54 protein-coding genes are annotated in these 55,812 nt (G+C 44.6%); 21 read left to right on the top strand and 33 right to left on the bottom strand.

All coding sequences use genetic code 11. The features are described from left to right. Positions 1–138: 138 nt before the first annotated feature. The gene (locus tag CA600_RS20770) at positions 139–1,596 is read left to right on the top strand and encodes a methyl-accepting chemotaxis protein (protein WP_094872541.1); all 1,458 of its coding nucleotides are present in this window, start codon (positions 139–141) and stop codon (positions 1,594–1,596) included. A gap of 551 nt (positions 1,597–2,147) precedes the next feature. Here CA600_RS20770 and CA600_RS20765 read toward each other — a convergent pair. From CA600_RS20765 to CA600_RS20715, 11 genes are all read right to left on the bottom strand, one after another. Next, the gene (locus CA600_RS20765) at positions 2,148–4,376 is read right to left on the bottom strand and encodes a Tex family protein (RefSeq protein ID WP_094872540.1); all 2,229 of its coding nucleotides are present in this window, start codon (positions 4,374–4,376) and stop codon (positions 2,148–2,150) included. A 118-nt stretch (positions 4,377–4,494) separates the two neighbouring features. Continuing rightward, on the bottom strand, positions 4,495–5,694 hold the full coding sequence (locus CA600_RS20760; protein WP_094872538.1) for an MFS transporter: 1,200 nt from the start codon (positions 5,692–5,694) through the stop codon (positions 4,495–4,497). A 173-nt stretch (positions 5,695–5,867) separates the two neighbouring features. After that, positions 5,868–6,476, bottom strand: a complete 609-nt coding sequence (locus tag CA600_RS20755; RefSeq protein ID WP_094872536.1) for a TetR/AcrR family transcriptional regulator — start codon at positions 6,474–6,476, stop codon at positions 5,868–5,870. A gap of 157 nt (positions 6,477–6,633) precedes the next feature. Further along, positions 6,634–6,984, bottom strand: coding sequence for a type II toxin-antitoxin system PemK/MazF family toxin (locus tag CA600_RS20750; protein ID WP_042124727.1), 351 nt, complete (start codon positions 6,982–6,984; stop codon positions 6,634–6,636). Between the two features lie 3 nt (positions 6,985–6,987). After that, positions 6,988–7,269: a CopG family ribbon-helix-helix protein gene (locus CA600_RS20745; RefSeq protein ID WP_025698676.1), complete on the bottom strand. Its 282-nt coding sequence runs from the start codon at positions 7,267–7,269 to the stop codon at positions 6,988–6,990. Positions 7,270–7,483: 214 nt separating this feature from the next. Beyond that, complete coding sequence (gene alr, locus CA600_RS20740) at positions 7,484–8,665, bottom strand: alanine racemase (RefSeq protein ID WP_094872535.1); 1,182 nt, start codon at positions 8,663–8,665, stop codon at positions 7,484–7,486. Positions 8,666–8,882: 217 nt separating this feature from the next. Then, complete coding sequence (locus tag CA600_RS20735; protein ID WP_094872533.1) at positions 8,883–9,968, bottom strand: LolA family protein; 1,086 nt, start codon at positions 9,966–9,968, stop codon at positions 8,883–8,885. Between the two features lie 234 nt (positions 9,969–10,202). Next, complete coding sequence (locus CA600_RS20730; RefSeq protein WP_076284026.1) at positions 10,203–10,376, bottom strand: aspartyl-phosphate phosphatase Spo0E family protein; 174 nt, start codon at positions 10,374–10,376, stop codon at positions 10,203–10,205. Between the two features lie 122 nt (positions 10,377–10,498). Then, positions 10,499–11,902 (bottom strand): helix-turn-helix domain-containing protein, encoded by a 1,404-nt coding sequence (locus CA600_RS20725; RefSeq protein ID WP_094872532.1) that lies wholly within the window; start codon positions 11,900–11,902, stop codon positions 10,499–10,501. A 255-nt stretch (positions 11,903–12,157) separates the two neighbouring features. After that, positions 12,158–12,916 (bottom strand): DUF3600 domain-containing protein, encoded by a 759-nt coding sequence (locus CA600_RS20720; RefSeq protein ID WP_094872530.1) that lies wholly within the window; start codon positions 12,914–12,916, stop codon positions 12,158–12,160. Then, positions 12,903–13,490 carry a sigma-70 family RNA polymerase sigma factor gene (locus CA600_RS20715; protein ID WP_094872529.1) on the bottom strand — a complete coding sequence of 196 codons (588 nt, stop codon included), beginning with the start codon at positions 13,488–13,490 and terminating at the stop codon, positions 12,903–12,905. Before CA600_RS20715 ends, CA600_RS20720 begins: the two co-directional genes overlap by 14 nt. A 260-nt stretch (positions 13,491–13,750) precedes the next feature. Here CA600_RS20715 and CA600_RS20710 point away from each other — a divergent pair, with 260 nt between their 5' ends. The 4 genes from CA600_RS20710 (at position 13,751) to CA600_RS20695 (ending at position 16,971) form a co-directional block, all read left to right on the top strand. Then, entirely contained in the window at positions 13,751–14,170 is a 420-nt protein-coding gene (locus CA600_RS20710) for a MarR family winged helix-turn-helix transcriptional regulator (protein WP_094872527.1), read from the top strand. A gap of 137 nt (positions 14,171–14,307) precedes the next feature. Next, complete coding sequence (locus CA600_RS20705; RefSeq protein WP_094872525.1) at positions 14,308–14,955, top strand: hypothetical protein; 648 nt, start codon at positions 14,308–14,310, stop codon at positions 14,953–14,955. A 103-nt stretch (positions 14,956–15,058) separates the two neighbouring features. Further along, a complete protein-coding gene (locus CA600_RS20700) occupies positions 15,059–16,192 on the top strand; it encodes a copper amine oxidase N-terminal domain-containing protein (RefSeq protein WP_094872524.1) in 1,134 nt (377 codons plus the stop codon). Next, positions 16,189–16,971: a TatD family hydrolase gene (locus tag CA600_RS20695; RefSeq protein WP_094872522.1), complete on the top strand. Its 783-nt coding sequence runs from the start codon at positions 16,189–16,191 to the stop codon at positions 16,969–16,971. The genes CA600_RS20700 and CA600_RS20695 overlap by 4 nt, the downstream gene beginning before the upstream one ends. A 76-nt stretch (positions 16,972–17,047) precedes the next feature. Here CA600_RS20695 and CA600_RS20690 read toward each other — a convergent pair whose 3' ends face one another. The 4 genes from CA600_RS20690 to CA600_RS20675 all read right to left on the bottom strand — a co-directional run bounded on the left by CA600_RS20690 (position 17,048) and on the right by CA600_RS20675 (position 21,343). Next, positions 17,048–17,614 carry a histidine phosphatase family protein gene (locus tag CA600_RS20690; protein WP_094872520.1) on the bottom strand — a complete coding sequence of 189 codons (567 nt, stop codon included), beginning with the start codon at positions 17,612–17,614 and terminating at the stop codon, positions 17,048–17,050. Positions 17,615–17,985: 371 nt separating this feature from the next. Further along, positions 17,986–19,284 (bottom strand): MFS transporter, encoded by a 1,299-nt coding sequence (locus CA600_RS20685; RefSeq protein WP_094872519.1) that lies wholly within the window; start codon positions 19,282–19,284, stop codon positions 17,986–17,988. 81 nt (positions 19,285–19,365) lie between these two features. After that, positions 19,366–20,517 carry a winged helix-turn-helix domain-containing protein gene (locus tag CA600_RS20680; protein ID WP_094872517.1) on the bottom strand — a complete coding sequence of 384 codons (1,152 nt, stop codon included), beginning with the start codon at positions 20,515–20,517 and terminating at the stop codon, positions 19,366–19,368. 145 nt (positions 20,518–20,662) lie between these two features. Beyond that, positions 20,663–21,343: a YjgB family protein gene (locus CA600_RS20675; RefSeq protein ID WP_256989946.1), complete on the bottom strand. Its 681-nt coding sequence runs from the start codon at positions 21,341–21,343 to the stop codon at positions 20,663–20,665. A gap of 505 nt (positions 21,344–21,848) precedes the next feature. On the opposite strand from CA600_RS20675, the gene CA600_RS20670 reads away from it, so the two are divergent. Genes CA600_RS20670 through CA600_RS20660 form a run of 3 tightly spaced genes read left to right on the top strand, consistent with a single transcriptional unit; the run spans position 21,849 to position 25,001 of the window. Then, positions 21,849–22,346, top strand: coding sequence for a sigma-70 family RNA polymerase sigma factor (locus CA600_RS20670; protein WP_256989945.1), 498 nt, complete (start codon positions 21,849–21,851; stop codon positions 22,344–22,346). Beyond that, entirely contained in the window at positions 22,343–22,699 is a 357-nt protein-coding gene (locus tag CA600_RS20665) for a hypothetical protein (RefSeq protein ID WP_094872514.1), read from the top strand. Before CA600_RS20670 ends, CA600_RS20665 begins: the two co-directional genes overlap by 4 nt. Beyond that, positions 22,689–25,001, top strand: a complete 2,313-nt coding sequence (locus CA600_RS20660; protein ID WP_094872512.1) for a hypothetical protein — start codon at positions 22,689–22,691, stop codon at positions 24,999–25,001. Before CA600_RS20665 ends, CA600_RS20660 begins: the two co-directional genes overlap by 11 nt. A gap of 87 nt (positions 25,002–25,088) precedes the next feature. Here the strand turns inward: CA600_RS20660 and CA600_RS20655 are convergent, their stop codons facing one another. The 12 genes from CA600_RS20655 to CA600_RS20605 all read right to left on the bottom strand — a co-directional run bounded on the left by CA600_RS20655 (position 25,089) and on the right by CA600_RS20605 (position 35,832). Then, positions 25,089–25,898: an SDR family NAD(P)-dependent oxidoreductase gene (locus tag CA600_RS20655; protein WP_042185448.1), complete on the bottom strand. Its 810-nt coding sequence runs from the start codon at positions 25,896–25,898 to the stop codon at positions 25,089–25,091. Between the two features lie 46 nt (positions 25,899–25,944). Next, on the bottom strand, positions 25,945–26,379 hold the full coding sequence (locus CA600_RS20650) for a MarR family winged helix-turn-helix transcriptional regulator (RefSeq protein ID WP_094872511.1): 435 nt from the start codon (positions 26,377–26,379) through the stop codon (positions 25,945–25,947). A gap of 129 nt (positions 26,380–26,508) precedes the next feature. Next, positions 26,509–27,048, bottom strand: coding sequence for an RDD family protein (locus tag CA600_RS20645; RefSeq protein ID WP_094872509.1), 540 nt, complete (start codon positions 27,046–27,048; stop codon positions 26,509–26,511). A gap of 23 nt (positions 27,049–27,071) precedes the next feature. Further along, positions 27,072–27,230 carry a hypothetical protein gene (locus CA600_RS31325; RefSeq protein WP_179281685.1) on the bottom strand — a complete coding sequence of 53 codons (159 nt, stop codon included), beginning with the start codon at positions 27,228–27,230 and terminating at the stop codon, positions 27,072–27,074. Between the two features lie 32 nt (positions 27,231–27,262). Beyond that, positions 27,263–27,562 (bottom strand): hypothetical protein, encoded by a 300-nt coding sequence (locus CA600_RS20640; RefSeq protein WP_094872507.1) that lies wholly within the window; start codon positions 27,560–27,562, stop codon positions 27,263–27,265. 179 nt (positions 27,563–27,741) lie between these two features. Then, positions 27,742–29,592, bottom strand: coding sequence for a ribosomal protection-like ABC-F family protein (gene abc-f / locus CA600_RS20635; RefSeq protein WP_094872506.1), 1,851 nt, complete (start codon positions 29,590–29,592; stop codon positions 27,742–27,744). A 382-nt stretch (positions 29,593–29,974) separates the two neighbouring features. Further along, positions 29,975–30,889 carry a L,D-transpeptidase family protein gene (locus tag CA600_RS20630; RefSeq protein WP_256989944.1) on the bottom strand — a complete coding sequence of 305 codons (915 nt, stop codon included), beginning with the start codon at positions 30,887–30,889 and terminating at the stop codon, positions 29,975–29,977. 303 nt (positions 30,890–31,192) lie between these two features. Further along, complete coding sequence (locus CA600_RS20625; RefSeq protein WP_094872504.1) at positions 31,193–31,891, bottom strand: copper homeostasis protein CutC; 699 nt, start codon at positions 31,889–31,891, stop codon at positions 31,193–31,195. A 152-nt stretch (positions 31,892–32,043) separates the two neighbouring features. Continuing rightward, positions 32,044–33,012 (bottom strand): sugar phosphate isomerase/epimerase family protein, encoded by a 969-nt coding sequence (locus CA600_RS20620; protein ID WP_094872503.1) that lies wholly within the window; start codon positions 33,010–33,012, stop codon positions 32,044–32,046. Beyond that, positions 33,013–33,744, bottom strand: a complete 732-nt coding sequence (locus tag CA600_RS20615) for a ThuA domain-containing protein (RefSeq protein WP_042124690.1) — start codon at positions 33,742–33,744, stop codon at positions 33,013–33,015. 50 nt (positions 33,745–33,794) lie between these two features. Further along, a complete protein-coding gene (locus CA600_RS20610; protein ID WP_094872501.1) occupies positions 33,795–34,871 on the bottom strand; it encodes a Gfo/Idh/MocA family protein in 1,077 nt (358 codons plus the stop codon). Positions 34,872–34,878: 7 nt separating this feature from the next. Further along, positions 34,879–35,832, bottom strand: a complete 954-nt coding sequence (locus CA600_RS20605; protein ID WP_094872500.1) for an AraC family transcriptional regulator — start codon at positions 35,830–35,832, stop codon at positions 34,879–34,881. A gap of 394 nt (positions 35,833–36,226) precedes the next feature. On the opposite strand from CA600_RS20605, the gene CA600_RS20600 reads away from it, so the two are divergent. From CA600_RS20600 to CA600_RS20580, 5 genes are all read left to right on the top strand, one after another. Then, positions 36,227–37,231: a LacI family DNA-binding transcriptional regulator gene (locus CA600_RS20600; RefSeq protein ID WP_094872498.1), complete on the top strand. Its 1,005-nt coding sequence runs from the start codon at positions 36,227–36,229 to the stop codon at positions 37,229–37,231. Positions 37,232–37,386: 155 nt separating this feature from the next. Continuing rightward, positions 37,387–38,646, top strand: a complete 1,260-nt coding sequence (locus CA600_RS20595) for an ABC transporter substrate-binding protein (RefSeq protein WP_094872497.1) — start codon at positions 37,387–37,389, stop codon at positions 38,644–38,646. Positions 38,647–38,728: 82 nt separating this feature from the next. Then, positions 38,729–39,595, top strand: coding sequence for a carbohydrate ABC transporter permease (locus CA600_RS20590; protein ID WP_036680400.1), 867 nt, complete (start codon positions 38,729–38,731; stop codon positions 39,593–39,595). Beyond that, positions 39,592–40,413 carry a carbohydrate ABC transporter permease gene (locus CA600_RS20585; RefSeq protein WP_179281684.1) on the top strand — a complete coding sequence of 274 codons (822 nt, stop codon included), beginning with the start codon at positions 39,592–39,594 and terminating at the stop codon, positions 40,411–40,413. Before CA600_RS20590 ends, CA600_RS20585 begins: the two co-directional genes overlap by 4 nt. A gap of 37 nt (positions 40,414–40,450) precedes the next feature. Continuing rightward, the gene (locus CA600_RS20580; protein ID WP_094872495.1) at positions 40,451–42,139 is read left to right on the top strand and encodes a glycoside hydrolase family 13 protein; all 1,689 of its coding nucleotides are present in this window, start codon (positions 40,451–40,453) and stop codon (positions 42,137–42,139) included. A 114-nt stretch (positions 42,140–42,253) separates the two neighbouring features. On the opposite strand, the gene CA600_RS20575 is transcribed toward CA600_RS20580, so the two are convergent. From CA600_RS20575 to CA600_RS20560, 4 genes are read right to left on the bottom strand one after another with little or no spacing between them, the layout of a single operon-like run. Beyond that, positions 42,254–42,799 (bottom strand): GNAT family N-acetyltransferase, encoded by a 546-nt coding sequence (locus CA600_RS20575; RefSeq protein WP_094872494.1) that lies wholly within the window; start codon positions 42,797–42,799, stop codon positions 42,254–42,256. Between the two features lie 25 nt (positions 42,800–42,824). Continuing rightward, positions 42,825–43,175, bottom strand: coding sequence for a cupin domain-containing protein (locus tag CA600_RS20570; protein WP_094872492.1), 351 nt, complete (start codon positions 43,173–43,175; stop codon positions 42,825–42,827). Position 43,176: 1 nt separating this feature from the next. Then, positions 43,177–43,710: an NAD(+) diphosphatase gene (locus CA600_RS20565; RefSeq protein ID WP_094872490.1), complete on the bottom strand. Its 534-nt coding sequence runs from the start codon at positions 43,708–43,710 to the stop codon at positions 43,177–43,179. Positions 43,711–43,746: 36 nt separating this feature from the next. Beyond that, complete coding sequence (locus CA600_RS20560; RefSeq protein ID WP_094872488.1) at positions 43,747–45,222, bottom strand: amidase family protein; 1,476 nt, start codon at positions 45,220–45,222, stop codon at positions 43,747–43,749. A gap of 203 nt (positions 45,223–45,425) precedes the next feature. Here CA600_RS20560 and CA600_RS20555 point away from each other — a divergent pair, with 203 nt between their 5' ends. From CA600_RS20555 to CA600_RS20525, 7 genes are all read left to right on the top strand, one after another. Further along, entirely contained in the window at positions 45,426–46,271 is an 846-nt protein-coding gene (locus CA600_RS20555) for an STM4015 family protein (RefSeq protein ID WP_094872486.1), read from the top strand. Beyond that, positions 46,234–47,568, top strand: a complete 1,335-nt coding sequence (locus tag CA600_RS20550) for an STM4014 family protein (protein ID WP_256989943.1) — start codon at positions 46,234–46,236, stop codon at positions 47,566–47,568. Before CA600_RS20555 ends, CA600_RS20550 begins: the two co-directional genes overlap by 38 nt. After that, a complete protein-coding gene (locus CA600_RS20545; protein WP_094872483.1) occupies positions 47,568–48,350 on the top strand; it encodes an STM4013/SEN3800 family hydrolase in 783 nt (260 codons plus the stop codon). The genes CA600_RS20550 and CA600_RS20545 overlap by 1 nt, the downstream gene beginning before the upstream one ends. Positions 48,351–48,378: 28 nt before the next feature. Continuing rightward, on the top strand, positions 48,379–49,728 hold the full coding sequence (locus CA600_RS20540) for an STM4012 family radical SAM protein (RefSeq protein ID WP_256989941.1): 1,350 nt from the start codon (positions 48,379–48,381) through the stop codon (positions 49,726–49,728). Next, a complete protein-coding gene (locus CA600_RS20535; RefSeq protein WP_094872480.1) occupies positions 49,725–50,582 on the top strand; it encodes an STM4011 family radical SAM protein in 858 nt (285 codons plus the stop codon). The genes CA600_RS20540 and CA600_RS20535 overlap by 4 nt, the downstream gene beginning before the upstream one ends. 165 nt (positions 50,583–50,747) lie before the next feature. Further along, on the top strand, positions 50,748–51,476 hold the full coding sequence (locus CA600_RS20530; RefSeq protein WP_094872478.1) for a glycerophosphodiester phosphodiesterase: 729 nt from the start codon (positions 50,748–50,750) through the stop codon (positions 51,474–51,476). 17 nt (positions 51,477–51,493) lie between these two features. Next, the gene (locus tag CA600_RS20525) at positions 51,494–52,711 is read left to right on the top strand and encodes an SLC45 family MFS transporter (RefSeq protein WP_094872477.1); all 1,218 of its coding nucleotides are present in this window, start codon (positions 51,494–51,496) and stop codon (positions 52,709–52,711) included. A gap of 68 nt (positions 52,712–52,779) precedes the next feature. On the opposite strand, the gene CA600_RS20520 is transcribed toward CA600_RS20525, so the two are convergent. Both CA600_RS20520 and CA600_RS20515 read right to left on the bottom strand, forming a co-directional pair. Next, positions 52,780–53,583 (bottom strand): GGDEF domain-containing protein, encoded by an 804-nt coding sequence (locus CA600_RS20520; protein ID WP_179281683.1) that lies wholly within the window; start codon positions 53,581–53,583, stop codon positions 52,780–52,782. A 91-nt stretch (positions 53,584–53,674) separates the two neighbouring features. Further along, positions 53,675–54,253, bottom strand: coding sequence for a histidine phosphatase family protein (locus tag CA600_RS20515; protein ID WP_094872473.1), 579 nt, complete (start codon positions 54,251–54,253; stop codon positions 53,675–53,677). Between the two features lie 176 nt (positions 54,254–54,429). On the opposite strand from CA600_RS20515, the gene CA600_RS20510 reads away from it, so the two are divergent. Continuing rightward, the gene (locus CA600_RS20510; RefSeq protein WP_094872472.1) at positions 54,430–55,587 is read left to right on the top strand and encodes a phosphodiester glycosidase family protein; all 1,158 of its coding nucleotides are present in this window, start codon (positions 54,430–54,432) and stop codon (positions 55,585–55,587) included. Positions 55,588–55,812: the final 225 nt, after the last annotated feature.

Genomic DNA, 55,812 nt, shown 5'->3' with positions numbered 1-55,812 from the left:
TATTTTCAGGGAGGTTTTCCCTAATTACTCTTCCAGACATTATTTTCTGAACATCTTTGAACTTAACATCATAGACATCATTTCGTGAATCTCTTAAACTAAAAAATCAGAAGTACTATTACATTATGGAGTGTGAATATGCCCTTGAATCAGATGTCCGAGTTACACAAGAGAAACAAATTAATTCTTTACTTGTTTTGGGGCTGTTTGTTGTTCGGTTCAATTTCGCTTTACAGATTTCCACAAACAATCATGGCGATTATATCAGCAGCGGTACCCCTTGGATTATTGTGTACGATACTAATCTGGAAACGTGTGGCTACACCCTATATTATGTACATAACAGCTATTGGCTTTAATATCATTACATACTTCTACATCGATGCAGGGGCAAACATCATTAGTACGTTAATTCTATATTGGGGTCTAGGCATCGTATCCCTTTATCACAACTATCGCCCCTTACTCCTTAATGGAGTGATAGCTTGCATCTTACTCAACTATTTTCTGATGACCAAACCGGCTTTTGAATCCGTTGATGCCTTAAGTGTTAACGTTTTTCTCATCATGATGATACTGGTTCTGATCTATCAGAGTCAGATTGGTGCGAAAATGTTCAAAAATATGTCTAAGAGCAGCATCGAAGCTGAACATGCCAGAGCGGAAATGGAGACCATTCTTACAGGCGTTACTGAATCCGTAGGAGTTCTGAGTCAATCTAGTAACCTAATGCATAACAACGTACTGACAACAGATCGAATTTCCAAAGAAGTCGTAACCGCCTTCCAAGAGATAGCTAGTGGAGTTGAATCACAAGCACAGAGTGTTAGCGATATCTCAAATGCTATGCAGCAGTTAAACGAATCAGCTATGCAGGCAAATGCTGCCTCCGTCTCCATGAGTAATAGAAGCTGTGAAACGGTTCAAATTACACAAGAGGGGCAAGATGAAATCATTCGCTTAACTGGAACTATGTCTGAAGTTACAGAAATCGTGACGAGTACTGCTGGCTTGATGACACAAATGAATGAAGAAAATCAGAAGATTGAATCGATTGTTTCCAGCATCGTAGGCATTGCTGAGCAGACGAATCTTTTGTCTCTAAATGCTTCCATTGAAGCCGCTCATGCGGGGGAACACGGCAAAGGTTTCGCAGTCGTATCCAATGAAATCCGAAAATTGGCACAGAGCTCCCACAATGCATCCGCGGACATTGCCCAGATTCTCAGAAGCATTCAAAATAATATTACGCGGGTTGGTGATATGGTTTCTAACGGGTTGCTAGTTGTAGAATCAGGTAGAAATTCCACTGGTGATATCGCTCGATTATTCGAGGGCATTCGAAATAATACACACCAGGTGCTTGAACAAGCAGAAGACCTGAAGGACAGGAGCGTTCATATCAGGCACGCATCCAACGTTGTACTGGGCGAAGTTAATTCAGTGGCTGCAATTACCGAAGAGAATACCGCAGCTATTGAACAAGTCCTCGCTAGCGCTGAGGTCCAGCAACAACATGTTTCTGAAACGGTGATTAGCATCAGCAATCTGAATGAGTTAGCTTTTAAGTTAGACAAACTAACCAAATCCTCTTAAGCTAGGAAAAAGAATTTACTCCTGTGTAGCCAAGAACTTTGCTTAGGTGATAAGTGATATAAGGAAAATCTCCCTATAAATTAGGTCTAATCTATCATTATGACTAGGTTATACGGAAATCCTCCCTATAAAACGGAGAATTTCCTTAAATACAACTATTTTAGTCGAGATATAAGGAGAAATTCCCTAAACTCTATCATAGTAACCTTCAATGAAAGAATTATAGGGAGAAATTCCCCATAGTTCTAGTGGATTGACCCTGAAGAGGTTTACGTACGGCCGAACGCGTAGAACGCAGCTCCTATAAATAACTAAATCACCCTAACCACATCTAGCGACTCTTCTGTGACCAGGGCTTGAAGCAGCATAATACCAAAACGCAATGAGGTACATTCAGAATCCGCTGGTGTTATCCATATTTTTCACATTGCATAATTTAAAAAACAGTGGCAGTTCAGGACCTACTTTCCGTCCATGAATGCCACTGTTTTACTGTTGGAGATTGTATACTGCTTATTTCCATGATCAATGGAGCAGTTCTTACTCCATAGTTATTTCACACTTCCCGCCTCAACACGCGGCGGACGCATGGTCAGGCTCACCCGGCCCTTCTTCAGGTCAACACCCATCACCCAGACGGTGACATTGTCTCCTACGGAGACAACGTCCATCGGGTGCTTCACAAAGCTGCCGCTGAGCTGGGATATATGCACCAGCCCATCGTTCTTGATCCCGATATCGACGAATGCGCCGAAATCGATCACGTTGCGGACGGTTCCCTGCATTTCCATGCCGGGAACCAGATCCTCGATCTTCAGCACGTCGGTGCGGAAGATCGGCAACGGCAGCTCCTCGCGCGGATCACGACCCGGACGCTGCAAGCTCTCCAGGATGTCGCGAAGCGTAGGCACGCCGACATCCAGCTTCACAGCCAGCTCCTCGGCATTTTGTGCCTCCAGCTGTGAAGCCACTTCTTTGCTGCCCAGCTTATTTACATCAAGGCTTAGCTCGCGGAACAAGCGATCCACCACCGGGTATGACTCGGGGTGAATGGGTGTGCGATCCAAGGTATTGTCTCCACCTGGAATCCGCAAGAAGCCGATACATTGCTCATAGGACTTCGCACCCAGACGAGGGACCTTTTGCAGCTGCTTCCGAGTCGTGAACTTACCGTTCTCTTCACGATATTTAACGATATTTTTAGCAATCGTACCGTTAACGCCAGCCACATAAGAGAGCAAGGCAGGAGATGCCGTATTTACATCCACGCCCACATGGTTAACCGCCGATTCTACGACAGCCTTAAGACTCTCTTCCAAATGCTTCTGGGAGACGTCATGCTGATACTGACCCACACCGATAGCTTTCGGATCGATCTTCACCAGCTCCGCCAGCGGGTCCTGCACACGGCGGGCGATAGAAGCTGCACTGCGCTCTGCCACATCCAGATCCGGGAACTCCTCCTGCGCCAGCTTAGAAGCAGAATAGACACTCGCACCAGCCTCATTAACGATCAGGTAAGCCAGCTCTGGATCGCCAATTTCGGCGATCACTTCTGCCGTAAATTGTTCGGTCTCACGAGAGCCTGTCCCATTCCCGATCACGATGAGCTGAATGCCATATTTAGCGATTAGTTCTTTAAACTTAGCAGCAGCTTCAATTTTCTTGTTGTTCGGCGGCGTAGGATAGGTCACGGCTACTTCAAGCAGCTTACCAGTATCGTCTACGACGGCCAGCTTACAGCCGGTACGGTAGGCAGGGTCAACACCCAGCACACAGCGTCCCTTAACAGGCGGTTGAAGCAGCAAGCTGCGTAGATTACCAGAGAAGATCGAGATCGCTTGATTCTCGCCCCGCTCGGTCATCTCCCCACGAACCTCACGCTCCACAGAGGGAGAAATCAGACGTTTGTAGGCATCCTCTGACACTGCTTCTAGCAGTTCCTTCACTGGGGATGGGCCTTTAATGATTCTCCGCGCAATGTAAGCATGTATTTTGTCAGTGACCACTTCAATGCCTACCTTGAGTATATTCTCCCGTTCACCGCGGTTAATCGCGAGTATACGGTGAGGTGGCATTTTGTGTACAGGTTCACGGTAGCTATAGTAGTTCTCATATACAGATTCCTGCTCGGCATCCTTAGCTTCAGACACAAGGATACCTTGACTTGCCGTATACTGGCGAACCCAAGAGCGGATCGCAGGATCATCGGCAATGTTCTCGGCGATGATATCCAATGCGCCTTGCAGCGCTTGATCTGCGGACTCCACTCCTTTTTCAACATCTATATATTGGGTAGCCTCGGTTTGTGGGTCCCCTTGTCTCTGCTGCTCCATGATCCAGTTCGCAAGCGGCTCTAAGCCTCTTTCCTTCGCAACACTAGCACGAGTCTTACGCTTTTGCTTGAAGGGACGATACAAATCCTCCACTTCCTGCAGCTTGACCGCATTGGTGATTTGATCATGAAGTTCCTTGGTCAGCTTGCCCTGCTCTTCAATATTGCGGATAACGTCTTTCTTACGTTCGCCCAAATTGCGAAGATAAGCCAGGCGTTCTTCAATATCACGCAGCGCATTCTCGTCCAGCTCACCCGTCATTTCCTTGCGGTATCTGGCGATGAACGGAATCGTATTCCCCTCATCCAGCAGTCCAACCGTTGTACGCACCTGCTTCAGGCTAATGTTCAATTCCTTAGCAATCGCTACTGTAATCAATTCCTGCTCCCGCTGTGCGGCCGCCTCATCCGTAATGACTCCCGTATTGCTGTTATCTACCGTCATTAGTATCCCTCTTCCCGTACACAATCTGCTTATACAATTCTTGTTCTCATAACTAAAATAGTATCACAGATCGGCTCTGTTCCAAAGTCCAGCCTAGAGAGGAGGCAGATTGGGTAGTTTACGCGCGTTGTCCCATTCCCCTTTTTCCAGAACTAAGTGACAGCACAAAACATAACGCTAGAACAACCGCCGCTGCCACATATGGAAAGTTAATACTTAGATCAAAAAGATATCCTGCAACGATTGGCCCTGCGATATTTCCAAGACTCGTATAAGCAGAGTTCATCCCTGCTACGAAGCCTTGCTGCGTTTCCCCCGCCATTTTGGATAGCTGGGTGCCTACCGCTGGTCGAAGAATATCCATAGCCAAGAATACGACAAAGGTAATCGCACAGATCGCCCAGAAGCCACTTACAAACAGGGTCAACAGAATAAACATTGCAGCAGTTATAAGGCAAGTGGAGATAACCTTATTCTCTCCGAATTTATTCAGAATCCAGCCAAATGCGGATACCTGCACCACAGCACCGGCGATCGAGCCAAAGGTAATCACAAAAGCAATATCTTTAGGGGTAAAGCCAAATTTATGATCCACGAACAATCCGAACACTGTTTCATAATTAGCCAACCCAAAAGCCATAACAAATACAATAATTAACCCGAAAAAGTAAGGTTCACGATAGGAACGCATCAATTGCGTGAAGAAGCTCTCCTGATTATTTTTCGATTGCTTCGCTTCCATCCGTTTCTCTACAGACAGAGACTCAGGCAAGATTAAAACTGTGATTAGAGCTGCGATCCCAGCCGCACCAGCCGCACAGAAAAAGGGTACCCGCATGCCAAGCTCAGCAAGATAACCTCCAATCCCTGGACCGATAATAAATCCGGTAGTAATGGCTGCATTAATAAGCCCCATACCTTTCGCTCTCTCTTCAAAAGAGGTCGTGTCCGCTACATAAGCCATAACCGCTGGCATAATTAACGCAGCGCCTACACCACCGAGCAATCTTGAAACGAACAAGAGCCAGGACACATTCGCCAGACCAAAGAGCAGCTCTGAAAAAGCAAACACGATCAGACCTGCAACGATCACTTTTTTTCTGCCAATTCTATCGGATAACCTGCCCGCGAATGGCGATACTAATAATTGGGCAAGGGAGAATGAAGCCACTAACAGCCCAACGGTACTTCCAGTGATCCCAAGTTCATTCATGTAAGTAGGCATGATAGGGACTACAAGTCCGATCCCTGTAAAAGCAAGAAAAATATTAAGCATAACAAGCAGCATAGCGCCCCTGTTTCTAAGTAGTAATGACATTGTGTTAACCTCCGTAGCTTCTAAAGCCAAGTCTTCAAATAGTTTCCCTGTAGAGACCGACCATCCGGTCTAAATTATAGCCAAAAAAATAGTCCTTCCATTTCCGGTGCCTTCAAGAAGCTTCAGCCTTCATGATTCCTGAATGTAAAGCTTCTTTCATGCCCCCATATATGTTACCCCGTATATATCCCTTGTAATAACAATCGTACTGATTCCCGGTAATATTTTTTGATATCATCCGGAGTCTTTTCATGAGTGGAGTATTCGGAAACTCTTCCGATCCCTTCAAGCATGCCATTTACAATAATCACATAATCCTCTAAGTCACCTTTTATAAAATACCCAGTGTCCATGCCTTCCTTCAGTAGGTCGCGACACGCATGCGAGGCAGCCTCATATAAAAGAACAAGCCGCTTAGTGATATCCTCCGGATGAGCTCTACTTCTTGAGAATTCCTCAAGCGCCCGAATCAACGGATTCTGAAAATCATTTGCGTAGTGCTCGGCTAAAGCATATAAACGCTCCTGAACACCAAAGATTTCCTTCTTCTTATCTTCCCACGCCTGTAACCACTGCGCCGTATCCTCTTCTACTACAAATAGAAAAAGTTCATCCTTGCTCGGAAAATGATGATATAAGCTGCCTTTACTAACATTCGAAGCTACGCAAACCTCATTCATCGTTACAGCTGCATACCCCTTCTGAACAAACAGCTGTGTGGCTTTAAGTACAATTCGTTTCTTTGTTTCTTCTCCGTCTGAACGTCCTCTGATTCTAAGCACCCCCTAAACCGACCGTACGGTCTAATGTTATCAGAACATTTTGTAAAAGTGAACCCCTAATCCTTTTTTACCATGAGTTCGTAAAAATGCACATCAAAAGACGCCCGGATTCGTACCCGAGCGCCTATCTCATGGATTATCTATAACCCTAGGATGATTAAAAATCAATCAGTCCAAGGCTGATTTGCAGCGAATCATCCACCTTCTTCATAGTTTCATCATCAAGGTGGGTGATCTTGTCAGTTAAGCGTTGTTTGTCAATCGTCCTAACCTGCTCTAGCAGTATAACAGAATCTCTGTCAAAGCCATGAGCTGCTGCGTCAATTTCCACATGCGTAGGTAATTTAGCCTTCTGGATTTGGGCCGTGATTGCGGCCACAATTACCGTCGGGCTAAAGCGATTGCCAATATCATTCTGGATTACCAGTACTGGCCTTACTCCGCCTTGCTCAGAACCTACAACCGGCGAAAGATCAGCAAAAAAAACATCGCCACGTTTAACGATCAATGTCTACACCCCGCTTACTAAGCGGCCAAGAGTGCTGTCTGCATCTTCCTCCGCGAGGAACGCCTCGCATGCCATGGTCAAGTTGATCTTAGCCATTTCCATGTAGCCGCGCTGCATGGACTCCCGGATAGAACGTTTCCTCCGTTCGCTCAAATACAGCTTCATGGCCTGCCTAATCAATTCACTCCGGTTGGAATTCTCCAATTGAACAATTCCGTCCACTTCCTGCAAGAGATGATCGGGCAAGCTGATCATGATTCTTTTGGTGTTCTGCAAATTGGCCACCTTCTCTTCCACCCCCACAAACCTTCTGCCCTTGTGTTCCAGTGTTGCAATATACAAGGAATTTTATACAAGGAATATATGCCGCCAGTATATCAAGTATGCTGCATCCCATTATAAACTAGAAATGGCGGTTCGTATAGGCTTTTAGTCATATCTCCTAAAACGATACAATTCCTTCTATTTTCTCCCTTGAATAACATCACTGTCAAGAACTTTAAGATTGTAACAGAGCATTTACTAATTTAGGAAGTGTGCCTTCACGGATATAAACGCGCGGCACCCGATGAGCCAGCATGCAAATTACCTCGTAGTGAATCGTTCCAAGATGGAGAGCCAACTCGTCTGCCGTGACCATCACGTCAGCTTGACGGCCGATGAGTACAACTTCTTCGCCTGCTTTAATTTGTTCCGCTTCTTCAGCGAAAGATTTGAGTGATACCATACACTGATCCATGCAGATTGTTCCGACGACAGGAACGCGGCGTCCACGTATTAACACCTCCGCTTTGCCAGTTAGCATGCGGGAATATCCATCTGCGTACCCCACAGGTAACGTTGCGATAATCTCCTCGCTGTCTGTGAAGTACCGAGTGCCGTAGCTGACGCCCCAATGAGGAGGCAGGCTCTTCACATATACAACCTGCGTCTTCAGCGTCATTACCGGATGTAGTTCTACCAGCTGACGGTTTACCTCAGTTGAGGGATAGAATCCGTACAAGCTGATGCCTACCCGCACCATGTTGCTGGATAAATAAGGTGAATCAATGGCCGTAGCGCTATTGCCCGTATGTATGATCGGGATCTGAATGTTCTGCTCCCGCAGCGTTTCCGCCACGCTCATGAACCGTCGATGCTGTTCCAGTGTATAGCTTTTGTCTAGTTCGTCTGCCTTGGCAAAATGGGTAAACATACCCTCCAGCTCCGCCTGCGCAACAGACTGCACTTCAGAGATAAATGCAGGTGCGTCAGCTGGTAAAAGACCCAGTCGCCCCATCCCGCTATCAATCTTGATATGCACCTTCAGCCGATGTTCCGGATCTATAGGAAGCTGTCTAATAGCCTCTAATACTTCCGGTGTGAACAGTGTTACAGTTACATGGTTCTCCCAGGCAACGGCTATTCCTTCAGGAGAAGTGTAGCCAAGCACCAGTATAGGAATCAGTATTCCCGCCTGACGCAGCTCCAATGCTTCATCCAAAAAAGCCACACTAACATAATCTGCTCCGAGTCTTTCCAGTTCCCGTGTCACTTCCACTGCTCCATGGCCGTACGCATTTCCTTTGACGCATCCCATAAACTTTGTCTCTGCCGGCAAGTAGCGGCGAAAGGCTTCGTAATTGGCACGCAATTCATCCAGATTAATTTCGGCTACTGTCGGTCGATAGCTTGCTTGCACTTCAAAGTCACCTTCTTACGTTGTAGTAAAACGTCATAGCTGTAATGATCATTGTCTTAGTACTCATGGTAATGCTACGGAAGGTGGCTGTCAATGTGAGCTCCAGTTATCTTTTCGCTTCAGTTCAAAGCGGCTGGAGCGCTGGCAAATATAGAAAGGCGGATACTACGTTGTAGAGGAAAGAATCCCACAAAACGCAGTATCCGCCTACTTTATATTATTTACCCGATTGTGCCTCCATAGAAGCGGCAATTTGCATCATTTCGTTAACAGGAAGATTAGCACTTGTAATTCGATACTCTATACCCTCAGACATCCAAGTCAAAGTCTGCTGCTCATCACCACTCAGAAGTCCTGCGGTAAAACCAAGATCTATCAGCGTTCCAGGAGCCAATGCTACTGCACGATCCAATGGACGGGCTTCCATAATGGTGTATTGATAAACCCCGTCATACCGGATGAGAACAGCATGATCCTTGTTCCCCTCCATTTTATGGGAGTCCTTCAACTCGACACCTGCCGGAACGTACCCCGGTTCGATAATACCAAAGTCACCCAGCTCAGCAGCGACAGGTTGCCCCTCTTGCTCCTGACCCTCAGGAACTACAACCGGATTTCCATTTTCGTCAACCTGAGCTACTGTACTTTCTGAAGCAGCACCTGTAGTCATATTCTTTTGCATATCAAAGGAATCCTTAGTGAAATCTGTATCGAATTTAAAGGTGTCAAACTTCACGTCTACAACTACCTTGGCTTCAGAATCAGAGACTTGAACCTGTTTAGGCTCATAAGTCTTTTTATCCAGCCAAATCTTCTGCCGAACAAGCGCATTGCTTTGATAATTCGCAGCTACCTCAAACACATAGTTATCTCCATCTTCCACAAATTGACGATTGTTATCTGAGACAATGCCCCGAACTAGTGTCTGATACAGATAAACCTGACCTTGATTGTCCGGCCAATCACTCTGGAAGCGGAAGCTCTTATTCATACTTGGTGTAAGTACGAACACTCCCTCATCATTACGAAGCACGATCTGCGTAATATCCTTCTGTACATTCGCCAAGCTGATACGGTAATAAGAAGGGTTCTTGTACCATACCTCTACCTTATACTCCTGCGGCTGCTCGCCGGTGAATAGGGTCATAATGCCTGAAGCTTGGTACGTTCCCTGCTTACTCTCCAACTTGTCGGCCACATTGTTCAAATCCTTGACCACGGAAGCGGCATCCTTCTTCCCGCACCCCGTCATCACCAGGGCCACGCTCATAATGATCGCGAGTACCCATATTGTCCGGCGCATGACATCATCCCCTTAACCTGTTTTGAATGCATTGATTAGTACATGTCTATGAGGGACTTGGCCGCAATATGCAGACGGGCATGACAAGCTGGGACTTAGATTTATTTTTTAGGAACATACAAACAAAAAAAGCCCACGCATAGCGCCGGCTTGATGTTTTATACAGAAATGTAATAACATTATGTAGGTCTTATCTTTTGAATAGAGAGAAAATTATACGATCAGTTTCTTGTTTCAACTCTCATTATCGCTATGTATTGCTTTATTGTACTGATTGATTAATTCATCCAACCTCATCGACTGTCTGATCACATTTGGATGTAACAATCCACCGTATTCCCTTTCCATTAAATAAAGTTTGGCTCTAGCACCCTCTATTCTCTTTTGGATAATTTCCGGATTATTCATTACACTACCTCCTCAAATTAATATACTAGAGGTATATGTCAAATTCTATATTTTACAAATAAGTGCAGTACTATAAAGAAATGATTCTAAGAAATAGCAGAAGGACGGTAATAATTACGTTACTATGCACTGCTAACAACAAAGCCATTTTTCTTTTCGTTGATTCGCCGCATCTTACTAATTAGGATTCGATATTCTTTTTGCGTTTCTAAAGATGCTGTATGTCGAAGCTCTTCGAACATTCCAACACACTTTATAATACATGATTCGCTGTTAATTTTTACTGAATATTCTAAACTTTCCATTATATACTTTATACCAATCTCATATTTATCTCTTCTTATATAATAAAACGCTATCTCAGCCATCAAGTTGGTATATCTATCTTCGAAGATTTGTTGATTATAGGATCTAATCTCTAGCTGATCATGATGATCTCTGCAATCTGATATTTTCCCCTCAAACTGCAGAAGGATATCATCTACGTTAAATTGGTAATAACTAGCTGCTTGAAGGATTTTGAACAGACCTGAGAGGATCTCTTCCTCCCTTTGTTCAAGATATGCCACATATTCCGGCAACACCGTTATATCCCCTTTTAAAATTCGCAACAAATTAATATTAGCCCGTGCCCACTCCATACATTGATTCATAAGCTGCAAAGCTTCTTCTGTATCTTCCCGAATCCAGTTCATATCCATATACATGTTAACATAATGTAAAGCCCTATCATAATTTCCTAGCTCTCTATAAACTACTGAACGTAACACGTAAGAGTATTGAATATATGAGAATAGTGGTATTTCAGGTTCCTTTTGAAGCCTGCTTTTTCTGGCACGGTCGTATTTAGCATGATATTGAATTGTTGCTTTATTCCCCATCTCCTTAGCCATTGCCATTACCTTGTCCCAATGTCGTAAAGCACTATATGTATTCGCCAAATCTTTCAGCGCATCAAGCTGGTCCACCTCATCAAGCCGGTTTACAAATCCTTCAAATTGCACAGCTGCTCGCAAATTAGCATCCTGATCTTCACCCAAAGCGATTGTGAAAAGCCTGTATTGGCAAAGGGCCAGTCGCTCAGAATGCTGATACTTCTCACTCTCAGCCACACTCTGATATAACATCGCTGCTGCTTTGTGCTTCCCTTGCGTAAAAAAATCTTCTGCAGTATCAAATAACGAAGGCGTATAAGATAAGCTATCCATCATGATCCCAACTACCCGTGCAATACATTCCAGCTTATCCAGCTCTGCACAGCGATATAGAAATGGCCGAAGACGTCTCCAATTCGGATTGGAGTGAACAAAACACTCATCCACATACAAATCATAGTAGCAGCCTTCTTCTAATCCCATACCTTCTGTAAGCCGATCTAATTGTTGCATGGCTATTGGGCGATTTCCATTGATGATATTACTGATCGTGCCTGAATTTACCTTAGACACCTCTGCGAACTGATTGATCGTTATCCTCTGCTTCTTGAGATAGTCCGCCAGTTCTGCACGAATGGTCATCTGCTTCATGATCAAAGCCACCTTCCGCCAACATAATTCATAGATAAACAAATAGCATTTTAATAAATATATGTCTAATTATTCCAGTGGTCAAATACTTTTTTTCTATTCATTTTCATTATGCAATTATTCGGTGATCAATGTATAGACTTTAGACTAGCAAAAGATAAAACCACCAGAATACAAGGTGTAATAGACCTTTTCTGATGGTTTTCCTTATGATATTGCTATCGATAGTTATTCAATACATGCATTTAAATTCAACTAAGAGCTAGGTTTAATCATCATATCCAGCTTTTTAATATAAGGGTCTAGCGTTTCGATTAACTTCTCTTGGTTTTGTATCTCTTCTTTCGAAAGCCGATCCATATGAACACTGCCATCTGCATCAAATACCTTCGCATCATAGCTTTGTAAGTCTATAATTAATCGTTCGATTTCCTCAAACTCTTTTTTAGTAAGCCTCTGTTCAGCTTTTTCAAGCAAGCCATTCCAGAAAGCATCACGATCTACGGATTGCACTGATTTGTTTGATGTTTTCGCTTCATTTATTTGTTCGAAATAAGGTTCAAGCTTTGCCTGTAGCTCTTTATATGCCTGCTGGTCCTTCACATCTAACCGTTCTAGGTGAAAGACGCCTTCAGCATCGGTCATTTGCAGATTATAAGATCCCAATTCCTCTAGTAAGGACATCAGCTTTGTGAATTCCTCTTCGTCAAAGCTTTGCTTCGCGTTTTCCAGTTTGGCCTCAAGCCTGTCATATTGTTGCTGGGTTACTCCTATCGTAGCAGCAGTTGCAGAGGACCCATACATGTTGTCTGCCAAATAATGATATCCGGCATAAGCTCCAGTAGGAATTAATAGTGCAGCCGCCATAATACTTGCTACAAACCATTTCTTCATACGTCTTCCCCCTTGTTTGGCTACGGCCCTATTTAGTATTTGCTCCTTCAGTTCCGGTGGGGCACTTATATTTCTCGCCTCTTCCTGCAGAACTGTCCGTAACTCTTCATTGAAATTCATGCAGGTCCTCCACCTTTCCCTTAAAAAGAGTATGATTGTCTGGCTTCTGACGAAGCTTCTGTAGTGCAGCGTGAATACGGGATTTCACGGTTCCGAGCGGAATACCCAGTATCGCAGCACTTTCTTCCTGTGAATATTCATTTAAATAATGCAGAATAATCACTTGCTTCAGCTTAAAAGGAAGACGTTCTACACTTGCTAGCAGGCGGCGGTTAGATAACCTGTCCACAACATCACTCGTGAAATCATGCTCCAGCATTAGATCTGTTTGTTCTACTTTTTTAACCATTCGGAGATGCGTCCATCTCTTTCTTCGATAGGCATGAATTTGCCGCATGACCACTCCCATCAGCCAAGGCTTAAAGGGACGGTTCACGTCAAATTGTTCAAGAGAACGGTGCACCTGAATGTAAATATCCTGAACGATATCATCCACATCGGAGGCTTCGCGAACGAGGAAATGAACGGTCTGATACACATCCCGGATCGTTGCTTCATATAGCTCACCATACGCTTCACGACTGCCGGCTATCGTAAGCGCAATGAGCTGAGAATATTCATTTGGATGTTTCATCCCTCTCAATCCCTCCTTCGGTCTTACACTATATATTGGTAAATCAAAGAGATATCGTTCGAATTATTTTAAGGAGACAACCAGACAGTGACTCTCCAGTTGTTGAAGTATCGCTGTCTGGTGTTTTTACTCTGCCGAAGCTTGTTTGATGATCTTCCCAGTCCAACACTTTAACATTAACCAATACATCATCAACTCCCTTGACAAGCTTATTATAGCTTCTATATATTTTAGGAACTAAAGTAAATTGGAGTGTGGCTATGAGCACAGAGCAAGATAAACACTATGCTATCCATAAGGTTATGGAATCCATGGCAAATGTGCAGCAGAAATCCCAGTTCTTCATTGATATGATCACCAAGCAGGAGACCCTGACTCACAATCAGATCCTACTGTTGTTCCAGCTCAGGCTTATAGGCAGCTTGAACATTACTGACATCTCCGAACGATTCGTTATTACACCCGGAGCCGCTTCCTCGATGTGCGATAAGTTGGAAGATGCCGGTCTTATCGAACGTGTGCGGACGAAGGAGGATCGCAGAGTCGTCAACATTGTTCTTACAGAACAAGGGCATCAGCGGATTCTCCAGATCTTTGAAGCCTTTCCTACCTCTGATTTGGATAAAATTTCAGGAACCTTAGAACAAATAAATGTGCTAATGGATAAAATGATGAACTAAAAGCTTTTGGGTTATATATGCTGCCTGTCAGGAAACTGACGGCAGTTTTTTTATGTTCAAAATACTATATTGACTATATATTATAATAATTATATATTTTAATCATTAAAATATATTTCGAAAGGCGGCTCCTATAAATGTCCAATGCTAATGATCCTTTTGAATGCCAGGAAATGATCGGTCCACCGCTGAAAGTAAGAGGTTCACTGACCCTCAAAGAAGATGTTCGTGCGGATACCATCGATGTTGTCGGCCATTTAAGTGCACAGAACAATGTTACTACCGCAAAGTTAAAAGTATCTGGTGATTGTTCGATTGGAGGTCATTGTAGAGCCGAACAGGTTATCAATCTGGGAGGTCTCCGTGTTCAACACATCCAAGCTGACAGACTGCAATCGTCTGGATACTTTTCTGCAGCACAAAATGCTGCAGTCGAAACCTTTTATGCCGAAGGTGCTGTGAAGATCCATAGGTTAACTGCTGAATCCTCCATTGAGCTACGTTTAGGAAACAGAAGCACAATCGATGTCATAAAATCTAGCGGTACCATTACTGTTAAGCCATCTTTGAAGCTAATGAATGCGCTAATCCCCTACTTCCGGAAGCTTACCTGCGAAACGATTGAAGGAACTAGCATCATGTTATATCGAACGACAGCAGAACTCGTCTGCGGTGAAGATATTGTCATCGGACCGGGTTGTTCTATTGGGGAGATCCGCTATAGCAAAAGTCTAACGGTAGACTCTAAATCACAAGTTGCTCGGACCGTATTTTTAAATAAATAGCAAACGTAACAACCTTGTCTCCGCTTTGTTTACAGAAAGTGACCTACTACGCGCTGATTTAATCTATACTTAAGAGGACTGGACTTAATCCTCGGAGGTAATTATGAATAAAATCATCGTAATCGGAGCTATCACGCTCTTTTTAGCCGGATGCGGAGCATCGGCATCTATAGATATGGATACAACAATGGCAATTAACCAAACACAAACTACCGAAGCACCACTGAAGCTAATCGTTGATGGAGAAACCGTTCTTCCTTCTCTCCCACCTTTTTTCTCAGGTGATAAGGTCTATGTACCTGCAAAAGTACTCATGGAGTACTACTCATCTGAACAACAATGGGATAATGCTACGAAAACCTTAACTATTTCTGATGGAAGCAGTAAATATGTTTTGAAGCCAGGCAATGAGTATATGCAAGGTGACGGTTATCAAAATGAGCTGGGGGGACCTGCAATTCTACGAAATGGTATTTTTTATATTCCGGCAGACTCTCTAAACTCTCTCTCTGGTGCCACTGCGCAGCTGAATGCCTCGCAAAATGAAGTTTCCATTACATCAGGGGATGTTAGTACTACCGTAAGAACACCCAGCGAACCTCTCGCGATTGCTACAGAAAATGACCAAGTTAAGCTGTATACTGCCCTCAAAAATGGCGGTACCTACGAAGGATTTGTTGTAGAGGTGAACGGTAACAAGCATACGTTTAATTGGGAAGCACCAAGATTGTTAGATTACACTCCTGAGATTCATTATGCCGATATAGATCAGGACGGGCAGGAAGAAGTGGTAGTCATACTGTGGCTAGGAACAGGTACGGGCATGTCTATGCAGGAGCTTCACGTCATTAAGCCTAACCAGTGGAAAGAAATGAATGTACCTTCCGCGGATAAAGCTGCCTCAGCATTTGTTACCTCAAAAATCTCCAATGAAAAAGGCGATGCCTTAATTCAAATTCAGGTAAAAGGTTCAACTCCATCTATAGTTACTATGCGTTATCCGGATCGTGGCGAAGATGGCAATCTTGGCGAAAAAGCCGGGATTGGTGCTGTGACTTACTACATGGTGGAAGAAGGCAAGCTGAAAGCTGAAACCAATGTTTATATCGGATTTTTGGAGAGTATTGGCACACTAACCTTTTCCTACAAATCAGGAAATGATGGAATGGAACCTGAATCCATACGCTTTGCGCCTCATGAAGAGTATGCCTCTTATGTGGTGGGTAAGCAGCTATGATGGATGCCCATATACATTTAGAGCAATATGAGCTTGAGGTTTCACAACAAATGTTGAGTGAGCTTCCTAACTTGGGGATCGAAGCCCTGATTGCTGTCTCCATGAATTTAGACTCTTGCGTTCGCACTCAAAAGCTGGCCGTTACCTATCCCGGAGTGGTACGCCCAGCTTATGGTTTTCATCCAGAGCAACCCATACCGCAGAAAGCTGAATTATCCTCTTTGCTGGAATGGATTGAGCGTCAAGCCCGGGAGGATTTCATCGCTGTAGGTGAAATTGGACTGCCTTATTATTCGCGTGCAGAAGCACAGGAGCGCGGCGAAGCTTTTGATATGGAGCCTTACATTCAGCTTCTTGATCAGTTGCTTGAGCTTGCCGCCCGTATAGATAAACCAGTGGTCCTGCACGCTGTTTATGAGGATGCGCTGATTGCCTGTGATCTATTAGAGAAACATGGTATAAAGCGTGCGCACTTCCACTGGTTTAAGGGACCCGAAAAAGCCATTGCCCGTATGATTAAGAATGGATACTACATCTCTTTCACCCCTGATATCCTTTATGAGACGGAGATCCTAGAGCTCGCCCGCCGCTATCCCCCAGAGCTTGTCATGGCGGAGACCGATGGTCCTTGGCCATTTGAAGGATCTTTTGCGGGCAGAGTCACGCATCCATCTATGATTCGAGAGGTTGCTGCCGCTTGGGGAGCTCTACATGGCTACACTTCCAGCCATGCAGAAGAGATACTGACTGCGAATACTAAGCGATTTTATAGCTTGTAAATAAACAAAAGGATGGTTACTAGCGAATGCCAGGCCATCCTTTTGAATAATCACAGCTTTATCCCAATTTGGGAGTTCACAACCTTTCCACACCCACTAACGCTGCGCCTGTGAATTCCATTTTATAAATATCCGGCTTTGTGGTTTGAAGTAGAAAATCCAGATCATATTTAGCGTCAAAATAATTCATCATAAGTGTCATGACTGCACCGTGAGTTCCAATCGCAACCTTTTGCCCACTGTGTTGTTTCAGTATATCCTGCAGCACGCTAACTGATCGCTTCTGACACGCATGAATGGACTCTCCACCAACCGGAACAAAATCCGTATCGGCAAACATTGTTGCCAGTAATGGATATAGCTGCTGGTCAGGCATGATCCTATTTCCATCCAAAAAATGAATTTCCCGAAGATCTTCAATACTTTGAATCTCTGCCCCTAACTCCTGCGCCAATCCAGTAATCGTATGTATAGCCCGAAGATACGGACTTGAATAAAAGACTTCAATTCCTTCGAAACGTAATTTCTCCGTTATCTTACGGGCATCCGCCTCTCCCTTCGCTGTTAATCCACGTGATCTCTCAGTTCCTCCGGGCAGCTTGGGTGACTCTCCATGCCTTACCATATAAATAAAAGTTGCCATTCTTCCCCCTCCTCTACCTCTACAATTTCTCGTGTTCTATCCGAACTCCTTCATAAAAAGCCCTTATGGGCAAGAATCGATCCTAGCGAGCTAGAAAGTCTCTTAATTGCACTCTATACAACTGTTAAGCGTAAAAAGGGGTCTGCTGAGCAAATAAGTGTAGTTTCTGCAACTAAAAACCATCATTTCTACCCCAAAAGAGAAAAAATCAAATTATAGCTGCACTAAATACAACTAAAGTTCGCTTTGAACGATGGAACAGCATTTAATTGCAGATTCTGCAACTAAATGCTAGGTAAGCCTGCTAGGTAGTCAGTCTACTCAAGCTCTCTAGTCAGGCTAGTTTGCCTGACCTTCACTATCAGCATGCCTTAAGTTTCCATCACTTTAACCTTCCCCGGTTGCTCCGTTGAGCTATCACTTTTCTCCTTCTGCACAGGCCACAGCACGCGGCCAAATAATATCCCAAGCACACCTATCAAAGCGATTACGATCCCAAAGTTAAAAAAGATACGGCTAGGCCCAGCGGCCTGAACCAACATTCCACCGAGGAGTGGAGCACCAATCATAACTCCGCTAAGAATAGTACTCTGAATACCGAATACACGCCCTGTCATGTGCGGGGGAGTTTCTTTTTGCAGGCAATAATTGAACGTGATAATAAAAATTCCATTCCCAATACCTAGTAAGAATCCTAATAGCAATACAGAAATACTGGAAGTTCCTGGCTGAAGCAGTCCAAGTCCCCCGACCGATAAACCCATCAACACATAACTTGTTCCAAGCTTCCAGCCATAACCTGTTCCGCGATTCATTTTGTTCATGACCATAATGATGAATACAGCACCGCCTCCGGATGCCGCCACGAGCCAGCCCAGTAAAGATTCATTAGAGGGTGCAAGTACCCTAAAGAGACTGGTGAATTGAAAATCAATCATCTGAATCGCCATTGAACAGACTATGCCAAACAGCATGGTATTTAGCAACAACCTGCTGCGCAGCATAAAACTCCAGCCTTCCTTCCACATCGTGCGGAGGGAAACATGCTCCTCTTGATCCCCCTTGCCTTCTGTGCCAACTTGTTCTACTTCATTCTTCTTAACTGTAAGTAGGAGCAAATAGGAACAGCCTCTGAGACAAGCATTGATCAATATACACCACTGCGGTGTCAGCACGGATAACGCAAAACCACCAAGTAAAGGTCCCGCGATTTTGGAGCCTTGATTCACAAGCCCATTTAGTGAGGTGGCTTGAAGCAGTTGGTCTTCTCTAACCATAGTGCGGGTCATCGACTGCTGGGCAGGCACATTTAACGTCGAGATGGCAGCACGCAGCATCAGTAACGGGAGTAGCCACACCATATTGGGAGCAAAAAGTACTAGTACTGTTAATAATGCCGTGAGCAGATCACACATTCGCATTAGCTTTAGCTTATTCACTCGGTCAGCCGCTACCCCCGCCACGGAGCCAAGCAGAATCCCAGGTAAAGCTATGGAGACTGGAATCAAAGCCAGCATTAACGGACTGGCGTGCCAACGGTACCCTACGAGCACTTGAATCGCCAGTGCATCGAACCAATCCCCAAAAGTGGCTGTCGCATATGCGCTGTACACACGCATATACACTTTGTTTTTTAGCAGACTCGTTCCTGCTTGTGATGAAGCATTCATCGGACATTCCTCCAAGTTACGATTAAGAACTAGAACATATGAAGCATGATCTTAATGTAACGGAGAATTGTCAGAGAATTATCAGAGAGCTGTCACGATATTCATAAGCACGTGTTCCAAGGATTGCTCCAAACGATGGAATCCCCGCTCTTCCTTCTCTCGTTCAAATAAATCTGCATATTTGTGCTGCAAAGCTGGTTGGGGTGGAAACTCGTTACAATAGTGAACAATTCGATATAACGCATATATACGCATCGGTACAAACCCCGACATCTCCAGCACTTGAAGCGCATCATCCAATAGTCGCTCTGCTTCACGCCAAGACCTACGCCGTAGAAACCACAAGCCCCTCGCAACTTTATAACTCCCAATCTCGCGTAAGTAAGGCATCTCCTGCAAAAGCGTTTCAATGTCTTTCGCCATCCGTTCTATTACGTGATCTTCTGTTCCCATCCACAAGTGTAGAAGCATTTCTGAGGTCGCCGTTATAGGAATGAAACTCTCATACCCCGGCTCTTTAATCACTTCATACGTTAGCTTTAGCCGTTCCAGTGCTTTTTCCGTTTGCCCTGCCAGCGTGTACAAATCCAGAATATTAAGGATTTCCAATTCGCGATGCTGAGGCGGCAAAAGAAGCTTTTTCTCAAGGACTAACTCGCAGAACGCTAATTTTTTCTTAGGATCACCTAAAAGAACATAACAGATCAACAAAGAATAAAACCGTTCCTCGATCTCAACCTCCGTTGTGTTCAGCAGCCATTCCACATCTCCCTGCACAAAATGAATATATACCGAATAAAACGGGTCCATCGCATAACCCAAAACATCCTGTTGGCGTGCGAGGATTAACATTGAGCGCCCTTGACCATATAGGTGATATTTCTTGAATACCTCCCGCATCGTCTTCTGCATCTCTAAATCATATGTAGTCGGATTGGTCATGGCCGCTGAAGGCTCTTGTATAATCAGACTATAACCAAATCCCCTAACAGTCTTAATATCAAGACCCTGTAGCTTGCCAAGCTTTTTACGAATGCGATAAATATGATCATCTACCGTTCGCTCTACCGGATATTCCAAGGGCCAGACCTTATCCAGCAACTGTTCTCGGCTGAACGTACGCCCTCTATTTTTGTACAAGAACTGAAAAAGCGTAAACTCTTTTGGGAATAATTCGATCGTTATCCCATCTCCGGTCACTTTGTATTCACTTTCGATTAATTCCAGCTGCATGATAGAACCTCTCTTTCCCCCGAATCCGCTCATAGGTTACATTATATCAGTCCGTCCAAGGCGTACTCCAGATCAAAAATAAACATCAAAAAGAGCAACCCGCAGATTTCTCTGCATTGATTGCTCCTTGCACCCATTGCTCGTCTTATCCAGCCATATTATTAATGGAATCCTGTTCACTAAAAACGGAGATATGGCCCACCTTACCCGTCGAGTTTGGAATAATGAATTTCAACTGGAATTGATCATTGGCTTGGTAAGTGTAGATCTTATCCTCACCATTTACTTTGGTATCGTCCGGCTTGCCCAGTGTGGACTCGATCTGTTTCAGTGTTAGCTTTTGCAGCGCAGTATCACTGGAACGAACATCGAAGATTAGGCTCCCTTTATTGAATCCGAATACGACATGTTCATCAGTGTAGGTAGCATAAATCCCTTTTCCCGCTGGCTCTTGTTGATCAGGTTTACCCCAATCGGCTTCTACCTCATCAATTAGTCCGGTATGAGCAGCATATTCAACACCGGGCACCTTCCCTTTTTTAGCAAGCTCAAGTAAATCTTGAAGTTGTTTGTCACTATTCTGCGGATTCGCCTTGGCTGTATCTTTATTAGTCTCCGTAGGGGAAGTAGTCTCCGTTGCTGCGGTTTCTGCAGGAGTGGATGACGGGCTAACTTCCGGTCCCGAAGTTGCTGTTATAGCTGTTTCTGTTGGGGTATTTGTAGGGGATTCAGAATTAGCCGCCTCATTGTTCGAACTGCAGCCAGCAAGCCCGATCATTCCAATGAGCAGGATAGTGGCTGCTAGAAACTTAAACTGTGCTGACATGATGTCATCTCCTTAGTAGGTTGCTCAAAGCCATCTTGCAAAAAAATGGAACTGAACATATAGACGATACTGAAACGAAAAAGTTTCCTTAGACAAGGAAGATTAGGCATAGCCTAACTATCATTTACCCAAATCTGCCTAACATCAATTAATTACCTGATTAATTCTCACCATCGGAGTATTTCATTGCAGAACATGCAATAGATTGGGGCAGTTTGCTTCGAAAAAAGCAATGCATTGCACTTTGTGCAATAGAATCCGAAAAAACCCCCTAATTAGGCGTTTCTTAGCTATTTTGAATGTACAAAGTGCAACAGAATTCATCTTCTCCCGCTTCAGGACAAATTCTATTGCACATAGTGCAATTGGAGTCCCCTCAGTAAAAATATTCCACACAAACGCAACCTTAATCCTCTGAGCCGCATCTTATTTAGTAAAGGGAGGGGAGCTTCATCTGAATATTATAGACAGAATCAAAGCAAAGGATGAGTCAGCTCTCAGCCTGTTGATGGACGATTACGGCGATATGCTGCTCCGAACCGCTTGCTTATTGCTCAAAGATCGACACAGTGCCGAAGAGGCGGTGCAAGATACTTTTATTCAAGCCTTTGCCAAAATGAATCAATTGCAGGAACCGGAACGGTTAAAGGCTTGGCTCATTCGCATCGTAATCAACCGCTGCCGCATGAAGCAACGGACTTGGAGCTGGCGTAATATTTTCCCCTCAGGCGATGCAGAGCTCCAAGCCAGTGATGATGCGGGCTTCACTGCCGGGGCAGAAGAGCTTTTTATGGTGGAATGGCATAATGTTAGACTCGCTGAGTCCATCAGAACTCTCGATTATGTATACCGCGAATGTCTGACGTTATATTACTTTCATGAGATGAGCATCCGTGAAATTTCTGAGCAATTGAATACGCCGGAGAATACGATTAAATCCCGGTTAGTTAGAGGACGGACACTCTTAAAAAAGATATTGGAGAAGGAGGGACATTTCTTATGAATACGGGGAGCACAGAGAATACGAAACGCGAAGTGATCAAGCAACAGCTAGATGAAGAACTACAACCCATACACTTCGAAGGACATGAGCGCGTCCTCAAGATGACCCACCCTCCAACCTTTGGAGCCCGACTCATGGCTTTCTGGAATAAAGAAATCGAGATCCCCGTGAAAGCTTTAGGCGCGATTGGTGCCATTATTCTAGTCGTATCATTGACACTGCATCAACCAGAGGTTAAACATCAACCCCAACAAAACGTCCAGCAGCATCCAAACCGTGAACTTATTGAGGCTGGGGGCAATACGTACTGGAAAGATATCTATGATCAGGCGGTGAAGAGACATGCGAATTAAGATCAGAGTCAAACATCTAGTGTCATTCGTGCTACTCCCAGCCTTCCTGCTCATTCTTCTATTTAACTTTCTGCCCTCCTCAAAGGCACAAATGGAGGAAAGCCCAGCTATTCAATTTAACCTGGCCCGTACAGAACTTCTGCAAAAGCTAGAGTCTACAACTGGCAGTAAACGTATGGAGCTTATTCAAACAAATATCATTGATAAGGAGCACGCCTACGATCCCTATAGATATGACGTAAATATTGGTCCCTCTATGAGTCAGTGGAATCATGATGAACCGAGTATTTCCGACTTGCTGCCAGAGGATAAAATCGCTTTGTTAGAAGAATACATCCTTGATGGGCCAGCGAATAATACACGTATATTTGCGGTAAAGCTGCTTGCCTACGAATATGATGCTCTTGGCCGTAAGGAAGACGGCGATCAAGCGCTAATAACGGCCACTAAACAACTAGCCAGCAATTCTCACGTGGCACAAGAGCTGACGCTCCTTCGTGCAGAACGAGCCCTGAATCGTGGTGACATAACAGCCGCTGAAGCTATTCTTGAACAAACCACATTGTCATCTGAGAATCAGCAGGTTTTAGATGCGCAGAAAGCATGGCTTACCGGGCGTCTGCTCTTCACAAAAGGTAAAGCACAAGAAGCACTTGCCGTAGTAGACAATGGCTTGGAGAGCTACCAAAAATTCTGGCAGGATATTCATAAACAAATGAGTCTTACCACTAGCTACTCAGATAAAGACACCGCAGACAAGGATGCAGCGGGATCAGCGTCAATTTCACCACCAACGATTGGAACTTCAGAGACCGAATTGCAGTTGGAGGCACTCCGGATTGCCATTCAGTCCGCTGTCGATATGGGGAACACCTCGACTGCCGTCGTATCCGGAACACTTACTCGTAGCGATGGTACTCCGGTCTCGCGTGCAGGTATTTTTCTCCGTGCTGAAAGCGAGGTTCATCACAGCATTACATCTGCTGATTCCTACCGAATCGTTACAGACGATGAAGGACGTTTCGAATTCTACGGTGTGATTCCGGGCTTCTATCAACTGCAGCTTGGACTTAGCTATGATCAGATCGATGGCTGGGCTTGGCCTATACAGTATGACGATTGGATTGAAGTTAAACCGGGTGACCTGTTGAAGGAGAGTGTTGTTCTGCAACCTCTCATTGAGCTTCAGTCTCCTATTAATCAGGAGACACTAACTGGAAAGACCGTAGATTTCCGCTGGAAAGCTGTTAAGGGTGCAGCTTATTATCGTTTAAGCGGTGGGGTCTCGATGGTGGGGAGCTCCTTCAGTTCGCAGATTCGGGACCATATCACGGACAATCAAGTCTCTATTCCAGTAGATGAACTCTATTACAACAGTGGTTTCTCCTACGGCAGTGGCGGAGAGGGCTTTGAATCGATTGATCCTCTATCTTTTCTTGTGTTCATGAATCCTGAAGCACGCTTTTCTTGGAATATCGAGGCATTTGATGCGGATGGACATCTGCTTACCCGCAGTAGTGGCTACAGATTGAACGAAGACACCGTTGGTAATCTGCCCTTCTTCTATCTCAAGGAACGAGAACTAACCACAGCCGATAGACTATTGCTAAATAAGAAACCTGATCAAGCCATAGAAATGTACCAACAGAATGTTGCAGATGATCCAGAGGATGCTCATGCTCTACACATGCTTGTGAAGCTGATGCTCGCTAAATCCTCCCTGACGAAGGATGACTCATTAGAAGATCAGGCGATTCCGCTACTCCAAAAGCTCATACAGTTGCATCCTTATTCTAATTATGCCTTCACGTTGACGCAGTACTATTTTGACCATAAGGACTGGAAATCATATAACGAGTATTATTCCCGCTACATTGAGCTGAGTCAAACTAAGGGGGATGACTATGACCGCTCGATTAATGCTACAGCTCTCATGCATCAAGGCAAGCTTACAGAAGCTCGGAAGCAATTTTCTATCGCCTTAGAGCATGATGACAGCCATCGTTTTATTGGCAGCTATTTGGCGGCAGAATTATATGCAGGTGAGTCACTCGCTTCTGTCTTAACACTTGCTGAACGTTACCCCTTGCACAGCTTTGGTCTTAATGGGTATCGTTGGCCACAAATGATTAAACAGCTCATAGCCGAACGAACGAAACTGCCTAGTCACTTTGATCAAGAATTACAGGAAAAACTAGGATGGTACGTGAATGGTCAGGTAGATGTTTTGAAGAAATGGATCGATAGCACAAAATCCTCAGCACTGAAAACCTTTATACAGGCTGTTTTAGCGGTAAGCTAATTTAGCCTAACTCACTTATACAAACAAAAATCCGGTCCCGCTCATTGAACACGAGCTTAGAACCGGATTTTTTAATTACGCTTGAATTTATTTACCTTTAGCTTCCATCATGTAATTCTGGAAGTCCGTAATACTAGGGTTGGACATATAGTGACCACCCTCTACTTCTATTGTTTGTCCGGTGATGAATTTAGATTCATCCGATGCCAGGAACAATACTGTGTTTCCGATATCATCCGCTTCCCCATGGTAAGGGAGGGCATTGAACTTCTGGAAAATATCCAGCACAGCTGGCGGCATATTTCTTGCAGCCGCAGGTGTTAGAATTAGGCCTGGAGCCACTCCGTTACAACGAATTTTATCCTTACCATATTGTGTAGCGATATAACGTGTAAGGTTCACAACAGCTGCCTTAGAGGAACCATAAGCCGTGCGCAATGAATCTCCTGCAAATGCTGACATCGAAGCGGTGTTAATAATAGAACCTCCGCCCGCTTTAATCATATGTGGAATAGCAAATCGGCTGCCTAATAAAACACTTTTGGTGTTCACGTTCATCAGGCGATCCCATTCTTCCAAATCTATGTTGACCACATCAAGGTCTTTTTGCAGATTAGTTAGACCTACGTTGTTGAACAAAACTGTAATGGTGCCATACTGAGCGACTGTGAAATCAACAGCTTCCTTGATCGAATCTGCTTGGGATGCATCCAGGAAAAGACCTTCCGCCTCTCCACCCTCACTTTTAATCTTAGCCGCTGCTTCCTTGGCAGCCTCTACATTAAAATCGGCGATGACAACTTTGGCTCCTTCTCTAGCCATTAGAGTAGCGGCTGATAAGCCAATACCTGAAGCGCCTCCAGTGACTAATGCAACCTTACCTTGAACTCTTCCCATATCCATACCCCTTTATAATGTGATTAAGATTCTTAGATGACTTCATTTATGTTTCAGAGCTATCAAAGCTCGTTAACAACTTTTCATAAATTTTCAAGAATTGCTGCAGTTCTTCTTCATCGAGCTTCAGAAATATTTCAGCTCGGAGCTCCTGTCCTTTTAGCTGTGCTTCCTTCAGTACATCCTTACCTTTGTCCGTGATCGAGAGCAGTACATTTCGGCGATCATCTTCATTATATTTACGCTCGGCCATTTCCTGTTTAATTAAGCGATTGGCAATGTTCGTCATCGCCCCCGGCGTATAACCTAATTTTTTAGCCAAAGTAGTTTGCTTCTGCGGACCCTTTTTATTCAATTCTCCCAAGACGAGAACGGGTGATATCCCAATATTATGGTCAAAAGCATTCATCCATCGAACAATAATTTCATCCGTGAATAATTCAACTGCATGTATGAGTCTAAAAAAATCTGGGTTTTCCAAGTACATCCTCCTATAACGCTCATGATCATTGGGTGATTCTGTATTTATTTTAACACTAAAATATTTAATAGTAAACTATTTAACGATAAACTATTAAAAATCAAAAAAAGAATGCTCAGCAAGCATCCTTTAAATTGCAGATTTATCAATAACATAAGTACCGGCCATCATATCGTGAAGCGCACGTTTACGGGGAGTAAATGCGACAAATAGATAATCCACAAGCATGATAAAGCCAAGTATTTTACTGAGATCATTAGCCAATGGTGCCCATAAGGCAAGGTTGGTGGAAATCGCAGTGAGGTCGTAGAGACTGACACCAACAATCATTGAAAAAATTGTACTAATGATTCGGAAAATATTTCGAACTAGAGCTTCCTTCAGCGTTGGATAACTCCCTTGATCATTAACAATCTTTATCTTTAAAATCAGCTTCCCGGGTGATCCGCCAAATCTAACGATCATAAAAATATCAAACACGATGAAGATAATATACTCAAGGATAATAGGAATCTCCGAGTGCAAGGAAACAGCTAATGAGTTGAATAGCATGTAAACAATAACCGCAGGGATCAGAATGACAAGGAGATCAAGAATGGTAGCCAGTACTCTTTTCCAAAATCCTATGAAATCCTCCTGTTCCAAACGCTCCACTTTATAGTTATTCATATCAGGGCCCCCGCTCTCTATGCTTAACTGTATTCATTCAGCCTTTTGATCCGCTCTTCAATAATGGATTCCAGTTCCTTATTATGTTTTAGAATCACCCGTATATCAGAAAGTTTATCTGTTAATTTAATAATTCTATGAATGTCTTCCCAATTATATCCACGGTTCCATTTAAAAATCATCACAGACTCCAATGATTCTAATCTACATAGGCTCAGCTGAGCCCGATCGGCAGGAGGATAAGCCCTAGCGATATAACAGTTATAATTCTTGTAGTGAGGAGGGTTAGCTTGATATTTTTTTCTGATTTGTACCAACCTTTAAACTGAAAATGATTCCGATACAGCATAAAAAATATCAATACATTTCCAAGCGCCATACTCCAGTTATATACGGGCTGACCAAATATAGATTGATATACGAATCGCTCTGCCCCGCCTAAAATAAACAAGGTCAACACAAGCAATATACATAATCGAAATAATTCCACAATAAAGGAAGCGAATTTCATCATTTTATAACCGTCCTTTCAAGATCTGCCTATCCCAAATTACATCCATATTCCTCCAAATTATACACCTTACATCTAATAACTCCTATCTGAATATTCGATTCCGTATATATTTTTCACGCTAAAAAACAACCCAGCCCTAGATAAATTGTATCCTGAGCTGGGTGATTTTGACTCTCTTTTTAGAAGAGTGTAGTTTCTTCCTTATCCCTTAGTTCCTGAATCTGTAACCGCAGATTAACTATGTCCGCCATTAGCGCCTCATTCTCAGCCTCTGTATCCCTACTTCCACTTTGGATCAATTGATTCAGACGGAGCGTCAGAAGGACAAGCTCGTCCTCCCGCTCCTGTTCTTTTTGGGTAAGCACACGACTTCTATCTTTGGAAATGTATTCATTATAGGAACCCTGGAAAAACTTCGGTGTCTGAGCCGGCTCTAAGATTACCAGACGATTAGCTACATTAGTGTGCAGATATCGGTCATGCGAGACCATCACAAGCCCTCCCGGATATACCCTTAACGCTTCTTCTACACGCTCCCTAGTGTCAATGTCCAGATAATTGGTGGGTTCGTCCAGTACTAATAGGTTAGCTTTTCCAAAGTACAGTTTAAGGAAAGCTACACGACATTTCTCTCCCAGACTTAAATCACCAATTCGTTTAAAGACATCCTCCCGCGAAAATAAAAAGCAGCCTAGAATCGTTCGTGCCTCCGTTTGGGTCATACCCGGCAGTTCAAGCAAGCTATCCAGAATCGTGGATGACACCGCTAGATTATCGAGCTCTTGGGCAAAATAACCAATCTTCGTCCGTGGATGCAGCCGTACTTCACCTTGAGTGGGTTTATGAATACCCGCAATCAACTTCAGCAAAGAAGACTTCCCAACCCCATTGGGCCCCAGAATAGCAAGACGATCTCCTCGATTCAAGGACAAACTGAAATCTTTCAATACAGGCGCACTATCCCTATAAGCAAAATCAATCTCGCGGAGTGACAGCAAAGTGTCCGCCATTAATGCTTCCGTCTCCAGCTTCATCTTCAGCTTGCTTGTCTCGCGCGGCAATTCCACACGGTTCTTATTTAAGCGTTCGAGTGCAGCTTCCTTCGCATGAAGACGAGACACGTTCTTCTTAGATTTCGCACGCAGGAAATCATGCTGTCCGGCAGCACGGTGTGCCTGCTGGAACCACTCCGAATACCTTCTGATGCTCTCCAGTATTTTCTCCTTTTCCTGTTCCTGCTTCTTATATTGTCCCTCTAGCGTTCGTGCCTCTATCGCTTTCTGCTCCCGATACTGCGTATATCCACCCCAATACCGGCGACATCCCCCTGGACTAAGTTCCAGTAAAGCTGTCGCCGTTCGATCGATGAACGTACGATCATGCGAAACATAAAGTACGGTTCCAGGGTAGGTGTGTACCCAATGTTCCAACCACTCCATCGTCTCTCCATCTAAGTGATTTGTCGGCTCATCTAGAATCAACAGCTTTGGCTGCTGGGCTAGTAATGCTGCTAATTGGACACGTGTCTTTTGCCCTCCGCTTAGCGATGGGTATGGCAAATCCCAAACTGAGCGTTCTAGCTTAAGCTGTTTCAAGCACTTTTCCGCTTTAGCCTCCCAGTCATATCCATTAAGCTGCAGGTATCGTTCGTACACTTCGGCGTATTCAGTAAGTCCAGCTTCACTCTCCTCGTTCACTTCCTGCAACCTCTGACCAAGGAGTTGAAGCCGGCGCTTTAATTGGGGTAGCTCTGCCGATCCGGCGAGAACGTAATCCAAGGCGCTTACTTCTTCTGATACTTCTAACTGCTGATCCAGCACGCCCCATTCTTCAGGAGGTAAGCCGTGATAAATACTCCCTTCCTCAAAGGTGAGGCGACCGATCAGTCCCTTAAGCAGTGTGGTTTTGCCGATTCCATTACGGCCGAACAAGAGCACACGCTCTCCTTCCGATATCTCAAAGGACACCTTCTCAAATAACAGGGTCCCGCTCCATTCTTTACGTAAATTCTTTGCTTTTATTAGGGTCATATTCCATTCCTCCGATTATATTGCAAATAAAAAACCGCAGCCAGCGGTCTGCGGTCGAATAGCGTATGATGGGGGAATATGCCATAACATGAATAGACTACGGCTGTGATCACCTGCTGCATGCAGAGTAAACCAAACAATAGATCGATCTATTCATATAAAAGCAACGTAAGGCCCCCGACCGACACACGTATCCCTGACCGTTATCACCCTGCGCGGGTGCTCCGTGACTTGTGCATATGCACTTTACAAGTTGGATGGTCTAATTCATTAGGAAACGTGTTAGTTATTCATCAGTCGGTGGTCCTCCGTCATTGTCCGAATTGGTTTGAATGAGTACAGTATAGACTAACTAAGATCAGAAATACAATTCCAAGAACAGTTATAAATTAATCTTTACCGACTGAGACTGTGGATTCCATTGCACCTGAATGCTAAATAATTGGGGCAAGATGCTTAGTGGAATCAACAATCGGTTATTTTCATTACGAGATGCGATTATCTTAATGGATTTCCCATTCACGATAGCCTGCTCGGATAAAGGCTTATGTGTCACCGTACGACCACCTATCGTAATTAGCAGTGCACCAGTACCAGCTTCGCTCTGCAGAGTTCCACCTAACAACGCTACAGATTCTCTCAGCGGAATAAATACACGGGAGTTATCCAATATAAAGGGATCATTCAGCTTTGTCGTGACGCCATCCAGCTCAAAAGCTCCAGCAAACGTCTTACTTCCCACAGAGTACCCGTTCTTTGTCGCAATGCTCTCCATAGCCAGTGTACTAGTTGTAATGATGACTCTTGTGTTCTTAGCTATTTTTGGATATAACCAGTGGATATCATCATTATGCATTCGAATACATCCAGCACTAACATACTTTCCTATGGATGACTCATTACTATTGCCGTGAATCGCGTACGTAGTTCCATAAGTTCCATTTACCTCTAGCCCTAACCAGCGGTCGCCAAGCGGATTGGCCGGATCACCCCCAGGTATTTTCTCTTTGTAGTAGGGTCTGTTCTTTACTTTAACTACCATTTTGAAGCTACCTTCCGGTGTCAGTTCCTTCGATTTCCCTGTTGCGACCGGAAAAGTCTTCACCAGCTTGCCATCACTGAAATACGCGAGTTTGTTTGTTTTTTTATTCACGATAATTAGATCGGATCCAGCAGCAGCTTCCGCCTTTCCCACACCTGTAAAACATGCAGCGAACAGAAGCCCAAACACAAGCATCAGCTTTATGTTCCGCTGTAATGAAGATTGAAACCAGCTACTCGAAACAAAAAATCCCAATTTTCTCCACCTCCATATATAAAGACGAAATCATTTCAATTTAGTTGCATACCAGCCTGTACCTATTCTTTTCAACTCGTCCCCCGCATTTGACGCAGAGATTGCAATACTGTAACCAAGTGCACACGACAAAAAGCCGACCTTTGGATAACCAAAGATCAGCTCTGTATTTTTAAACAATATTTTATGTTTCAGCGGCTACAGTTTCTTACCTGAACCAAATGCAATCACATACCCATCCGGATCTTTAATCTCAAAATCCTTTCAGCTCCCCCAGTCTGTAATCCATTATTATCGTTAAGGCTAGTGCTCTTTTCTTTGATCCAGAAGGTTTCGAACAGCCTGCAAGCGAAGAGGATCTATAGGTTTCAGCGCATCACCCTCTACTCTAACTACTGAACCGAAATGTACCCGCCTCACACCTGTTTGTTGTACAAAATCGCTTATCCCTTCCACCGTTAATCCACTACCTGCCAGTATGTTGATAGATCGCTCCGCAGTAAGCTGTTCAAGCGCAGCAATACGCTCCGCGCCCTTAGGGGCTGTACTCTCGGCTCCTGATGTTAGAATGTCAGTAATTTGAGGATAACGTATCAATATTTCTAACGCCTCAAATTGATCCCTCACCACGTCAAACGCTCGATGGAATGTCACCTCCAGACCCTGTGCAGCCTGAAGCAGTCGTTGAAGTGCCTCTTCGTCAATCGTTCCGTCAGATCGTAACATGCCCATAACAACAGAGAATCCGCCGATAGATGCGATATGCTGAATATCCCTCTCCATAGTTTCTATATCATCCTTATCGTAATAAAAGGATCTGGCGTGAGGCCTAACCATTACTCTGACCGGGATCGAGACGGCTTCGCGCACTTTTTCTATTAGTCCCAGACTGGGTGTTAATCCCCCTTCACTAATCGCTGTGATCAGTTCAATTCGGTCAGCACCATAACGTTCGGCCAGCACTGCATCACTTAATGTTGTAGCAATAACTTCTAGTAACATTGTTGTCTCTCCTTTATTCATCTTAGAACCTTGCTTTCTGCTATTTTCTTCATCCGCACATTATCCTAACCCACATCCACATAAACACGCAAAAAAGATCTTGACCCTCTACAAACACTAGAGAATCAAGATCTTTCGTTCTTAAAATATCCTTACGCCCACCACATACCCTGAGGCTGGTCACGAATAAGAATGGATTGCAAATTGGTTACTGCACGTTGGAAGCCTTCGTCTACCGTCATAAGAGGGTCTTCATGCTCGATGCTGACCACATAATCATAACCGTAAGTACGTAGCGCACTCATGATATCCGACCATTCAGATATGCTGTGTCCACAGCCAACGGAACGGAAGGTCCATGCGCGGGTCTGCACATCGCCATAAGGCTGCATATCTGTCAGACCATACATATTGATGTTGTCCTGATCCAGGTACGTATCCTTGGCATGGAAATGATGGATTGCGCCGGCTTTACCAAGAATCTTGATTGCGCCCACAGGATCGATGCCCTGCCACCACAGATGGCTCGGGTCTAGGTTCGCGCCGATCGCATCGCAGGTTGCTTCTCTAAGCTTCAGAATTGTATAAGGAGTATGGCAGAGGAAACCACCATGAAGCTCGATACCGATCTTAACGCCATGCTCTTCGGCCAGCTTACCGATTTCCTTCCAGTAAGGGATCAGTTTATGCTCCCACTGCCAGGTTTTGATGTCGCTGTACACGGTAGGCCAAGGTGTAACTGGCCAGTTCGGTGCTTTTGCATCGTCGCTGTCTCCCGCGGTTCCCGAGAAAGTATTCACTACCTTAACGCCCATTAGCGAAGCTAGCTTGATCGACTTACGCAGAATTTCGTCGCCATCACGAGCTTCTTCTTTATCCGGCGAAATCGGGTTATTATGGCAACTGAATGCACTGATCATAATGCCACGTTTCGTGAACTTCTCCAGATATTCCTTACGTGCTGATTCGCTGGCAAGCAGCTCATCTGTTGGACAGTGGGCATTTCCCGGATTGCCTCCAGAACCGATCTCTACCGCATTCAAACCAGCAGCAGCGATTTTATCAAGCATCTCATCAAGAGTTAAACTTCCAAATACAGGATCAAATACACCTAACTTCATTTACAAGACCACCTTTTCTTTAATAGGTTCCAAAGCTTCGGAATGTCCGTACACAGGATAATCACGTTTCGTTGGTGCACACCAGTTCACGCCATTGATGATCACTCTTTGGATTTCTTTATTGTAATAGGTTGGATAAGATTCATGGCCGGGCTGGAAATAAAAGATCTTCCCGTTCCCGCGACGATAGGTCGATCCGCTAGGGAACACATTGCCGCCTTCAAACCAGCCGACAAAAATAAGACTTTCTGGTGCTGGTACATCAAAATGTGCACCGTACATTTCCTCTTGCTCCAAATCGATATATTCGCCAATGCCCTCAGCAATCGGGTGACTTGGGTCCATGACCCAAAGACGCTCTTTCTCCCCTGCTTCACGCCACTTTAGATCGCAGCTGGTGCCCATTAACTTCATGAATATTTTGGACATATGACCCGAATGAAGCACCACTAGCCCCATGCCTTGAAGCACTCTTTGGTGAACACGATTTACAATCTCATCACTAACTTCTTGATGGGCGACATGTCCCCACCAAATCAGTACATCCGTGTTATCCAGCACTTCTTGTGTCAGTCCATGCTCCGGTTCATCCAGCGTAGCTGTCTGAGCGTCCAGTCCAGCCTCCTGAAGGAAGCTTGCCAACTGTCCGTGAATCCCTTGCGGGTAGACTTTGAGAATTCTCTCTTCCTGCCGTTCATGGCGGAATTCATTCCATACCGTTACTCTGGTCACTTTGGACACACTCCCAGTTCATAGTTATCTATGTCGTTAAACCTGATCGTTTATTCAAAAAATACAGGCATGCCAGTCTCAGAGGATTTATAAATAGCCTCCAAGATACGGGTAACAACGAGCGCCTGCTCTGGCTTCACTACAGGCTCGGTGTCATTGACGATGCTTTCGATCCACTGAGTAGCCTCCGTCAATGCAGGATCATCTCCCGCACCATCATAAAAGTCAACGCCACCGGCTTCCAAGCTAATATGCTTCTCATATGTCTTGCCGTATTCTTCTCCGTTGATGCGCAGACCGTCTTCCATATCCGCTCCACCTTCAGTACCGCAAAGCACAGTCTTAGCTTCACCAACATCAAGTGTATTGAGCGCCCAGCTTGCTTCGAGAACGATGCTAGCTCCATTCTCCATAGTAATGAATCCAATGGCGGAATCCTCAACTGTAAATTTCTCAGGATCCCACGGGCCCCAAGCGTTCGCAGCATTTTTACGACCGGACAGCTTATGATAAGCGTTACCCACAACATATTTAGGTTTGTAGTTATCCATCATCCACAGGGTCAAATCGAGAGCATGAGTACCGATATCAATTAATGGTCCTCCACCTTGTGCTTCCTCATCCAGGAACACGCCCCATGTTGGAACGGCACGACGACGGATCGCTTTAGCTTTAGCGTAATAAATCTCTCCAAGACCATTATTCTCGCATACCGTATGCAGATAAGCGGAATCTGGTCTGAAACGGTTCTGGTAACCGATGGTTAGCTTCTTCCCAGTTCGCTTTGAAGCGTCGATCATTGCTTGTGCTTCTTCAGTGGTTTTAGCCATTGGCTTCTCGCACATTACATGCTTACCTGCCTCCATTGCCGCAATGGAAATCTCCGCATGGGAAATATTCGGTGTACATACATGAATTACATCTATACTTGCATCTTTAAGAAGTTCTGTATAATCCGTGTAAACTACAGAGTTCTCATCCCCAAACTCCGCCTTTGCCTTTTCTGCACGCTCAGGAACGATATCGCAAAAAGCAACCATTCGCGCACCTTCAACTTTTTTTAATGCTGGCATATGTTTGCCGTTAGCAATGCCTCCGCAGCCGATAATTCCTACTGTTAATGTCATCTTTGTCTTAACCTCCACTTGTTCCTGTTTTGATATCTCTATCATACAAAGCCCGGGGGCGTCTTTCTTCCTGCATTCTTGCTGTATTATTCCCGAATATTGTCTTATGGTATTTTAGGGGTGATATCCCCGTAGCATCCTTGAAAAAATGATGGAATGTCTTCACGCTGCCAAACCCGGCAGCTTCCGCCACCGCAGACATCGGCAAATCTTCATTGATTAAGATCCATTTGGCTTTGTTAAGGCGATATTCGTTTAAGAAAGCTATAAAGGTCATACCAGTATTCTTCTTGAACAGCTTGGTAAAATAATACGGACTAAAGCCCATATAGCTAGCTACCTCATTCAGCGTAATGGCTTCCTGGTAATGCTGCTCTACATAGATAAAAATCCGCTCTAATCTTTCCAGTGTTTCTCTAGACTGGTTCAGCGTATCTTCCGAGAACTTAGGCTGTTTATTGAGTGTACTCTTCGGCACTTCCCGTAAAATAACGGTCAATAGTTCAAACAATCTTGCTTTGATTAAGTAAGCGTACCCATCTCTTCGCTGCACGTCTTCCTCATAAATACTCTCAATCAGCCCTTTGATCTTCACGGCGGTTGCCTCGGGCCATTTTGAACTTGAATGCTCCATAAGCGTAAAAACCTCACGAAGCGAATAATCATTTCCACTCAAGGCTGCGACTTCCTGAAACAGGTTAAGATCGAATTGAATGACTACCCGTTCGCTTTCAGGTGAGGCCAGAAAATAATGGACATCCCCACCGTTGATAAATTGAACCTCACCTTGCTCCATGTGAATAGGGGTATCATTTATTCCCAGATTTAGACTTCCTTTAGTTACATATATAATTTCAATTTCTTTATGCCAATGCGGATAGCATAGTGTATCTCCTCCACATAGTAAACTTCTAAAAGGAAAATGCTTATCCACATCTGGAATTTCGAGATAAATATTCATAAGCGCAGCTCCTTATCCGGTTAAACACTAAACCAAACGATGAACATGTCAATCCGATTTCACGTAAGCGTTTACTGTCTAAATGTTAGACCTCTACTATTCTTTTGTCAATTCTGGGTCTCTGTATTCTTAATATCCTACTCCAGCTACATTTCTCCCTCTTACACACCACTTTAACAGAGATTTTCTGGTAATTTAATCGGTTTCATACTATTAAAAAATAATTACCTTTCATGGTTCTTATCCCTCACATATTTTTTAAGTGGAGTTGACAAGCATACCTGCCAGGATTTATATTCAGGGTAAGCGTTTACGTAAATCTTTTCAAGGAATTTGATTTTCAAAGCGTAAACGTTTAATCTAAGGCTAACCGTAATCTAAGGAGCACGTATGAATGAACCCAACCATTAAAGATGTTGCACAAAAAGCGAACGTTTCCATTGCAACAGTCTCTCGCGTGCTAAACAATTTAAGTGGGTACTCCGACAAGACGAAACAAAAGGTAAATGAAGCTATCAAAGAACTCGGGTATCAACCTAACGCAATTGCTCGTGGCCTAATCAATAAGCGTACCCAGACCATTGGTGTAATGTTCCCAAGTGTTTCTGGAGCGTTCTCCTCTGATCTGCTTAAAGGCATTGAGGAATTGGCCAATGACCGCAATTACAGTGTAATGGTCTGTAATACCGACCAGGATGGTAAACGAACATTAAAGTACTTACAACTCTTAAGGGAGAAGCAGGTTGATGGCATTATTTACTCTAGTGAGGTCTTGAAGAAAGAGTATTACGATGTGCTAGAAACCATGAAGATCCCAGTTGTGTTGGTTTCCTCCCAAACGGAATTTGCCAGTGTACCTTACGTGAAAGTAGACGATTACCAGGCTGCTTATGATGCTACCCTCTACTTAATTTCCAAAGGTCACAGCAAAATTGCCATGATCAGCGGAAATCCAAGCGATGCTATCGCTGGTGCACCCAGAACTGAGGGATATCGTAAAGCGCTTGAAGCAAGTGGAATTCCTTTCGACAGCCGCTATCTCACCTTTGGAGACTTCCTGTATGAAAGCGGGAGCATTGCAATGGAAGCTCTCTTGGAGCAAGCCCCTGATGTCACTGCCGTCTTTGCCGCTAGTGATGAAATGGCGATTGGTGCTCTTTCCACGGTCATCAAATATGGTTTAAGTGTTCCCGACGATATATCCATTATGGGTTATGACGATCTTGGAATGGCTAAAATGATTATTCCTCCGTTAACTACAGTGCGTCAACCACTGTACGATATTGGTAAGATCGCCGTGGAGAAGCTTATTCAGATGATTGAAACAGGCGAGACTGTGGATAGCAAAATTGTCGATCACTTAATCGTGGAAAGACAAACGGTAAGATCACTTACCTGAGTCTTTTTACCCCTTTTACGTAAACGTTTACTCTCTCTATTGGTAATGCATATCTGCCGCCTATAAGTAGCAGAATATCAATTAGTTTTCATTTACGTACATGTTTAATCTCTTACATGTTCATAATACCAACAAATTATTAGGAGGATTTAATCATGAAAAAAACAATCAAACCCGTAGTGGTTAGCGTACTGGCAATGTCCGTACTTAGTGCCTGTGGTAGCAATGCGGCTGACAACAGCGCAAATAGTGGTGGAAATGCCTCCTCCGGTGACAAGGTAAAAGTCGAGTTTTTCCAAAATAAAACCGAAGCCAAAGCCACCTTCGACAAGCTGGTTGCGAAATTCAATGAAGCCAATCCAAATATTGTTGTCACACAGGTTAACCCGCCAGATGCTGAAACGGTATTGAAAACTCGTGCAGCGAAGAAAGATATTCCTGACGTGGTAGGGATTGGAGCAACTGACACCTACAAGACGTTATCTGGCAGCGGTCTTTTTGAAGATTTCACAGGCGATCCACTCGCTGAGAATATCCAGCCAGCATATCTTCAAATGCTGAAAGACTTGACGGGTTCGGACGAACTGAATGGTCTTCCATTCTCTTCAAACGCAAGTGGTGTCATTTACAATAAAGCGATGTTTGCTGAAGCCGGTGTTACTGTTCCAACTACTTGGGATGAGTTCATGGCTGTCGCTCAAAAGTTCAAGGACAGCGGTAAAAATGCTTTTTACCTGACACTGAAGGATTCATGGACAACACTTACGCCGTTCAACTCCCTCTCCACGATCATTAAAGGGAATGATTTCTTCAAGGAGCGTGCGGCAGGCACTGTAACCTTCGCAGACAGCTTTAACGAGGTTGCTGAAAAGCTGCTTAAGCTGACGGAATACGGACAAAAAGATATCTTTGGTAAAGGTTACAATGACGGAAACACAGCATTCGCTAAAGGTGAATCAGCAATGTACCTGCAAGGCGTATGGGCGATCCCAGAAATCGTGAAAGCCAATCCATCCATTGAACTTGGCGTATTCCCATTCCCAGCAACAAATGATGCTGCCGATAACAAAGTCATTTCTGGCGTAGATACGTTGCTGACGATTTCCAAGAACACTAAACATAAAGAAGAAGCAAAGAAATTCGTAGACTTCCTGCTTCAACCTGAGAATGTTAGCCTATACATCAATGAGCAAAAAGCATTCCCAGCTGTACAAGGTGTAACACAAGATGATCCAACGATGGATGGCTTCAAAGAAGCGTTTACCGCTGGCAACTTGGCTGACTTTGCTGACCACTACATCCCAAGTGCGATGAAAGTGGATACCATCAACCAATCCTTCTTGCAAAAGAAAGACATTAAAGCTTACCTAGAACAGCTTGATAAGGAATGGGATAAAGTAGCTAACCGGAAATAAACTGATCAGACAAACATGAACCGCGAAAGAGAACGGGGCTTCCCCTCTTCTCTTTCGCTTTTACAATGAGGAGGATTACATGATGGCCAAACGCCGAGTCGCCTTTTATCTGATGACTATACCGGCATTACTTCTTTTCTTCGCCTTCCATACCTTTCCTGCAATCCAGGGTATATATTATTCGTTCACGAACTGGGACGGCTTTAGTGACAGCTTTGATTACGTAGGATTTAAGAACTTCATTAACATTTTTCAAGATGAAAATGTGTTGAATTCATATGTGTTCACTTTTAAATATGCCATTCTAACCACTATTCTTATCAATATCATCAGCTTGTTGATTGCGCTTGGACTTAACGCCAAAATTAAAGCTAAAAACTTTTTCCGTGGCGTATATTTCTTGCCGAATATCCTCAGCGTATTGATTGTTGGTTTTATTTTTAACTACTTGTTCGCTAATGTATTCCCTATTTGGGGTGCGAAACTCGGCAGCGAATTCCTATCACAGAACATTCTCGGTAACTCCGACTGGGCTTGGATCGGTATCGTCATTGTAGCCGTTTGGCAGGGGATTGCTTATAACACGATTCTCTATCTGGCGGGTCTTCAAACCATTCCTCATGATCTTTACGAAGCTTCCAATCTGGACGGCGCTAGCCGCTGGAGAGAATTCTGGAGCATTACGTTTCCAATGCTTGCTTCCTTCTTCACCATCAATATGGTGCTCGCGATGAAGGGCGGTCTAATGGTATTCGACCAAATCGTTGCCTTGACAGGCGGGGGTCCAGGTCGTTCAACGCAATCCATTGCCCACTTAATCTACACCGGCGGCTTCCAAGGCGGAGAATTTGCCTATCAATCGGCGAACGCCGTGATTTATTTTATCGTGATTGTCGTTATCTCCGCCCTTCAGCTTAAATTTCTGCAGAAACGGGAGATGGACTTATGATCAAAAAATCAACCAACTGGCCTGTAACGATTCTTATCGCCCTAGGCTCAATACTGATCCTGTTTCCGCTGTACATGACCATTGCCATCGCACTCAAGAATCCCGAGGAAATGGCTCAATCTATCTTCTCGCTGCCAACTGGCCTGCATTTTGAGAACTTCTCCAATGCCATTAAGGCAACGAATTTCTTCAATGCCTTAGGAAATAGTACCATAATTACCATTACAACAGTCGTGTTCATATTACTTACCAACTCCATGGTAGCCTATGCTATTGCACGTAATATGAAGCGAAGATTTTTCAAAGTGCTTTACTTCTATTTTATTAGCGCAATGTTTATTCCTTTCCAAATTATCATGCTGCCTGTAGTCAAAGTGACTACGGACCTGCACATGAACAACATTGTGGGAATTATTATTCTTTACGTTGTTTATGGTCTGGCCTTTAACGTATTTGTATACACCGGTTATATCCGTTCCATTCCGTACGAACTGGAAGAAGCGGCCACAGTAGACGGTGCATCGACATTCGGAACATTCTGGAAGATTATTTTCCCACTCCTTGCTCCTGTCAGTGCAACGATCGGTATCCTGTCTTGTCTATCGACTTGGAATGACTTTATGCTACCGCTGGTTCTGCTCGGCGATCAGGATTCTTACACGCTACCGCTGGTACAATATGTGTTCCAGGGGCAGTTCAGTACAGATTTCAACTTAGCGTTTGCTTCATATCTGCTCGCATTAACCCCGATGCTTATCGTCTATTTGTTCGCGCAAAAATGGATTATCAGCGGACTTACATCAGGGTCTATTAAATAAAATAGTAAGATCTATATAGAGATAGGAGATTACAACCTTGGATAAAAAATGGTGGAAAGAAAGCGTAGTGTATCAAATTTACCCCCGCAGCTTCAAAGACAGCAACGGGGATGGTATTGGTGATCTGCAAGGGATTATCTCGAAACTTGATTATTTAAATCATCTTGGTGTCGACGTGGTGTGGCTGTGCCCAGTATACCAGTCGCCTAATGACGATAACGGTTATGATATCAGTAATTATCAAAGTATTATGGATGATTTCGGAACGCTCTCCGATTGGGAGGAACTGCTTGCTGGTCTTCACAGCCGTGGCATGAAGCTGATTATGGACCTTGTGGTCAACCATTCCTCAGATGAGCATGCTTGGTTCGTAGAGTCCCGCAAATCGCAGGATAATCCTTATCGTGATTATTATATCTGGCGTCCGGGTAAAGACGGACAGCCGCCGAACGACTGGGGCTCCTTCTTCAGTGGATCAGCTTGGGAATACGATGAGAAATCGGAGGAATATTACCTCCATCTCTTCTCCCGTAAACAACCGGACCTAAATTGGGACAATCCAAAACTCCGCCAGGAAATCTACGATATGATGACCTGGTGGCTGGATAAAGGAATTGACGGATTCCGCATGGACGTGATCAACCTGATTTCCAAAGTACCGGAATTGCCTAGCGTTGCTGGGGAAAATAACGCGGACCAGCCTACGTACCATTTCGGAGGAGACTATTTCGTTAACGGTCCACGCGTACATGAATATATGCAGGAAATGAATCGTGAGGTGCTATCCAAGTACGATATCATGACCGTAGGCGAAGCTGTTAATGTCACTCCAGAAGAAGCTTCACTGTATGTTTCCGAGGATCGTAACGAGCTGAACATGGTATTCCATTTTGAGCTTATGGACGTCGATTCCGGGCCTGGAGGCAAATGGAATGTACAGCCTTGGAAGCTGGCGGACATCAAGTCCATTATTTCCAAGTGGCAAGTCGCACTGGATGGTAAGGGTTGGAACAGCTTGTATATGAACAACCACGATCAGCCGCGTATGTTATCCCGCTTTGGGGACGATAAGCTGTTCCCGAAAGAGTCTGGCAAAATGTTAGCAACTCTGCTTCACACGCTCCAAGGTACACCTTATATCTATCAAGGTGAAGAAATCGGGATGACGAATGTACAGTTCGCTTCCATCGACGACTACAAAGATATTGAAATTCTAAATATGTATAAGGAATACTTAGCTGCTGGACACTCGGAAGAAAAAATCATGAATTCCATTTACATCAAAGGCCGGGACAATGGCCGTACACCGATGCAATGGAACTCCGAGCCACAAGCAGGATTCACCACCGGCACTCCGTGGCTGACTGTGAACCCTAACTACAAGGACATTAATGTGGAGAATGCGCTGGCTGATCCTGATTCTATTTTTTACTACTATAAGAAGCTAATTGAGCTTCGTAAGCAGCATGAGATTATCGTATACGGAAGTTATACCATCTTGGCTGAAGAGAATGAGCAGGTCTATGCTTATCTGCGTACTCTTGGAGAAGAACAGCTACTGGTTGTATTGAATTTCTTTGGAGAGCCTGCAACCTTCGAGCTTCCTTCTACTGTGAAATTCCAAGCGAAGGAACTGCTCATTGCCAACTACGAAGTAAGTGCAGAAGAAGAAATAAACACGATTCAGCTTCGTCCTTATGAAGCTCGTGTATATAAGCTTAAATAATAAAATCCATCCGATCTGTCAGCAAAGATCAATGGTAAAACTACAAAAGGGAGCCTCTCGGCTCCTTTTTACTTTGCTTGTAAGAACTTTAAAATTCCACCTTATGTAGGTAGCTTAACCTTCTGTGTTAATAATCCCATAATGAATAAGGTCATCATATTTATTTTCTTTATAGATATGCTGCATGAGTATGCCTTCCTTCACCATTCCACATTTCTGCATCACTCGCCCAGAGGCGGGATTTGAAGCAAAGTGTATTGCAAAGACTTTATGATAATGCTTTTCTGAAAAAGCAAACGCAATGACCGCTTTTGTTGCTTCAGTCGCGTACCCTTTCCCCCAATATTCCTCACCGATCCAATATCCAACTTCACCATTTCTGTGTGCTTGCTTATTTGTCAGTCCTATAGCTCCATAAAGCTCGTGTGTATTTTTATCCGTAATGGCAAACTCATAGGATTTATTATCGTTAAAATGATCTTCATGCGTTTCAATCCAGGATACTGCACAATCAATAGGATATGGATAAGGAAGAGTCAACGTGCTTTTGTAGATATTATAATTATTGCAGAGGTCAGAGACACGTTTTGCATCAGATAATTCAAAAGGTCTCAAAATCAATCTTTCGGTCGTCATTGTTCTTTTCTCTTGATTGAACATTGTTTTCCCTCCGCTCTAGTATCTCTCACACCAACGGCATCGCCAAACTTATCTTCTCAGCTTCTATCACTATCGCTGTTAGTCCTGTCTCCGTGCCTGTCTCATGCCACTCGCCCTTGTCCCAATACACGGCAGAGCCCGCACTAACTGGAATTTCTGCTTCTTCCCCAGCTCTGACCCAGCCTTCTCCGCTAACGACCAGAAACAGCTGTGGAATCGGAGCCTGATGCCAGCCAATAAGTCCATTCACGCCCAAGTGCATACAACCAACATGTGGAGAAACCGCCTCTGTTAGTATTCTCGACATATATAGCTGCTGGCTGCCGAATGCATCAATAGACTTACCGACTTCTTCTGAAAAACTAAATACTCGCATTTTAGACGGATCCTCCTACCGCTACTGGATTCACCTGTACCTGCCCTGCATTCAATTTCTCAATAATCGCCAATAGGAAGGTTTCAGCTAGACTGCTTTTTTTAATGGCTTCCGCGGCCTCTTCCAAAGCAAACCACTCTGCATGATCCACCTCAGCACTCATCTGACTTAAATCCTCCGAATCTGCAACACCTATAAAATTCAGCATCAGCGTATTAGAAGGTGCGAAATATAAACTGCGCATATATTCATAGGCTATAATATCAAGACCTACCTCTTCTTTTACCTCACGAATAAGTGTCGTCTCTGCATCTTCACCTTTATTCACGTACCCTGCAAGCAATATATAATCTGGTCGGTTATACTGCTGGATTAATAGAATCTTATTCATCTCTCGGTTTAATACTGCTGTACTGATCGCTGTGCTAAAGATAGGGAAGCGGAACATTTCACATGAATTACAATAAGGTACCTGCCCTTCCCCATCGTTTTCTTTCATTACTAACGCAGTTCCGCACTCTAGGCAATATTTCAAGCTGATCTCTTCCTTCTATAATAAAGTAGTAAATACTTATTCCAGTTGAGGTGGAATACGATGCTGTGTAGCTTGTTCAAATCCGTAGGCTATGGATAGGAGCGTAGGCTCACTATAGGCTTTTCCAGAAAAAACTACACCAAAAGGGCCTCTAGTAGGATCACCGTCAACATCAATAATGCCATGAGCAACAAATCCAGCTGGAACGGCAACTAACGGATAGCCCAAACGTGCGGCAATATACATCCCATCTACATCACCCGGCAGCAATAACGCATCCAAACTATATTGTTCCAACACGTAGTCTATTCCTTGCTCAAGCGCTAATTTCCTGTATTCTTGTTTCTTTTGCTGGTATTCCTCTTCAGTCAATGTTATTTCTTCTGACCTAGTTAATGTGTCTTGCCCATATTGTAAGGCGATTTCAGCATGGCTTTCATTGTATGCTATCAATTCTTGCAAAGAGTGAATCGGAACAGAATCATCTACTTGGGATAAGTAGGCATTAAGCCCCTTTTTAAATTCATAACAGATCACATCATTATTCCAGTTTTGTTGTTCAACGTAAAGCGTAACTGGATCTATAATTGTAGCGCCTTCGTTCTTCAAAGTCTGGATCGCTGCTTCCATCAACGAAAGTCGCTCTGCATCTAAATGCTTGTAATAATGCCGTGGGATGCCTATTCTTGCTTTCCGTATAAAGCTTTTATCTAAATATGGAGTATAGTCCGTAAAAGCATGCTTCTCACTTGAAAATGTTGCTTCATCCTTGTCATCTACGCCCGTTAATGCCCCTAAAATAATCGCTGCATCCGTCACCGTTCTTGTTATAGGCCCAGGGGTGTCTTGGCTAATCGAAATCGGAATCACTCCAGCACGACTGACTAATCCGGCCGTTGGTTTGATCCCGACGAGCGCATGTTGGCTGGCTGGCCCAACAATCGATCCCGCGGTTTCTGTTCCGATCGATGCTGCTGCCAAATTCGCCGCAATCGCTGCCGCAGGTCCAGAACTAGATCCGCTGACAAATACGTTCCCAGGTCCATATGGATTCAGCACAAGCCCTCCACGTGAGCTATATCCAGCTGGCATTGAACTGGACATAAAATTAGACCACTCCGACATATTCGCCTTTCCAAGTAAAACAGCCCCTGCCGACCGAAGCTTCGCAGCTACGAAGGAATCTTGTGCCGCAAATGATCCTGCTAAAGCTATGGAGCCAGCACTCGTATGCATCTTATCCGCTGTATCTATATTATCCTTCAACAATATAGGAATACCGTGTAGACTTCCCCGGCTTCCTTGTTCCTTACGTTCAACATCCAGTGCTCTGGCAATCTCTATAGCCTCAGGATTGATTTCTAAGATTGCGTTTATGTCTATATCGTACTTATGAATCCGTTCCAAATATACTGCTACCAAATCCTCTGAGCTGACTACTCCTGCTTCCATAGCCGCTTGCAGCTTTGCAATATCCGCTTCTATTATCCATTCCTGAAGTTTGATCTTCATTAGAGCAGCTCCTTCAAGTATAATCGCCTTCGGCGTCCTTATATTTCAAAATAATGTAACTCTCCCTAGCATAAACCTACCATACATTCTTAGGTCAATGACATGACCAATTTGACTATAATTATTTAAACCTGTGATTTGACTCCCTTGGCTACAGATGATAGGGTATTTTCGAAGTTAAATTTTTCCGGGAGGGAATGCCCATGACGGAAGTAAAGCTCAGTATCGGATACGACGAATTCGAAGAAGGCCAAAGAATTGGCACAGAAATTGAGAAGCTTAGCAGCAGCCCTGAAAGTTCTTCGTTGACAAGTCTAATCATCGGTGATTGGGGGCAAGCCTACGAGAATAGTTCAGAAGAGGTTGTAGAGGCACTCGTTACGCATAGTGCTAGTTTCCCTGCTTTGCGTAAGCTTTTCATAGGCGAGATGGGGTATGAGGAATGTGAGATTTCTTGGATTACCCAAAGCGATCTTTCGCCACTGTTACCCGCTTTTCCAGAGCTACAATCACTCACGATTCAAGGTGGGAACGAGCTGAGCCTGGCAGAACTCAAACACGACAAGCTAGAAGAACTGATTATTATCAGTGGGGGCTTAAGTAAAGCCGTTCTTGAACATATTGCAACTAGCCAATTACCGAATTTACGCAAGCTGGAGCTATATCTGGGTGTAGACAATTACGGATTTGACGGCAACCTCGCAGATCTTCTCCCTCTTATAGAAGTAGGGAAGTTCCCTAAGCTTACTTATCTAGGATTAAAAAATAGCCAAATCCAAGATGAGATCGCAGGTGCATTAGCAAATGCTCCTATTCTGGATCAACTGGATACGCTCGATCTTTCGCTCGGTACCCTAAGGGACGAAGGGGCTGAATTGCTTCTAGCCAGCGACAGAATCAAAAAATTAAAAGCATTAAACCTAAGCCATCATTATATGTCTGACGAGATGATTAACCGCTGGAAACAGAGTGGATTGCCTGTTGATGTCAGCGACAAGCAGGAAAGCGACGATGAGGAAGACTGGCGTTATCCTTCCATCACAGAGTGAGCCTCTCATGAGGCCGATGATCATTATCGGTATTCCCGGTGATAAACGGACTAGCGGTATCCAGCAAGCGCGTTCCGATCTCGGAATGCCCCCTGCCCTTATTTTATCGTACACTGAGTTTCTGCAAGGTAGATCATTAGGTGATCTTATGGAAGAGCAGAAGAAGCAGATATCCAGTCAGCCCTCCATTTATAACGGAATAGATCTTAGTACAGCTCCCCCGCTGCTGAGACTGGAATCACCTGGAAGCAGCTTTGAGGTAGAACGAGCCTTAATCGCTCTAGGTGCACCAGATTCGGATGATATGGACGATTCGCTTCATCCCTACGCCGATAGACCTGACCCGCGACCACTCCGTGTGAAGGTCGCTCGTCAATTGAAGGAAATGCAGGGGGTTCTGCATCATCCATCCCAATGGTTCCGCGGCTACTGCCGAATGCTGGCTAGACTACAACGTGAGGCGACAATCGCATATCCAGGTTCGCTATGGTTAAATGATCCTGCTGACATTGCCGCCATGACCGATAAACGCCAGACACAACAGATTCTAAGTGAGGCAGGAATTCCAGTCCCTCGCCCAGTAGGCGAGGATCAACAGCCTACGGATTATACCTCTCTCCGGGAGATGATGTTATCCCGGCGAATGCACCGGGTATTCATTAAGCTGGCCTTCGGCTCTGCGGCTTCTGGGGTGGTCGCCTATCAAATCCATCCCGTGACCGGTGCCGAAATCGCCTTAACAACTGTGGGGGTCGAGAATTACATCACTCGACCACCCATTTACTATAATTCCGGTAAACTGCGACGGTACACAGATACTGTCACGATCTCGGGAATTATGAATTGGATCTACCAGCACGGGGGTTATGCTGAGCAATGGATCCCTAAAGCGGGGCTTAAGGGAAAAGCATTTGATATTCGCCAGCTAGTCGTTCTCCGCGAGGCCTGCCACGCGGTTGCTCGGGTCAGTCCTACTCCGATTACGAATCTGCATTTACGCAACCAGCGGATGTCTCTTTCGGAAGCGGGTCTGTCTGAATCCGTACAGGAGCAGGTGCGGAATACCGCCCTGCAAGCACTGGCTGCTTTTCCCCGTTCCGGGGTAGCCGGAATAGATGTACTGGTATCCGGGGGTTCTCAGCAGTGTTTTGTCGCTGATGTCAATCCATTTGGCGATTTGCTCTACGATGTGAAATACCGCGGATGCAGCACCTACGAATGGGAAATGAAGGTATTGTCGGCTAGAGACTATATCACGCCTCCCTCCACACCGCTTATAAAGGAAGGTTTATCTTAATGGATATGAACACCATCGTCGGCACGCATGATATTCTTATGATCACACTCGATACGCTTCGTTATGATGCTGCTGTAATGGAAGAAGCGAACTGCCCCAACTTGTGCGGGACCGGATCATGGGAGAGAAGACATACCCCAGGCAGCTTTACTTATGCGGCTCATCACGCCTTCTTCGGCGGCTTCTTGCCTACGCCGGCCACAACGGATAAGAGCGAGCATGTCCGCATGTTCCATTCCAGAAATACCGGGATGAAGACACATCCCCATACCTGGCTATTCGATACACCGGATATTGTGTCTGGGCTTGCTGCTGAGGGCTACCGCACAGTATGTATAGGGGGCGTTATTTTTTTCACCAAAAAAAATCCACTCGCTCGTGTGTTACCAAGTTATTTCCAGCAAAGCTACTGGCGGATGACGTTCGGGGTCACCAATCCGCGTTCCACAGAGCATCAGGTGAATCATGCCTTGAAGCTGTTGAAGGATACTCCGGGCCAACAAAGATTGTTCATGTTCCTTAATGTCTCTGCCATCCACGGGCCAAACCACTATTTTATACCTGGTGCTAAAAAAGACTCCGTAGACAGCCAGCGCGCCGCACTACGATATGTGGATGGTGAACTGGGCCGATTATTCGACGCTTTCCGGGAACGCGGTAATCCTACCTTCTGTTTGGCGTTTTCCGATCATGGGACCGCCTTTGGCGAGGATGGCTATCAGGGGCATCGCCTAGCTCACGAAACCGTATGGAATGTCCCCTACCGCGAATTTATTCTATAACAAGGAAAAGGAAAGGATGGAGCACTGTATGACGTTATCGTCCTTCTCTTTAGAAGAACTTCACAAATGGAAAGACCAAATTACGGCTTACCCTTACCGATCTTATCTGTATTCCTATCCACACAAAACAGCTTACAGTGATCTACAGCCTCCGCTTCCACTAGAAGCCTTATGGCGAGATGAGCCTGCAGAATCCTTTTTTTTATATATGCATATTCCTTTTTGCGGCGCTCGCTGTGGATTCTGCAACCTATTCACCCTGCCTGATAAACGCGCGAATGTTCACGCTACTTACGTGGACGCGCTAGAACGTCAAGCCAAGCAGTGGGCAGCATTTACCGATCATAAGCCGTATGCCCGCTTCGCGATTGGTGGTGGAACGCCTACATTGCTGGCGGCAGATCAGCTTCGCCGTTTGTTCCACATTGCCGTTGATACGATGGGACTGGATACGCGTACAGCCTCCATCTCGGTGGAAACTTCCCCCGAGACTCTTAGCGAAGAAAAGCTAAATATTCTGAAAGAATATACAGTAGATCGGGTTAGTATGGGCATCCAGAGCTTCGTCGCTGCTGAATCAGCAGCCATCTATCGCCCCCAAAACCCGGATGTGGTGTACCGGGCACTGGAGCTGCTGGGGAAATATGATTTTCCTATTCTAAATTTGGATCTGATCTATGGTCTTCCGGGGCAGACCGTCGACTCTTGGCTGTATTCACTAAATCAGGCGCTTAGCTATGAGCCAGAGGAAATCTTTATTTATCCGCTCTACACCCGTGAGCATACGATTGTGAAGCCTGACGATATCCAGCGTCAGGAGGATATTCGCCTAGATTGCTACAAAGCTGCTGGACAGTTGCTTAAAGCTAGAGGTTATCGCCAATATTCCATGCGTCGATTCGCCAAAGAAAGCGCGGGAACAGACAAACCTATTATCGATTATAGTTGCCAAGAAGAAGGGATGGTTGGATTGGGCTGCGGTGCTAGATCCTACACGCGCCATGTGCATTACGCTTCTCGTTACGGGGTGAGCCGTAAAGCAACCGAAAGCATTATTGCTGATTACGTCGCAGCGGATCGTTACGATACGGCTGATTACGGCATTGTGCTAAGTCTAGAGGAACAGAAGCGCCGCTTTATTCTGAAGGCAATTTTACATAGTGAAGGTCTGAGGATAAAAGACTACAGCCTGCGCTTCAAAAATTCGCTCTGGGATGATTATCCTGAGCTGTCGAACCTGCTTCAAACTGGCTTGGGAATGGAAATAGATGGCGTACTGCGCCTCACTACCGAAGGCATGGGCTACTCTGATTCGATTGGGGATTGGTTTATTTCAGGAGAGATTCGGGAGCAAATGGAAAGGTTCGTATTACCATGAATTCCGTTCTCTATTACCGCGGATCTCTCACCTCTTGCAATTATGACTGCCCCTACTGTCCTTTCGGCAAAAATAAGGACAATGCAGCCACTCTCGCCAAGGATCGGCAAGGATTGGAGACCTTTGTCGAGTGGGCCTCTCTGCAGGGTGCAGCGGGTCACCGGCTGTCTATCTTTTTCAATCCTTATGGCGAAGGGCTGATTCATCGCTGGTACAAAGAAGCAATGATCTCGCTCTCCAATATGGAACATGTGGAGAAGGTAGCCATTCAGACGAACCTGTCAGCAAATCTTGATTTCGTTCATCAGCTGAATCGAAGCAAAGCTGCCTTTTGGGCTACTTACCACCCCGGACAGGTGAGCGAGGATAAGTTTCTAACGCAATGTATGGCTTTGTACGAGAATGATGTACCTTTCAGTGTAGGAAGCGTTGGGATTCGCAGTGCCTTTCCAGCTATAACCTCGCTTCGCGCAGCATTACCGGAGAGTGTATATCTCTGGGTCAATGCTTATAAAGATAAACCAGATTACTATACAGCCGAGGATCTTTCTATTCTGAGCCAGATTGATCCACATTTTGCTGTGAATGCTATGGATTACGAAAGTCTGGGGCAGACCTGCAATGCAGGAAAAGAAGTCTTTTATGTACAAGGTGCTGGACTGGTGAAACGCTGTTATAAGGACAGAGGTGTCATTGGCAACCTCTATCGCGATGGCTTGGAAGGTCTGTCCGCTATAAGAAGCTGCCGAATGAAGGTGTGCGACTGTTATATCGGTTATATCCATATGCCAGAGCTGAAGCTGCAAGACATCTATGGATCAGGTCTGCTGGAACGAATTCCTTATGGGCTATGAATCATTGAAGCGAGAATTGCTGTAAGGTAAACTGCATGTTAAATTTCAAGAAATAGAGCCCTGCCAGCATTTCTAAACAGGGTTTCTTTACTCTATGTGGAATATGAAAAGTAGCCCTCGTCTACAGGGCGACAGCAAACACTATGTTGGAGGGATGAATAGCTGATGAAGAACATTATTAATTTTGCGCATCGCGGCGCATCGGCAGTGTGTCCGGAAAATACTATGGCAGCGTTCCGCAAAGGTCTTGAGTTAGGTGCAACCGGAATTGAAACCGATGTACAAATGACCAAGGATGGCGGGCTCGTTCTTATTCATGATGAAACCCTGAACCGTACGACAAACGGAACAGGCTATGTAAAAGATAAGACCCTTGCAGAAATTTTGGAAGCGGACGCAGGCTCTTGGTTCAGTCCCGAGTTCAAAGGCGAGAAGCTCCCCTTGCTAGAAGATTTATTAGATCTGCTGCAAGGACGAGATACAGTACTGAACATCGAGTTTAAGAATGGTACTTTCTTTTACCCGGGTATGGAGGAAAAGGTTATCGCGGCTGTACGGGAGTTCAAAATGAGTGATCGCGTGATTTTTTCAAGCTTCAACCATTATTCACTAGCTCACAGTAAAACAATTGCACCTGAGATCAGGACAGGAATTCTATACGGGGAAGGTCTGTATCGTCCTTGGGATTATGCAGCTACGCTTGGCGCAAATGCGCTGCATGCGTATCATCAAGCAGTACTTCCTGAATTCGTCAAAGAAGCAGCTAAGCATGGCATTGCTTATCATCCTTGGACTGTTAATGATCCAGAGCGGATGAAGGCTTTAATCGACTCTGGAGTGTCAGGTATTATTACAGATCATCCAGATGTGCTGGCTGGGCTTCTAGCTAAATAATAAGGGAGTGTGAACGTGTGAAAAAAGTCTGGTTGCTCGGATTCGGCTTTTTCAGCATCAGCATTACGTGGAGTCTGTATAATGCATTTGTACCCTTTTTTCTAGAAAAATACGTACATAGTGTGGCGCTTATCAGCTTCTTGATGACGATTGATAATTACTTTGCCTTATTCCTGCAGCCTTGGATTGGCAACCGTAGTGACCGCACGACCTCGCGTTTTGGACGCAGAATGCCTTATCTTATGATCGGTATGCCTTTCGCTGCTGTGCTAACCATGCTGATTCCGTTTCATACCGGACTATTTACACTTCTGTTGTTTATGATGCTAATGAATCTGGCCATGAGCTTATACCGTTCACCAACCGTCGCCCTCATGCCGGACATTACGCCAGAAGAGCAGCGCACAAAGGCCAACGGGCTGATTAATTTCATGGGTGGGTTCGGTTCTATTCTCGCTTTCGGCGTAGGTTCGATCCTGTATAAATCCAATCCAGCACTTCCGTTTATCGTCGCTGGACTGATTACCTTATTATGTATGTTTATCGTATCACGTTTCATTAAAGAAAATCGGGACGGCGTAAACGTGCAAATGAAGCTTCCTTCAGAAGACAATGCTGCCACCAAGCCCTCTCGTATTTCCTTTCGAAGTCAGCTTGACCGTACCACAGTATTTTTGCTAGCGGCGATTTTCTTCTGGTTCGTAGCGTATCAAGGCGTTGAGACGCTGTTTACCTTATATGGCAAACATCATCTCGGCCTAAGCGAACAGGCGGCCTCTTTCTCGCTCACTTTCTTCTCTTTGGCTTTTGTACTGTTCGCCATTCCGAGCGGTTGGCTGGGCGGAAGATTCGGGAAGAAAAAAATGATCATCATCGGCGTATGCGGATTAATGACCATTTTTGCTCTCGTCGGTTTTGCAAAGGACTTGATGCTCCTTCGAGGGTTACTGTTGCTAGGTGGAGTCTTCTGGGCTTGTATTAATATCAATTCCTATCCTTATGTTGTGGCAACAGGAACCGAAGAGAGTATCGGCACACGAACAGGGATGTATTATCTGGTCTCTTCCCTTGCCGCCATCAGTTCGCCTCCACTACTGGGGCTCATGATTGATATTTTTGATTACTCTATCCTGTTTTACGTAGCGGCGATTAGTATGGCCGTTGCTCTTGTCTGCTTGTTCCTCATGAAAGGCCGTAAGGATGTGACGAACAGCATTCATTCGCCTTTCCAATAACAATAGCGGGCAGCCATGGACGATGTACAAGGTCTATGGCTGCCGCTTTTATTTTACATCCACTTCTTCTAATTCTTATAGACGGAGTAACGCCCTGTACCGAGCTGTTTGGCGGCGTACATCGCTGTGTCTGCTTCATTAAGCAGCCTGAAATGATCCACCTTACCATGACTTATGCTGATCCCTATACTCATAGATACGAACAGGTTATGCTCACCTAGCTGGTAACTCTTAGTCGTCTTCTCCAGAATTCGCACAGCAAGCTGCTCTGCTTCCTTCTGGTTGCTGCCTTTAGCGACAATCACAAATTCATCACCGCCCACGCGGAAGATATGACGTTTTCTTTTGCTGGAGAATTGAATTAAATTTTTACCCACTTCTTCCAGCAGTAAATCCCCCACATGATGCCCCAAGCTATCATTGATCGATTTAAAGCGATTCAGATCCAGAAACAAAACGGCAAGCTGCTCATTTACCTTGCACCGATCCCAAAAATGATCCATTCCATTCTTATTCAATAACCCTGTTAAAGCATCCTTATACGCCAGTTCTTTCAATTGCTCTCTTTCAGCCCACACTAGGTTCATACGTGTAATCAAAAACATAAATAGGGCTATCGTAAGACTATAGACCACCAGTGATATGATAATTCCATCATCGGCCACTTCATTTCCCAATAAGGTTTTTACGCCTAACTGATGCATGCTCCATAGTCCAATGATGATTATTATAACGAAAAGACCGGTATGAATCGCTCTTTTTTGAGGCGTTTTAGAAGAAATATCCCGGTAGAGCCTTAGTACTAAATAACCGGCCGCGGCTGCGATGAGAAGGGATAATAACGTTTGTAAGTAAATCTGAACCTCTGCCACCTTAAATTCGCACATCCTTTTACTACAAAAATGATTAGATTGCTGAACAATCACTATATTAAAATGCTCTGAACATTATCTGAACACTTCGTTAGATTTCTAAATGCTCTGCACAATTGTACAGATCGCAATGCCAAGAAGTACCCGATTTGGTGATCCGGGTGATGGACGTATTTTTCAGTAATACTGTACCGTCTAGTTCTGGAATCAGTTTTCTAAGAATGCTACGCAAAATTACTCCGTGGCTAACGATCAAGATATTACAACCCGGATGTTTCTCCGCAAGCTCTTCGATGGCCTGGCTGCCTCTGATCTCGCTGGCCTCCGGGGTTTCTAATCCCAACTCTAGCGTCTTCCAATCGGGTCCCCATCGTTCTATCCGCTCTTGTTGCGTAGTACCTTCAATTAGCCCTGCATACATCTCTCGAATGCCCGGTACTATACCTGCTAACTCAATACCTAGTCGCTTTGCGATAACCTCTGCCGTTTGCTGTGCTCTGAGCAAGTCACTTGAATATATGTAGTCCCACTGTTCACCGCTAAGTCGTTCGGCAATAAGCGCTGCCTGCTGAAAGCCTTCTGCATCCAATGGGTTATCTGTATGTCCTTGTACTCTACCTTCCTTATTCCACGCTGTACTTCCATGGCGAATTAAACCTACTGTAGTCATAAAGATCTCCCTTTAGTTGTTGATTTCTAGTACTATTCTTTAATCGTATCTACATTCTATCAGAATCTTCCCTTGAGTATTTGAAAAATAAGGGTTATCCATGTTTTAGAACTTGAGGTATAATAAACCTTTATCGCTTTTTACATCAGCTACAGGATAAGGAGATTTTGGTTAATATGAAAAAGTTATTGTTTCCGTTCTTTCTTGCATTCCTTCTATGTTTATTTCCGGTTTACACATTTAGTTCCTCCACTGTTGGAGCTGCTGCGGTTCCGAAAAACACCGTGTATGTGACCAAAAATAACCACTCGTATCTCCCACTGCGTCTCTTAAATAATTTCACCGGCATACATGCTGAAATGAATACTAGTGACAAACGTATAACCATTACGAACGCAGACACTAAGATTATACTCACTGTAGGACAAGCGGTTGCGCTCGTCAACGACAAATCAGTAACACTAACCGACTCCGCTTTTAGTGAGAATGGTACGGTATATATCCCTTTGTCCCTGGTCAGCAAAACGCTGGGCATTCAATTGGAATGGAATCAGGAAGCCTCATCTGTAACCCTTACGAATAACGATGTTTCATCGACTGTCCCTGTACAGTCTGGCTCACTTCTTAAAGCAGATTCCTCCCCTGTTGTCAGTGCTAGTAAAACTTTCAAGGTGGGTAGCAAATCCTTCAAAGCCCAAACGGTTACCGTTTCCTTACTGCATCCTAAAGTGAAGCTCGACGTTGTACTAGCAGGAAATACGGTAGGAAAAGTGGAGGAACTAAGCAGTCTAGCCAAACGCAATAATGCCGTAGTAGCTATTAACGGTACGTTCTTTGATGCCTACACCAAAGGGGCATACAAAGCGCCTTACGGTTATATGGTCAGTGGTGGAAAAATGCTCAAAAATAGCTCCGGCGATCGCCGCACAATTTTCACCTATGACAGCAACCATCTAGCCTCGCTTATTCCCGGGCTAGAGTTTACAGACCGTTTCGCTTCCGGATCTATGGAAGGAGCACTCCAAGCTGGGCCACGTCTGCTTGTGAATGGCAAGGTATCCCTTAATGTCGCGGCAGAAGGCTTCAAGGATGCCAAGATCTTAACCGGCGGCGGCGCCCGCAGCGCACTTGGCCTCACTCGCGACCACAAGCTGATTCTGCTGACCACTGGCGGAGCTACTATCCCACAGCTGGCAGAAATGATGAAGCAGGCTGGTGCGTATCAAGCCATGAATCTGGATGGCGGCGCATCCAGCGGACTATACTACAATGGCAAATATCTCACGACCCCTGGGCGTCAGATTAGCAACGCGATTGTAGTTAAATATCAATAGCTTTATCTAGCCAGCCCAGTGTCAATGTGAGACGCTGGGCTTCGGCTTCGAAGATGCTTCTATTGCAGATCATGCAATAGAAGCATTCTTTTTTCGTGTCATTGCTAGCACGCATTTAAGCACGACGTGACTAACATCCTCAATGGTTACTCGAAGGATACTCGAAGGATATCAATTGCCTGCACGCACGCATCTGCTAATTGCATTTCGTACAACTATTCCTCA

Source organism: Paenibacillus sp. VTT E-133280, assembly GCF_002264385.1.
Taxonomy (GTDB): domain Bacteria; phylum Bacillota; class Bacilli; order Paenibacillales; family Paenibacillaceae; genus Paenibacillus_AQ; species Paenibacillus_AQ nitricinens.
This window is presented reverse-complemented; position numbering and strand designations above follow the sequence as displayed.

Excerpts from the sequence above, each read along its gene's own strand:
- CA600_RS20685 (WP_094872519.1), bottom strand. The coding sequence starts at position 19,284 with ATGAATGCTTCATCACAAGCAGGAACGAGTCTGCTAAAAAACAAAGTG.
- CA600_RS20765 (WP_094872540.1), bottom strand. The coding sequence starts at position 4,376 with ATGACGGTAGATAACAGCAATACGGGAGTCATTACGGATGAGGCGGCC.
- CA600_RS20660 (WP_094872512.1), top strand. The coding sequence starts at position 22,689 with ATGCGAATTAAGATCAGAGTCAAACATCTAGTGTCATTCGTGCTACTC.
- CA600_RS20585 (WP_179281684.1), top strand. The coding sequence starts at position 39,592 with ATGATCAAAAAATCAACCAACTGGCCTGTAACGATTCTTATCGCCCTA.
- CA600_RS20510 (WP_094872472.1), top strand. The coding sequence starts at position 54,430 with ATGAAAAAGTTATTGTTTCCGTTCTTTCTTGCATTCCTTCTATGTTTA.
- CA600_RS20695 (WP_094872522.1), top strand. The coding sequence starts at position 16,189 with ATGATGGATGCCCATATACATTTAGAGCAATATGAGCTTGAGGTTTCA.
- CA600_RS20680 (WP_094872517.1), bottom strand. The coding sequence starts at position 20,517 with ATGCAGCTGGAATTAATCGAAAGTGAATACAAAGTGACCGGAGATGGG.
- CA600_RS20705 (WP_094872525.1), top strand. The coding sequence starts at position 14,308 with ATGTCCAATGCTAATGATCCTTTTGAATGCCAGGAAATGATCGGTCCA.
- CA600_RS20655 (WP_042185448.1), bottom strand. The coding sequence starts at position 25,898 with ATGGGAAGAGTTCAAGGTAAGGTTGCATTAGTCACTGGAGGCGCTTCA.
- CA600_RS20720 (WP_094872530.1), bottom strand. The coding sequence starts at position 12,916 with ATGAATTTCAATGAAGAGTTACGGACAGTTCTGCAGGAAGAGGCGAGA.
- CA600_RS20690 (WP_094872520.1), bottom strand. The coding sequence starts at position 17,614 with ATGGCAACTTTTATTTATATGGTAAGGCATGGAGAGTCACCCAAGCTG.
- CA600_RS20550 (WP_256989943.1), top strand. The coding sequence starts at position 46,234 with ATGAGGAAGACTGGCGTTATCCTTCCATCACAGAGTGAGCCTCTCATG.
- CA600_RS20710 (WP_094872527.1), top strand. The coding sequence starts at position 13,751 with ATGAGCACAGAGCAAGATAAACACTATGCTATCCATAAGGTTATGGAA.
- CA600_RS20610 (WP_094872501.1), bottom strand. The coding sequence starts at position 34,871 with ATGACATTAACAGTAGGAATTATCGGCTGCGGAGGCATTGCTAACGGC.
- CA600_RS20535 (WP_094872480.1), top strand. The coding sequence starts at position 49,725 with ATGAATTCCGTTCTCTATTACCGCGGATCTCTCACCTCTTGCAATTAT.
- CA600_RS20675 (WP_256989946.1), bottom strand. The coding sequence starts at position 21,343 with ATGTCAGCACAGTTTAAGTTTCTAGCAGCCACTATCCTGCTCATTGGA.
- CA600_RS20645 (WP_094872509.1), bottom strand. The coding sequence starts at position 27,048 with ATGAATAACTATAAAGTGGAGCGTTTGGAACAGGAGGATTTCATAGGA.
- CA600_RS31325 (WP_179281685.1), bottom strand. The coding sequence starts at position 27,230 with ATGATTTTTAAATGGAACCGTGGATATAATTGGGAAGACATTCATAGA.
- CA600_RS20600 (WP_094872498.1), top strand. The coding sequence starts at position 36,227 with ATGAACCCAACCATTAAAGATGTTGCACAAAAAGCGAACGTTTCCATT.
- CA600_RS20620 (WP_094872503.1), bottom strand. The coding sequence starts at position 33,012 with ATGAAGTTAGGTGTATTTGATCCTGTATTTGGAAGTTTAACTCTTGAT.
- CA600_RS20715 (WP_094872529.1), bottom strand. The coding sequence starts at position 13,490 with ATGAAACATCCAAATGAATATTCTCAGCTCATTGCGCTTACGATAGCC.
- CA600_RS20590 (WP_036680400.1), top strand. The coding sequence starts at position 38,729 with ATGGCCAAACGCCGAGTCGCCTTTTATCTGATGACTATACCGGCATTA.
- CA600_RS20570 (WP_094872492.1), bottom strand. The coding sequence starts at position 43,175 with ATGCGAGTATTTAGTTTTTCAGAAGAAGTCGGTAAGTCTATTGATGCA.
- CA600_RS20730 (WP_076284026.1), bottom strand. The coding sequence starts at position 10,376 with ATGAATAATCCGGAAATTATCCAAAAGAGAATAGAGGGTGCTAGAGCC.
- CA600_RS20545 (WP_094872483.1), top strand. The coding sequence starts at position 47,568 with ATGGATATGAACACCATCGTCGGCACGCATGATATTCTTATGATCACA.
- CA600_RS20595 (WP_094872497.1), top strand. The coding sequence starts at position 37,387 with ATGAAAAAAACAATCAAACCCGTAGTGGTTAGCGTACTGGCAATGTCC.
- CA600_RS20575 (WP_094872494.1), bottom strand. The coding sequence starts at position 42,799 with ATGTTCAATCAAGAGAAAAGAACAATGACGACCGAAAGATTGATTTTG.
- abc-f (WP_094872506.1), bottom strand. The coding sequence starts at position 29,592 with ATGACCCTAATAAAAGCAAAGAATTTACGTAAAGAATGGAGCGGGACC.
- CA600_RS20725 (WP_094872532.1), bottom strand. The coding sequence starts at position 11,902 with ATGAAGCAGATGACCATTCGTGCAGAACTGGCGGACTATCTCAAGAAG.
- CA600_RS20515 (WP_094872473.1), bottom strand. The coding sequence starts at position 54,253 with ATGACTACAGTAGGTTTAATTCGCCATGGAAGTACAGCGTGGAATAAG.
- CA600_RS20555 (WP_094872486.1), top strand. The coding sequence starts at position 45,426 with ATGACGGAAGTAAAGCTCAGTATCGGATACGACGAATTCGAAGAAGGC.
- CA600_RS20665 (WP_094872514.1), top strand. The coding sequence starts at position 22,343 with ATGAATACGGGGAGCACAGAGAATACGAAACGCGAAGTGATCAAGCAA.
- CA600_RS20530 (WP_094872478.1), top strand. The coding sequence starts at position 50,748 with ATGAAGAACATTATTAATTTTGCGCATCGCGGCGCATCGGCAGTGTGT.
- CA600_RS20640 (WP_094872507.1), bottom strand. The coding sequence starts at position 27,562 with ATGATGAAATTCGCTTCCTTTATTGTGGAATTATTTCGATTATGTATA.
- CA600_RS20540 (WP_256989941.1), top strand. The coding sequence starts at position 48,379 with ATGACGTTATCGTCCTTCTCTTTAGAAGAACTTCACAAATGGAAAGAC.
- CA600_RS20700 (WP_094872524.1), top strand. The coding sequence starts at position 15,059 with ATGAATAAAATCATCGTAATCGGAGCTATCACGCTCTTTTTAGCCGGA.
- CA600_RS20560 (WP_094872488.1), bottom strand. The coding sequence starts at position 45,222 with ATGAAGATCAAACTTCAGGAATGGATAATAGAAGCGGATATTGCAAAG.
- CA600_RS20770 (WP_094872541.1), top strand. The coding sequence starts at position 139 with ATGCCCTTGAATCAGATGTCCGAGTTACACAAGAGAAACAAATTAATT.
- CA600_RS20735 (WP_094872533.1), bottom strand. The coding sequence starts at position 9,968 with ATGCGCCGGACAATATGGGTACTCGCGATCATTATGAGCGTGGCCCTG.
- CA600_RS20605 (WP_094872500.1), bottom strand. The coding sequence starts at position 35,832 with ATGAATATTTATCTCGAAATTCCAGATGTGGATAAGCATTTTCCTTTT.
- CA600_RS20760 (WP_094872538.1), bottom strand. The coding sequence starts at position 5,694 with ATGTCATTACTACTTAGAAACAGGGGCGCTATGCTGCTTGTTATGCTT.
- CA600_RS20625 (WP_094872504.1), bottom strand. The coding sequence starts at position 31,891 with ATGTTACTAGAAGTTATTGCTACAACATTAAGTGATGCAGTGCTGGCC.